This is a genomic window from Pedobacter sp. AK017, assembly GCF_014200825.1.
Lineage (GTDB): Bacteria > Bacteroidota > Bacteroidia > Sphingobacteriales > Sphingobacteriaceae > Pedobacter > Pedobacter heparinus.
The window spans coordinates 592,970-650,640 of the sequence record NZ_JACHCW010000001.1; the positions used below are offsets into that span (position 1 = coordinate 592,970).

47 protein-coding genes and 1 pseudogene (2 of these 48 running past the window's edge) are annotated in these 57,671 nt (G+C 41.0%); 10 read left to right on the top strand and 38 right to left on the bottom strand.

The features are described 5' to 3' along the window. Positions 1-185 carry the 3' portion of a hypothetical protein gene (locus HDC92_RS02685; RefSeq protein ID WP_183872115.1) on the top strand. Its footprint begins 628 nt before the window's first position, so only the last 185 of its 813 coding nucleotides appear in the window; the start codon falls outside the window, past its left edge; the stop codon is at positions 183-185. Here HDC92_RS02685 and HDC92_RS02690 read toward each other — a convergent pair whose 3' ends face one another. After that, complete coding sequence (locus HDC92_RS02690; RefSeq protein ID WP_183872116.1) at positions 186-2,750, bottom strand: M1 family metallopeptidase; 2,565 nt, start codon at positions 2,748-2,750, stop codon at positions 186-188. It abuts the gene before it with no gap. A 134-nt stretch (positions 2,751-2,884) separates the two neighbouring features. On the opposite strand from HDC92_RS02690, the gene HDC92_RS02695 reads away from it, so the two are divergent. After that, the gene (locus HDC92_RS02695; RefSeq protein ID WP_012781547.1) at positions 2,885-3,733 is read left to right on the top strand and encodes a DUF2911 domain-containing protein; all 849 of its coding nucleotides are present in this window, start codon (positions 2,885-2,887) and stop codon (positions 3,731-3,733) included. Between the two features lie 111 nt (positions 3,734-3,844). Here the strand turns inward: HDC92_RS02695 and HDC92_RS02700 are convergent, their stop codons facing one another. From HDC92_RS02700 to HDC92_RS02775, 16 genes are all read right to left on the bottom strand, one after another. Next, positions 3,845-6,562: a family 20 glycosylhydrolase gene (locus tag HDC92_RS02700; RefSeq protein WP_183872118.1), complete on the bottom strand. Its 2,718-nt coding sequence runs from the start codon at positions 6,560-6,562 to the stop codon at positions 3,845-3,847. A gap of 62 nt (positions 6,563-6,624) precedes the next feature. After that, positions 6,625-7,713, bottom strand: a complete 1,089-nt coding sequence (locus HDC92_RS02705) for an SGNH/GDSL hydrolase family protein (protein WP_255484378.1) — start codon at positions 7,711-7,713, stop codon at positions 6,625-6,627. 57 nt (positions 7,714-7,770) lie between these two features. Continuing rightward, a complete protein-coding gene (locus HDC92_RS02710; protein ID WP_183872120.1) occupies positions 7,771-9,849 on the bottom strand; it encodes a BACON domain-containing protein in 2,079 nt (692 codons plus the stop codon). A gap of 8 nt (positions 9,850-9,857) precedes the next feature. Then, complete coding sequence (locus HDC92_RS02715; RefSeq protein ID WP_183872122.1) at positions 9,858-10,694, bottom strand: endonuclease/exonuclease/phosphatase family protein; 837 nt, start codon at positions 10,692-10,694, stop codon at positions 9,858-9,860. Positions 10,695-10,711: 17 nt separating this feature from the next. Next, positions 10,712-12,229 (bottom strand): RagB/SusD family nutrient uptake outer membrane protein, encoded by a 1,518-nt coding sequence (locus HDC92_RS02720; RefSeq protein WP_012781542.1) that lies wholly within the window; start codon positions 12,227-12,229, stop codon positions 10,712-10,714. 22 nt (positions 12,230-12,251) lie between these two features. Continuing rightward, positions 12,252-15,602 (bottom strand): TonB-dependent receptor, encoded by a 3,351-nt coding sequence (locus HDC92_RS02725; protein WP_255484380.1) that lies wholly within the window; start codon positions 15,600-15,602, stop codon positions 12,252-12,254. 263 nt (positions 15,603-15,865) lie between these two features. Further along, positions 15,866-17,062 (bottom strand): FecR family protein, encoded by a 1,197-nt coding sequence (locus HDC92_RS02730; RefSeq protein WP_183872127.1) that lies wholly within the window; start codon positions 17,060-17,062, stop codon positions 15,866-15,868. Between the two features lie 67 nt (positions 17,063-17,129). Further along, complete coding sequence (locus HDC92_RS02735) at positions 17,130-17,705, bottom strand: RNA polymerase sigma factor (protein WP_221270905.1); 576 nt, start codon at positions 17,703-17,705, stop codon at positions 17,130-17,132. A 210-nt stretch (positions 17,706-17,915) separates the two neighbouring features. Beyond that, the gene (locus HDC92_RS02740) at positions 17,916-19,604 is read right to left on the bottom strand and encodes a sodium:solute symporter (RefSeq protein ID WP_183872129.1); all 1,689 of its coding nucleotides are present in this window, start codon (positions 19,602-19,604) and stop codon (positions 17,916-17,918) included. Further along, positions 19,601-19,741 carry a hypothetical protein gene (locus HDC92_RS02745; protein ID WP_012781537.1) on the bottom strand — a complete coding sequence of 47 codons (141 nt, stop codon included), beginning with the start codon at positions 19,739-19,741 and terminating at the stop codon, positions 19,601-19,603. The genes HDC92_RS02740 and HDC92_RS02745 overlap by 4 nt, the downstream gene beginning before the upstream one ends. Positions 19,742-19,752: 11 nt before the next feature. Next, entirely contained in the window at positions 19,753-22,188 is a 2,436-nt protein-coding gene (locus HDC92_RS02750; RefSeq protein WP_183872131.1) for a PIG-L family deacetylase, read from the bottom strand. Positions 22,189-22,294: 106 nt separating this feature from the next. Continuing rightward, positions 22,295-22,894, bottom strand: coding sequence for an LEA type 2 family protein (locus HDC92_RS02755; RefSeq protein WP_012781535.1), 600 nt, complete (start codon positions 22,892-22,894; stop codon positions 22,295-22,297). Positions 22,895-22,937: 43 nt separating this feature from the next. Continuing rightward, the gene (locus tag HDC92_RS02760) at positions 22,938-23,369 is read right to left on the bottom strand and encodes a DoxX family protein (protein WP_012781534.1); all 432 of its coding nucleotides are present in this window, start codon (positions 23,367-23,369) and stop codon (positions 22,938-22,940) included. A gap of 14 nt (positions 23,370-23,383) precedes the next feature. Further along, on the bottom strand, positions 23,384-23,983 hold the full coding sequence (locus HDC92_RS02765) for a TetR/AcrR family transcriptional regulator (RefSeq protein ID WP_012781533.1): 600 nt from the start codon (positions 23,981-23,983) through the stop codon (positions 23,384-23,386). Positions 23,984-24,077: 94 nt separating this feature from the next. Next, positions 24,078-24,683 (bottom strand): alpha-ketoglutarate-dependent dioxygenase AlkB family protein, encoded by a 606-nt coding sequence (locus HDC92_RS02770; RefSeq protein ID WP_183872133.1) that lies wholly within the window; start codon positions 24,681-24,683, stop codon positions 24,078-24,080. A 12-nt stretch (positions 24,684-24,695) separates the two neighbouring features. Next, positions 24,696-25,556, bottom strand: a complete 861-nt coding sequence (locus HDC92_RS02775; protein WP_183872135.1) for an RNA polymerase sigma factor RpoD/SigA — start codon at positions 25,554-25,556, stop codon at positions 24,696-24,698. A gap of 178 nt (positions 25,557-25,734) precedes the next feature. Between HDC92_RS02775 and HDC92_RS02780 the strand changes: the two genes are divergently transcribed. Beyond that, complete coding sequence (locus HDC92_RS02780) at positions 25,735-26,202, top strand: Lrp/AsnC family transcriptional regulator (RefSeq protein WP_012781530.1); 468 nt, start codon at positions 25,735-25,737, stop codon at positions 26,200-26,202. Here the strand turns inward: HDC92_RS02780 and HDC92_RS02785 are convergent. The 4 genes from HDC92_RS02785 to HDC92_RS02800 form a co-directional block, all read right to left on the bottom strand. After that, entirely contained in the window at positions 26,199-29,138 is a 2,940-nt protein-coding gene (locus HDC92_RS02785; protein WP_183872137.1) for a DNA polymerase III subunit alpha, read from the bottom strand. The genes HDC92_RS02780 and HDC92_RS02785 overlap by 4 nt on opposite strands. 3 nt (positions 29,139-29,141) lie before the next feature. Then, positions 29,142-30,299 carry a DNA polymerase IV gene (dinB, locus tag HDC92_RS02790; protein ID WP_183872146.1) on the bottom strand — a complete coding sequence of 386 codons (1,158 nt, stop codon included), beginning with the start codon at positions 30,297-30,299 and terminating at the stop codon, positions 29,142-29,144. 91 nt (positions 30,300-30,390) lie between these two features. Continuing rightward, positions 30,391-30,819 carry a hypothetical protein gene (locus HDC92_RS02795; protein ID WP_183872148.1) on the bottom strand — a complete coding sequence of 143 codons (429 nt, stop codon included), beginning with the start codon at positions 30,817-30,819 and terminating at the stop codon, positions 30,391-30,393. Positions 30,820-31,033: 214 nt separating this feature from the next. Next, positions 31,034-31,225, bottom strand: coding sequence for a hypothetical protein (locus tag HDC92_RS02800; protein WP_183872149.1), 192 nt, complete (start codon positions 31,223-31,225; stop codon positions 31,034-31,036). A 216-nt stretch (positions 31,226-31,441) separates the two neighbouring features. On the opposite strand from HDC92_RS02800, the gene HDC92_RS02805 reads away from it, so the two are divergent. Both HDC92_RS02805 and HDC92_RS02810 read left to right on the top strand, forming a co-directional pair. Then, positions 31,442-31,996, top strand: a complete 555-nt coding sequence (locus tag HDC92_RS02805; protein ID WP_183872151.1) for a hypothetical protein — start codon at positions 31,442-31,444, stop codon at positions 31,994-31,996. A gap of 42 nt (positions 31,997-32,038) precedes the next feature. Continuing rightward, positions 32,039-32,431 carry an acyl-CoA thioesterase gene (locus HDC92_RS02810; RefSeq protein ID WP_183872153.1) on the top strand — a complete coding sequence of 131 codons (393 nt, stop codon included), beginning with the start codon at positions 32,039-32,041 and terminating at the stop codon, positions 32,429-32,431. Between the two features lie 8 nt (positions 32,432-32,439). Here HDC92_RS02810 and HDC92_RS02815 read toward each other — a convergent pair whose 3' ends face one another. From HDC92_RS02815 to HDC92_RS02885, 14 genes and pseudogenes are all read right to left on the bottom strand, one after another. Continuing rightward, positions 32,440-33,078, bottom strand: coding sequence for a DUF6266 family protein (locus HDC92_RS02815; RefSeq protein ID WP_183872155.1), 639 nt, complete (start codon positions 33,076-33,078; stop codon positions 32,440-32,442). Positions 33,079-33,088: 10 nt separating this feature from the next. Beyond that, complete coding sequence (locus HDC92_RS02820) at positions 33,089-33,715, bottom strand: DUF6266 family protein (protein WP_183872156.1); 627 nt, start codon at positions 33,713-33,715, stop codon at positions 33,089-33,091. A gap of 11 nt (positions 33,716-33,726) precedes the next feature. After that, a complete protein-coding gene (locus HDC92_RS02825; RefSeq protein ID WP_221270906.1) occupies positions 33,727-34,290 on the bottom strand; it encodes a peptidoglycan-binding protein in 564 nt (187 codons plus the stop codon). Next, a complete protein-coding gene (locus HDC92_RS02830) occupies positions 34,209-34,586 on the bottom strand; it encodes a hypothetical protein (protein WP_183872158.1) in 378 nt (125 codons plus the stop codon). Before HDC92_RS02830 ends, HDC92_RS02825 begins: the two co-directional genes overlap by 82 nt. A gap of 157 nt (positions 34,587-34,743) precedes the next feature. Then, a pseudogene (locus tag HDC92_RS25090) lies at positions 34,744-35,388 on the bottom strand (DUF6266 family protein). Between the two features lie 343 nt (positions 35,389-35,731). Then, the gene (locus HDC92_RS02845) at positions 35,732-36,655 is read right to left on the bottom strand and encodes a class I SAM-dependent methyltransferase (RefSeq protein WP_183872164.1); all 924 of its coding nucleotides are present in this window, start codon (positions 36,653-36,655) and stop codon (positions 35,732-35,734) included. A 44-nt stretch (positions 36,656-36,699) separates the two neighbouring features. Then, the gene (locus HDC92_RS02850; RefSeq protein ID WP_183872166.1) at positions 36,700-37,788 is read right to left on the bottom strand and encodes a hypothetical protein; all 1,089 of its coding nucleotides are present in this window, start codon (positions 37,786-37,788) and stop codon (positions 36,700-36,702) included. 455 nt (positions 37,789-38,243) lie between these two features. Continuing rightward, complete coding sequence (locus tag HDC92_RS02855; RefSeq protein ID WP_183872168.1) at positions 38,244-38,576, bottom strand: type II toxin-antitoxin system RelE/ParE family toxin; 333 nt, start codon at positions 38,574-38,576, stop codon at positions 38,244-38,246. Beyond that, positions 38,576-38,833 (bottom strand): hypothetical protein, encoded by a 258-nt coding sequence (locus HDC92_RS02860; RefSeq protein ID WP_183872170.1) that lies wholly within the window; start codon positions 38,831-38,833, stop codon positions 38,576-38,578. Before HDC92_RS02860 ends, HDC92_RS02855 begins: the two co-directional genes overlap by 1 nt. A 288-nt stretch (positions 38,834-39,121) precedes the next feature. Then, positions 39,122-40,264 (bottom strand): TlpA disulfide reductase family protein, encoded by a 1,143-nt coding sequence (locus HDC92_RS02865; protein ID WP_183872172.1) that lies wholly within the window; start codon positions 40,262-40,264, stop codon positions 39,122-39,124. 66 nt (positions 40,265-40,330) lie between these two features. Continuing rightward, entirely contained in the window at positions 40,331-41,788 is a 1,458-nt protein-coding gene (locus HDC92_RS02870) for a RagB/SusD family nutrient uptake outer membrane protein (RefSeq protein ID WP_183872174.1), read from the bottom strand. 11 nt (positions 41,789-41,799) lie between these two features. Next, positions 41,800-45,075 (bottom strand): SusC/RagA family TonB-linked outer membrane protein, encoded by a 3,276-nt coding sequence (locus HDC92_RS02875; protein ID WP_183872176.1) that lies wholly within the window; start codon positions 45,073-45,075, stop codon positions 41,800-41,802. A 324-nt stretch (positions 45,076-45,399) separates the two neighbouring features. Beyond that, the gene (locus HDC92_RS02880) at positions 45,400-46,515 is read right to left on the bottom strand and encodes a FecR family protein (RefSeq protein ID WP_183872178.1); all 1,116 of its coding nucleotides are present in this window, start codon (positions 46,513-46,515) and stop codon (positions 45,400-45,402) included. 81 nt (positions 46,516-46,596) lie between these two features. Continuing rightward, on the bottom strand, positions 46,597-47,178 hold the full coding sequence (locus tag HDC92_RS02885) for an RNA polymerase sigma-70 factor (RefSeq protein WP_183872180.1): 582 nt from the start codon (positions 47,176-47,178) through the stop codon (positions 46,597-46,599). A 304-nt stretch (positions 47,179-47,482) separates the two neighbouring features. Between HDC92_RS02885 and HDC92_RS02890 the strand changes: the two genes are divergently transcribed. Continuing rightward, the gene (locus HDC92_RS02890; RefSeq protein ID WP_183872182.1) at positions 47,483-48,922 is read left to right on the top strand and encodes a hypothetical protein; all 1,440 of its coding nucleotides are present in this window, start codon (positions 47,483-47,485) and stop codon (positions 48,920-48,922) included. Between the two features lie 453 nt (positions 48,923-49,375). Here the strand turns inward: HDC92_RS02890 and HDC92_RS02895 are convergent, their stop codons facing one another. After that, positions 49,376-49,915, bottom strand: a complete 540-nt coding sequence (locus tag HDC92_RS02895; RefSeq protein WP_183872184.1) for a hypothetical protein — start codon at positions 49,913-49,915, stop codon at positions 49,376-49,378. Positions 49,916-50,299: 384 nt separating this feature from the next. Between HDC92_RS02895 and HDC92_RS02900 the strand changes: the two genes are divergently transcribed. Further along, positions 50,300-50,731 carry a hypothetical protein gene (locus tag HDC92_RS02900; RefSeq protein ID WP_183872186.1) on the top strand — a complete coding sequence of 144 codons (432 nt, stop codon included), beginning with the start codon at positions 50,300-50,302 and terminating at the stop codon, positions 50,729-50,731. A 340-nt stretch (positions 50,732-51,071) separates the two neighbouring features. After that, positions 51,072-52,016 (top strand): manganese catalase family protein, encoded by a 945-nt coding sequence (locus tag HDC92_RS02905; RefSeq protein WP_183872188.1) that lies wholly within the window; start codon positions 51,072-51,074, stop codon positions 52,014-52,016. 121 nt (positions 52,017-52,137) lie between these two features. Here the strand turns inward: HDC92_RS02905 and HDC92_RS02910 are convergent, their stop codons facing one another. Together HDC92_RS02910 and HDC92_RS02915 are read right to left on the bottom strand one after the other, a co-directional pair. Then, positions 52,138-52,593: a hypothetical protein gene (locus HDC92_RS02910; protein ID WP_183872190.1), complete on the bottom strand. Its 456-nt coding sequence runs from the start codon at positions 52,591-52,593 to the stop codon at positions 52,138-52,140. Next, positions 52,593-53,648 (bottom strand): AAA family ATPase, encoded by a 1,056-nt coding sequence (locus HDC92_RS02915; RefSeq protein ID WP_183872192.1) that lies wholly within the window; start codon positions 53,646-53,648, stop codon positions 52,593-52,595. Before HDC92_RS02915 ends, HDC92_RS02910 begins: the two co-directional genes overlap by 1 nt. Positions 53,649-54,596: 948 nt before the next feature. On the opposite strand from HDC92_RS02915, the gene HDC92_RS02920 reads away from it, so the two are divergent. Together HDC92_RS02920 and HDC92_RS02925 are read left to right on the top strand one after the other, a co-directional pair. Beyond that, positions 54,597-55,901 (top strand): TlpA family protein disulfide reductase, encoded by a 1,305-nt coding sequence (locus HDC92_RS02920; RefSeq protein ID WP_183872194.1) that lies wholly within the window; start codon positions 54,597-54,599, stop codon positions 55,899-55,901. 12 nt (positions 55,902-55,913) lie between these two features. Then, on the top strand, positions 55,914-57,671 hold the 5' portion of the coding sequence (locus HDC92_RS02925; RefSeq protein ID WP_183872196.1) for a SusC/RagA family TonB-linked outer membrane protein. It continues 1,257 nt past the right edge of the window; 1,758 of the gene's 3,015 nt are visible here — the first part of the coding sequence; the start codon lies at positions 55,914-55,916; its stop codon lies off the right edge, out of view.

Below are 57,671 nucleotides of genomic sequence, written 5' to 3' on the forward strand. Positions count from 1 at the left end.
CGGAATATTGGTTTCTCCTTTCTTCCGTCAACAACATTTTAAGCTATGCAAACCAGAAAACACCGGCCGAAAATACCGGCTTCAGCTATGAATACAATACTGACGGCTATCCTTCAAAAATGACCATTACAGGAAACAAAAGCACACAGGTATTTAAAATAACGTATAAAACATTACAACAGTAATTATTTTAATAGTTTTTGAGCCCTGAACAGGTTATCCGTAGCTTGGAGAAGTTTGGCTTTCAGTTGAGGGTGGTAATCCGGGTGTGTATTAAAAAAATGGCTGACTATCCTGGCGGCTTCTGGACTTTGATAATAGCTAAAAGTAGCTGTCAGCCAATTTTGAGGAAAAAAGATGTCACCGGTTGTCTGGATCTCCTCCAGCATTTGCAGACTTTTATCCAGGTATTTTACAGACCCGGATTGCCTTAAAGGATGATGCAGGTAATATAATGCAGCAGTGACGTTAGCTTCTTTTTCTCTGTTTGCTTTTAATTCCAGGCTCTTAAAAAACCGGTCACGTTCAGTTACATCAGCAGAAAGTGCAGGCATGATAAACTCAAATCTTTTCTTTCTGTCGGCATTACTTATACGCAGCAATTGCGTTTTTAATACAGCAGCGTCTGCACCAGCTCTTAAAGCCAGCGAAAAAGCCAATGAAGTATAATCATCTTCCGATAGCTTTACTCCGGCAGGGGCCTTTTGAACTTTCCATACTTCATACAGCCGGCTGGCAGCAGCTTTGCTTAAAAATATGTTCTGGTAAGTTTTGAACAAAAGCTTTTTAAGGTTAGGGCCTTGCTGTTCAAGCATGGCCTCCCATATTTTCTTTTCCAATAACTCTGTAAGCTTATCCCTTTCCTGTTCTGAAAGAAATTCCCAGTAAACCGTACCAATATAACCAGTAATCAGATTCAGGTTTAATTCTTCTTTTTCTTTAGTCAGGCCTTCCACAAAAAGGGTCAACAACGCTGCCGGCTTAATATACCTGTCATTCAGCATATTCTCATAAAGGGTAATGTAAGCAGTGGCGCGGTTTACAGGTTTTTCCATGTCATACAGATGATTGAACATATCCATATCCAGGGGCCATAATCCATAACCCTGACCTGATGAGTTGAACAATACAAATAACGGCACATCCAATCCTTCTGCTTCTTTTAATTCAATTTGCGCTGCATTTAAATTAACCGGTATTTTCCTGGTATAACCCTGATAATAAAATGTGAGTTCAAAAAGCTGGGGCCAGATTCTTTGCCTGCCATATTCAGCTACCTGTTTAATCGTAAACCTGCCGATTTTATCTCCTTTTTTCTCAATGGTATAATCTACAACAGGTCTGCCCGGCTCATTTACCCATACCTTATTCCATCCTTCTAAATCCTGATCCGAATATTTATTCAGCATACCAATCAGGTCGGGCCATGAAGCATTGCTGTTGGCAAACTTTTTAAGATACGCCCTTACTCCCTGCCGAAATTTATCTTTTCCCATTAACAGTTCCAGCTGTTGCATCATAATCGGCGCCTTATGGTAAATGATATTACCATACATTGTACCGGCATCCTTCAGGTTATCTAACTGCTGGCGAATTGGATTTGAGCCGGCAGTACGGTCTACACCATAAGCCGCCGGAAAATGGTCTATTAAAAATTTCAGGTCAAAAACGGCCTTACCTACATTTCCTTCTGCACTTTTATCTGCCATAAAATTGGCAAACACTTCTTTCATCCAGACATCTGTAAACCAGGTCATGGTTACCAGATCACCAAACCACATATGTGCCGTTTCATGGGCAATCAGGTTGTTTCTTGAATTCAGCTGATCTTTTGTGGCCGTACTGTCTAAGAATAAAGCTGCGGCTTTATATTGTATGGCCCCTACATGCTCCATCCCCCCAAACTGAAAGTCGGGTATGGCTGCAAAATCAAGCTTTTGAAAGGGATAAGGAATCGCTGTCCAGTCTTCCAAATAACTCATGGCATCCTTATGGAGCTTAAAAAGCTCCTTCATACTGTGCGTTATCTTTGCAGTATCTGTTTCACGGTATAAAAACTCTGTTTTTCCCTTACCAATGTTTCCGGATTGCTGTTCAAACTTACCGGCTACAAAAGAAAAGAGATAGGTACTTAAAGTATCAGATGTTACAAATTGACAGGTCTTACGCCCATTTAAAATTATAGCTTCTTTTAAAGGTGCGCTGGAAATGGCTTTCCAGTCGGCCGGCACTTTCAAAGTCAGGTTATAAGTTGCTTTAAGATCAGGCTGATCAAAGCAGGGAAAAACTGTTCTGGCCCGATCAGGTACGAACAAAGTATATAAGTAATCGGCATTACGGTTTAATGCGGCCTCTCCTGACTGGAATTCTATTTTAACCTGATTGCTTCCTTTTTTCAGATACTTTGCAGCAATCAGTAAATGTTCTTTTTCATGCTGTATTGGAATGTTCTGACCGTTTACAATCAGCTTCCTGACTTTTGATGATGCTTCTTTGAAATCCAGCTGTAAAGTCTGGTCGTTGGCACTCAGATGAAAGCTTAGCAGCTCAGTTGCAGCAATATTCCCGGTTCTTTCCTTTGGAATGTCGAATTCGAGGGTATAACTGATCTTGTCAAGCACTGTTTTCCTATATAGGGCCAACTCCTTAGAAACCCCCGTTTCTATTTCCTGCCCTGTGGCAATTTTTGAGGCAGAACACAGGAAGAAAACAAAAATAATCCCTAATAATATATGACGATGACTGATCATAGCACCAATATATAAGTAATTTCTAATTTATGTGTCAAGTTTACTTTTAAACCAGATCTTTATGTAGAATGCACAATCATAAATGTAATTTAGTGCCAAACAAAACTTATAATTTAAAACAAACTTATAAACTGATGAAAACAATGTTTAAAACCATGCTGGTGCTGGCAATTGCAGCAGCACTGACTAATGATCTTCAGGCGCAGGGCTTAAAAATGCCCCAACCCAGTACGGCTCAGACCATTACCCAAAACTTTGGTTTAGGTAAGATCACCCTGAACTATTCACGCCCCAATGTTAAAGGCCGCAAGATATTTGGCGCTATGGAACCTTACGGAACGGTATGGCGTACTGGCGCAAATTCTGCTACTGTGATCAGTTTTACAGAACCTGTTAAAATTGAAGGTAAAGAATTGCCTGCCGGAGATTATGGCTTGTTTACCATCCCTGGTAAAGATGAGTGGACAGTGATCTTTAATAAAGGCGCCAAACAATGGGGTGCTTATGAATATAAGGAAGCAGAAGATGTACTGAGGGTAAAAGTTAAAGCCATTAAATTAAAAGATAAAGTAGAAACCTTTACCATGCAGTTTGCAAACGTATTGCCTGCCACTGCGCAATTGCAGCTAATGTGGGAAAATACGGCTGTAAATGTGGAATTAAGTACTGAAATTGATGCCACGGTAATGGCAAGTATAGACGAAGCGATGAAAGGCGAGAAAAAACCTTATTTCCAGGCTGCCCAATATTACTATTCGAATGGCAAGGATTTAAACAAAGCTTTAGAATGGATCAATGCTGCCGAAGCCGCCGATGGCAAAGCACCATGGATTAAATTATGGAAAGGACGCATCCAGCTGAAAATGGGTGATAAAGTTGGTGCAACAAAATCTGCAACTGCTGGATTGCAGCTGGCTACAGAAATGAAAAACCAGGAATATGTGCGCCTGCATACTGAATTGTTGAACGAAGCAAAGAAATAGTGCTTCATATAAAAAAGCCTGATATTGTTCGTTTTTAAAATATCAGGCTTTTTCATATCCCATACAGGGCTAATAAAGTTTAAACTTTAAAGAAATGTCAAGTCCGTCCCATTACTCTTTCTTAACCTGAAGTGACCGCTCAAAGGATTGATACAGCGTTTCATAGCAGGACTTAAAATCTTTCGCATCTTTATAAGCAGACTCATACATAAAGGGGCCATTATAGTTTACTTTAGCAAGTGCTGTAAATATGGCTACCCAATCGTTTTGCCCTTGCCCACTACATGGGAAAAAATGGTTTTCCGCCCTGCCTGTTCCATCTGCAACATGTAGCGTCTTTACACGTTCGCCCATGGCATCTATCAACCGCTCAGGATTTTTAATATGGTTAAGGTCTATAGCCGAATAGATATCCGCAGGCAATCTGTTCATGATCTCTACAGTTTCCTCTACAGTGCGGCATAACGGTCGTTCCCGCCTTGCATCTACCAGTAATTCAGGACCCAGCATATTCTCTATTACCAAAGTGGCATTTATGGCTTTCACTACCTTATTCATTTCGACTGCCGATTTAATCATCTGACTTTTACGCAACTCGCGTTCGTTAAGGCCAAGATACCAGCTTGGATGAAACAGGATGAGTTTGGGTTTAAGGATACTGCAAAAACCAAGTATTTTTTTGTGTAATTCCATCACTTTTTGACGTTCAGCCTCATCGGGCAGCGAAATGTCTATTCGTTTACCAAATAACATATGCACCGACCATATTTCTATCCCCGCATCATCTGCTGCCTTTTTTGCTGCCTTAATTTTTGCGGTTATCTGCTCATCTGTAAACTTAAAATTTCTGGCTGTATCGACATATGGCCCCAAAAAGGTTTCAATGCAAGCTATTCCGTTAGCCTTGGCATAAGCCATACTTTCCGGGGTAATTTTATCAATGGGGATAGAATATCCTATACGTAAACGTTTTGGTGCAGATGAACTTTGCTTAACGTTTTGCTGATTCACAACATGCACTGTAACCGTGCTGCTGCGTTTACCCGAAGGTGTAATTACGACCGACTTGATAATTCTTTCCTGACTTGGTGGTACATTTATAATTACAGGCCCCTTATATAAATAATCTGTTTGGTATGGAAAATAACCATTAATCGTATAGTAAATTTTTGCGCCCTTTACCGGGACTTTATAATCCAGCAGATAAGTAGCAGCCGTTATTGTTGTATCCTTTGCTCCTATGGGGCTGGGTACATGAAACATAGTGCCAGTTTTATCCAGCTTTGCCAGATGGACAGTTAATTTCTTCTCGGAGAAATTAATCCAGCTTTTGTTCTGTGGCATGGTCCATGCGACTTCAGACAAGGCAAAAAGTCTTGGCAGCAGCATGTATAGTGCCTTGTCTGGCGTTGCTATATATTCCGACCACAGGTTAGCCTGCACACCTATAATGCGTTTTTGCTGCAATGGACTTAGATTTTCAGGCGTTGGATTGTAGGAATAAACTTTACTTAAGGGTAAAAAAGAACCATGAGTTAACGGACCCTCATCGGCTTTGTTCTCCGTATAATTGAAATATAAAAAAGCACCGGGGGTCATGATCACATCATGGTCCTGCTGTGCAGCAGCAATACCACCTTTGGTACCGCGCCAGCTCATTACTACAGCATTTTTTGCCAATCCACCTTCCAATATCTCATCCCAGCCTATAATCTTCTTACCTTTGCTGTTCACATATTTTTCCATCCGTTGAATAAAGTATGATTGCAACTCATGCTCGTCTTTTAAACCCAGGTCCCTAATCCTTTTTTGACAATACCTGCAGGTTTTCCATCGGTCTTTAGGGCATTCATCACCGCCAATATGTATGTATTTTGCCGGGAAAAGTGACATCACCTCGTCCAATATATCTTCCAGGAACTTAAATGTTTCTTCCTTGCCTGCACAGTAAACATCAGGAAATATTCCCCATGTCTGAGCAGCCTTGAAAGGTCCCGGGTCATCACCACAAGCAAATTGAGGATAGGCAGACAATGCTGCCAGGGAATGCCCGGGCATTTCAATTTCAGGAATCACGACAACATACTTTGACGCCGCATAAGCAACTATCTCACGTACCTCTTTTTGAGTATAAAAACCACCGTAACGGATGCTGTCATATACTTCGGGTTTCGTCCTTAATTTACCAATAAGGGTTTGCTCACGAAATCCCCCAACACTGGTTAGTTTTGGATATTTTTTAATTTCTATCCGCCAGCCCTGATCCTCTGTTAAATGCCAGTGAAAAGTGTTTAGTTTATACTGGGCCAGTAAATCAATATATTGTTTGATAAAACTGACCGGAAATAAATGCCTGCCTACATCCAGGTGCAGGCCCCGGTAACTGTAACGCGGGTAATCTTCTATTTCGGTGAAAGATAGGGCACTTCCCTCATCGGGGATGAGCTGCAATAAGGTTTGCAAGCCATAAAACAAACCCTTTTCGGTATCAGATACTATTTTGATACCACTGGCATTTACAGACAACCGGTAGCCTTCATCCGGCAGCTGAATAGTTTTATCCAGGACAACCATAAGTCCTTTATTTGAACTATGTTTAACGTTTGTAGCTGCAGCCTTGAACCACAGGGTTTTAGTGGCAAATTCCTTTAATCCCGCCGGCACTTGTTTAAAGCCACTAAATGTTACCGGCGTACTTTGGGTTAAGTGATAAATACCCTTACTGACTGTAATTTTAACCGGGGCTGGAATAATAGTTGATGTCTTGTCCTGCGCTTTACTGTAAAGACAGGCTAAAAGCAATAAAACTAAGTATACTCTTGTTTTCATCTGTTTATATTTTTTATTTCACTACGTGAGGGAAAGGTCATAATGATTTATTAGGAGAATTATCAGAAGTACTTTTTAAAGATAGCTGCAATTATGGGCTGCAGTTTTTGTACAAACCTGTAATTGCCGAGATCATTAGGGTGCGCATAATCTGTTGAGGCCTCATGATCATCACCAAAAAAATCTTTGACATCAATAAAATAAAAATCTCTGGTATGTCTGGTAAGCAGGATGTTGGCAATGCTGTCGACAGCCTTGTTTTGGGCTAAAACTTTGGCTCCCATTTTCACATCAACAAATCCTTGTTCGCGGCTAATACTATTCAGTAATATGATCGGTTTGCCTGGATGTGCTTTCTGAATCGCCACCACCATATTTAAAGTACGGTCTTTTATTTGCTGTACAGATGCGTTCGGAATACAATCCAATAAATATGCATCAGCTTCCACATCATTTACCATAGCAACTACAGCAGGTTCCATTTTAGCACTTCCGCTCATGCCGATATTGATAAAGTCGTAACCAAAATGACGGGAAAGCATGGCCGGGTAGGCCAAACCTGAACGACTGGCAGATGCTCCCTGGGTAACACTCGATCCATAAACTGCAATACGTTTTTTAAACACATTGGCTGTAGACTTGATGATGCTTCCAGGCGCCACGCCTATCTCAAGACTACTTAGTTCATTATAGGTAGGTAAGTATAGCATAAATTTTTTCTCTCCTTTGGCCATATTTTCCACAATAACTGCTTGTGCACATTTCTTGTTATCGGGTTTGGCTACCCCTGCAAACTGCCATTTGCCTTTGTTTTGCACATAAAGGTTTAAGCCCTGGCTATTTATTGTAGTCATGTTGCTATAGGTAAGCGGCTTATTTATACACCATTTTGCCGATATGGATGTGCTGTTGCTGCTGAAGCAAATGGCCAGTCCGGCCGAATGGCTAAGCAATCTTTTAACAGGTGCCGGTAAAGTTGGATATTTTGCTGTATCAATTCGCTGATAAGGATTGGTAGTATTAAACAACTTGCCCGATATATACAGGCTGCTGGCATTTGTGTAAACAATGCTGTCCGTCTGTGCCAGTAAACGGGTAGAGTGGCAGAAGGCGATTGCTACGATCAGGCCTTTTAACATTTTTTTTTTCAAGGTGGTACAAGTTTATAACCGTTGCATCCATTAGGAATGCAACGGTTGAAATGGATATTATTTATTGTATTTAATAGAAACGTGACCTAACCTGGTTATACCAGTAGCGGCAAGCGTTCCGCCCGAGGGTGATGTAGAATTACCGACCGTTTTGTTTTTAACCCTAAGCCTGATGTACAGATTGGTTAAACCTGAAGCGGCCAGCGGGAACTGAAAATTCAAACCTTTGCAGCCTGGCACTTGTGTTAACAAGGTATTGGTGTAATCTACCTGGTCCTGCAGCGTGTACTCTGACAATAAGTTCCATGTGCCTGAATCTGTACCGGTGGCGGACCACTCGGCAATGAAGTTGGTTGGTCCGCCAATGTTGCTGGTGCCCTCTATTTGCATAGATATAGGTTTGGTAATTCCGGTAGTTGAGGTTGTAATTAGCCACCATGCACCAGTATTTTTTGCATCGTCCCACCATTTATTACAATACCATGCCCCATTTCCAATAATTCCTTTAACCGTGGTTGACTCGATCAGCAGCCCGTTAAAATCAGAAGTAGTAATGATACCGTTGGGAGCAGTAAAATCGAGTGGAGATTTTAGACTTTGGGTTAATGTACCCGTACCGATATCTGGTGTTAAGGGGTTCTTTGCAGCTGTGGGACCCACTGCATTTTCTGTTTTAAACCTGCTCCACTCTACCAGTACATTGGAAAAACCATCATTACGGTCTTGCCTCAAATCGATATCCTCACGCGTAACATGCCTGATGGAATATTTTCCAATATTGCCGCCATAACGTGGAAGTTCCTCATGCACTACAATGCCACCAATATTGCCGGATCCTTCCGGCACGTGGTTGCCATCCCTGCGATACGGGACATCTATATTGGTCAGCATATACATGCTATTTCCATCAATATCCCTAATATTCAAAGGATATTCGTCTGTTCTTAAAATATATCCTTCATTGATATTGAAGAAGCTTCCATTGGGTATACTGACCTCTACCTGCTTTAATTTTACGTAGGTATACACATCTTCATCGGTTAAATCCTTCATATACATTTCCCTTGGTAAAACAGGTCCTGAGGAAGCAACTTTAGACATGACATTGATAGATTGTACCTGGTCCAGCGTTACACGGGCAGGGTTTGTTTCCTTTTTGAGCGTAACACCTTTCAGCCAGAGCCGGACTATCTCGTTACGGCCAAAAATATTATCACCACCTGTTTTGGCCCTGATCCGGAAACCCGATTTTCCATCCAGGCTTTGAATATAGGAAGTAATGCTGTTTTCATTCTTATCTACCACATGTTTGTTCGTGGCACTATTGGCGTTCTGACCCATATTCGGATTGCCCTTATCACTAACAATTACCCCTTCAATATAAATATCCTCGGTAATCGGGCCTGCAGCCAAGGCAGTTTTCACGTAGGCAAAGTCTTTTAACAGCGCATTATCATAACCACCTTTAGGATTTTGTTTAACAACGATAGAATCTTTGGTAAGTGTACCCAACGCATCCAGATAGGACAATCGCAATACCGCCTGGCGAGGCTGATCCGAAGTATTTTGACCCAGTGTAAAGACAAGATTGGTGCCCTTGATATCCATGTTGGAGATCCAACCTGTTCCGCCGGCAACATCATAAATCTCAGCATGCTGCATCAGGTTAAAGGGCACATTGGTTACTATTGCAGTTTTCATGACACCCCCGTTGGCAATTCCATTAGCGTTTGCATCTGTGATATTGATTGCAGGCACCAAGCCCCTTTGTTGTAAGCTGATGGTATCGGTTTTATGATCGGCAGTAACAACAATAGTAACTGAACGTGGCAGGTTCCCTGTATTGCTTTGTACAGTGGCCTGGAACTCCCCTTTTCCGCTTCCCGATTCACGGTCTAATTTTACCCAGGATGCATCACCTTTAATTTGTAAATTCCAGTTACCATCGGCATACACCAGTATCCGCGTACTCGCAGCTGTATCTGCAACTCGGACGATCCTCCTGTCAATGGAAAGACTGGTTTTAAATTGGGTATCATCTTTCTTACAGCCATAAAAAACTGCACTAAACAATATGGCCAATAGCACAAAGGGTATAGTGGCCTTTATTGCTTTATATAACGAAATTACTTTCATGATCTCTTTTAATTTGTATGTTTAAATTCCATAATAACTGGCTTATGGTCGGAATAACCTGCGGTAAAATCATCCCTGATGAAATGGGCAGTTGTTACTTTCTTGATCAAATCTTTGCTTACATATATATAATCAATTCTTCTTTTTGGAATACTGCCCGGTTCTACGATTTTGCCCGCATCTTTCAGCCCAAAATCCAGAATTTGCTGCTGCACCTGAAAATCCAGGGATTTCCCATCTACCAGATTATCATGATAACTGTATTTTTTGGCAGCTTCCTGTAAACTTTTCAATGCATCGCCATCTTGATAATTGTCTTTATCCAAAGGACTAAAAGAATTGAAATCCCCCATAATCATCCATCTTTCCCGTACCGGGGCTACGGCCATAGTACCAAGTATTTCCCCGATCTCTTCCCGTCTTTTTCTGTATTTATGTGGATTAAGATGCAATACGATCACGTTCAGATCTTTAATTTTACAGACAATAAAACCATGGGTCATATTGTCTGTAATCTTCTGCACATCCACAATAGGATATTTTGAAGTAATACCAACAGGATATCCTGTTGTCTTGACCAATATCGCATACGGATGTCCATATCTGGCAGCCATTTCCTCGAGGGACAGCTGGGTAAATTTATTACATTCCTGCAGTGCCAGAATATCAGGTGCATAAGATTTTACCCAGTTTACAAATACCTGCTTACCTTTGGTGGTATCATTTTTCATACCTTCCAGGATATTATAACTGATAACCCTTAATTTATGCTGGGCAAATACTTGAAGACCGCTGCAGTTCATGATGAGTGCCAACAGCAAAAAGGTGGTTTTTAATTTCTTCATAATTATAGTTTTTTAGCCTAATTGCCTGTATACTTCGGGTTGCTCAATCTGCCTTCAGATCTTGACACCTCACTATCTGAGATTGGATAATATTCATGATAAGGCCTTAAATTATCGTTAATGACAGAAAATTCTGTTGCCGAGGTGGCCTTTACGGCCTCGTAAAAAGTACCCCAACGCACCAGATCCCACTTGCGGGTATATTCGCCCATGAGTTCTCTGGCCCTTTCTTTTTTTAACTCCTCAAAAAACGCTTCTTTGCCCGGATAGGCAGTTAACTTATAAAGGGCCGATGCCCGTTCTTTCACCTCGTTTATACTTGACATAGCCAAGTTGGCGTCTCCTGTTTCGTTGGCACATTCTGCCATCAGTAATAAAGCATCCGCATACCTGAACACCTTCTGGTTATTTCCATCAGAAGCATTGTCCATACCCGGGCACCAGAATTTAGGCCCCATCCATGGCTTTCCGGTCCCATTAGCACTCATCGGTCTTTTAAAAAAAACGCCGTTATAAGTATAAGCCAGGATAATTTCACGACGCGGATCATACACGTCATAAAGGGACATGAAATATTCTGTAGGAGTTACCGGAGTATAGGGATTTGCTGTTGCGCCCAACTCCGGGATGGTTACACCATCATAAACTGCCTGGGAAGCTGTTTTACTTGGTGTAAAAAAGCAAGCAATATTGGTAGTCTTTTTAAGCCCCGATACCGACCATGTAAACTGTACCTCAAAAATAGATTCCGGCGTATTCTTGTTCCGGAAATAAGTATCTGTTAGCGGGTATTGTAAGAGCTGTCCGTAAATTTTCTGGATTTCTTTCGCTGCTGCCAGGCCCGTTTCGTAATCTTTATTCCAAACGGCCATTTTAGCGATCAGCATATTGGCCATGGGGCCGGAAATCCGGTTTCCGGGTACATCAGAAGTTCTTTTGGCAGGGAGACTGGGTGCATATTTCTGAAGATCTGAAATTATCGTTTTACGGGTTTCAAAAGCACTCATCCTTCCAAGTTTAGCTACCTTATCCAATACTTCAAGCGATGATACTGCATCTGTATAATAAGGTACATCGCCAAAGGTTGAGGTAAGGATATAATAGTACATGGCCCTGAGTGTTACTCCTTCTGCAATCAAAGCCTGTTTACGCGTATCGCTGACAGGTGATTTTTCGATACCCTGTATCGCAGAGTTGCAATACATCACCCCCTGATAACAATTGGTCCATAGATTTCTGCCCATACCAGGATTGGCTGGTGAAATTTCAAATCTCTGATCTATAGCAGAGGAATTTAAAAATCCAAGGTCGGTGCCCCCCTCGTTGGCCAACATCAATCCAGATGTAAAAATAGCGTTAAAAGGAATATAGCAGCCATTTAAGGCAGCTATACATTGATTCTCGTTCTTGAAAAACTGATCGGGTGTAACAAAATCCTCAGCATTTTCCATCAACGATTTTTTACATGAACTTAGCGCTATTGTAGCAAGTGCGAAAAACATCAGCAACAGGTTAGTAAGTTTTATTTTCATCATTTTATAGCTTAAAATGTAATATTTAGAATTTGATTTCTGCACTGAAAGTCACTGTCCTGCTGTTTGGATAGGCTCCGTTATCCATCCTTCTAATGGTTGATCCGCCGCTTTGGGTGGATACTTCCGGGTCATAACCGTTATAATATTTCAGCAGGTAAAGGTTGTTTCCGCTGGCTGTAAGCGAAAGCGATTTTATATTGTTGTTGGTAAGTTTCAGCAGGTTAAATGTATAACCGAGAGAAACATTCTTCAACCTCAGGAAAGAAGCATCATGTAAAAACCTGTCATTCGGAATATCATCCTTTGAATCGGCACGCGGATAATCGGAAGTTGGATTACGTATTGGATGCCATGCATTCACCATATACTTAAACTGATTGGTCAGATAAGTCCCGGTGCCCATAAATAATTCTGTCGGATTGTAAATTTTTCCGCCAATAGAATAATTAAGATAAATACCCAAATTAAATCCATGAATGTTAAAAGTGTTCTGGATCCCACCATACAGTTTCGGGTCTGAATCACCTAAATAAATCAGGTCGCTGTTGTCTAACAAACCATCATTATTCTGGTCAATATAGCGTTGGCGACCGGGAGAATAGAAATTAACAGCTGATGAAGCATATTTTTTATCAATTTTATTCTGATCGATCTCTGCCTGAGACTTCCAGACTCCACCATATTGCATGCCCCACAGCGCATTCAGTGGTCTTCCCTTTTCATAACCATACATCATATACTGTGCTCCAAAAGGATTGGCATAAGCAATGATCCTGTCCAGCCCCCCTATATCATCAACCATTTGACTATTATGCGCAAAAGTGAGCGTGGTAGACCAGGTAAAGTTTTTTTTGACAATATTTTTTGACTCAATGGTCAGCTCCGCTCCTTTGTTTGATGTTTGTCCAATATTTGTCAACCGACTCACGTAACCCACCTGTGTAGGCAATTGTACGGTAAGCAGCAGGTCGGTAGTTTTACTGGTATAAGCATCAAATGTTAAGGAAAGACGATTCTTTAAAACAGAAAGGTCTAATCCTATATCATAAGAGGCTGTTTTCTCCCAGGTCAGTCCTTCATTAGAAATTCTGATCGGAAAGTAGGAAACCGGAGTAACCCCATCAAATATATATCCGCCAGAACTGGAGTTTAGCTGCGACAAAGATTGATACCTCGAAATGGCATCGTTACCGGAGATGCCCGCGCTTATACGCAGTCCCAGCTCATCAATATGTTTTACACCTTTCATAAAACCTTCCTTTAGGATGTTCCATTTAAAGGCTGCGGAAGGAAAATATCCCCATTTATGATTAGACGCAAAATTTGAAGATGCGTCGGCCCTTCCAGTTACAGTTAGAAAATACCGGCCATCGTAGTTATAATTGATCCGGGCCAGGTTGGAAACCTTCTTTTGTCTGGACAGGCCCGACCCTACCGCTAGTGTTTCTTTTGATGGAACAGCCCCCAGATCATTTGTACCGATATCATCTATAAAATAACCATCACCGCTGGCTGAGAAACTAGATGTCCAGTACGATTGAAAGGTAATGCCATACAAGGCATCAAGATGATGCTTGTTCCATACCTTGTTATAGCTAATGGTATTCTCATTCAAAATGTTATTGTCCTCTGTCGAAAACTTATAGGCATAAGCCCCTGAATTCTTACTCATCCTGGTAGGGAGCGTTGAGGGATAAAAGGTATTGTCAAATCTATTAAAATCATAAAATGACAACGAACTCCTGATTTTCAAAGATTTAACAGGACTCACTTCTACAAACAACGACGAAGAAAGGGTTTTTCTTAGCTGAAATTTTTCCTGAAGCAGCGAATTGGCCAAAGGCGAGTCAAACAGCGTACCTGTATACCATTGTGTATTAAAGTCGTTCAGACTGCCATCGGCTTTATATGCAGCTATGGTAGGTGATAAAAATACAGTGGATTTATACCACAGGGTACTTGTACCGATATCGGCCTTGTTTACATTCTGGTCCAGATAAGCGTAGTTGAGCCTGAGACCGGATTTTACATATTTATTGATCGTTTTATCAAGGTTCAGCCGGGCCTGATAGCGTTTCAATCCGCTATTTATGATAATTCCCTGCGTATTGTTATAATTGGCAGAGAAATAATAGCTGGTTGATTTATCGCCTCCTGATGCAGAAAAAGTATGGTTGAGGTACGGTGCTGAACGTGAAATTACTTTTGTCCAATTGGTACCTTCGCCCAGGCCAATAGGATTCTTATAAGGGTATTCTTCAAGTGGCTTACTTTGGTTGACCCCAAGAGAAAAGAAAAAACGATCGTTTTGCAGATTTGCAAATTCCTCAGCATTCATCAGGTCCAGAAAACGGGGCAATTGTGCTCTACCATAATCTGCATGATAAATAAAGCTGGTTTTACCATTCACCCCCATCTTTGTAGTGATAACAATAACACCGTTACTTCCTCTGGAGCCATAAATCGCTGTAGATGATGCGTCTTTAAGTACCTGTATAGATGCAATATCACTTGGGTTCAAGTCATTCAGGCTATTTATCGCATCGAGCACACCATCTACGACATATAAGGGCTCGTTGGTTGCCGAAATAGAGCGGGTTCCCCGTATACGTATAGAAGTACCAGCACCAGGTTCGCCGGTAGTGCTCACAATTTCTGCACCCGCAATTCTGCCCTGTAACATCTGGTCGACGCGGATTACAGGTACATTTTCAATATCTTTCATTTTTACCACAGATACTGCTCCGGTAAGATCACTTTTTTTAACCGCCCCATAGCCAATTACTACTACCTGCCGTAAGTCTGATGCCTGCTCAGTCATGGTTACAATTATGGGCTTCTGATCTTTAATTTCGACTTCAAATGTGGCATATCCGACTGAGCTAAAGACCAAAATTCCTTTAGCCTCTGGTACGCGGATGCTGTATTTCCCGTCTTTGTCTGTTATTGCTACTATTGCCGTACCCTTAAGCTTAACGCTAACGCCAGGTAATGTCAGGCCCTTTTCGTCAATTACCTTGCCCTGTATGATTACCGATTCAACCTCCAATGTTGCATTTACAGGTTGGGATACCTTTTTTACCACAATTGATTTGTTACTCACAGCAATTGCATAAGTATATGGCTGCCCCTGTAGTATTTTTTTTAAAGCCTCATTTAGCGGCACATTTTTCAGGCCGACGGTTACAGGTCTGGCATCTTTTAGCTCTTTATAGTTATAAAAAAAGAAGTAGCCACTTTGCTGTTCGATGCTGGCAAAGACTTTTTCCAGAGGAATGTTCTGCCCAGTCAGATTAATATTTTGGGAGTAGCTTTTAGCACTTATCTGTAAAAAGGATAATGTTAAAAATAATACGATGATATTAAGCCTCATGATTAGGTTCTTAGTGTCCGGTGGTATTCGAAATAACCCTAAATAGTTATTTGGTTGTTTATTGGGTAATATTTTACTACATAGCAGTTCCTTAATATTAAAGTTTAATTGCATAGTTTTGTATTGGTTGAATAATGAATTCTGTTAGAAATTTTTTTACTTGGCCATTATTTGGAGAGTGCCGCAAACACTCTCCTTTTTTTTGGGGCCATTGGTGAAGGTCTGGTCTTTATCTATCCATAATTATCTTTTGAAAGGTTTAATTAATCGGTTACAATTATTTTTTTATCTACAATTTTAAAATGAACATTGCTCATTTTTAACACCTTCAAAACTTCCGACAGGTTCACGCTCCGCCTTATCTTACCAACAAATTCATCGTCTGGAATTTTACCCTCATAAGCAACATCTATATCATACCATCGTGACAATTGCCGCATAATGGTTTGTATATTGTCCCTGTTAAACTTAAAATAGCCGTTTTTCCAGGCCATAGCCTGCTCCGTATCAGCTTCATTTATCCTGATGTTGTTTTGCCCGTCAATATCAGCCTGTTGTCCCGGTTTCAAAAGACCACTTTTATCACCTTTTGAAATTCTTACCGATCCTTCCAGCAGCGTAGTTCTGGTTTTTGTCTCCTCGCTGTAAGCCATTACATTAAAATGTGTGCCCAGTACTTCAACTGTGGCACCATTTACAGTCAGTTTAAATGGTTTATTTTTATCTTTTGCCACCTCGAAATAGGCCTCTCCCCTAAGCTCCACGTTCCGTACGGCACCTGTAAAAGCTACAGGGAATTTTAATGAAGAGGTTGCATTCAGCCATACTTTACTTCCATCAGGTAATACAATGGTGTATTGTCCCCCTCGCGGGGTAGTAATGGTGTTGAATTCGGCGTTAACGGCGTTAGCCTGATTGCTGTTAGACCGGTAGACCACTTCGCCATCCTTAGTCTTATTGATGATACCGTTCCTTTGCTTTGCAAGCTCACCATTTCTGGCTTCGTTCAACGCAATTACCAACCCATTGGATAGGGTTAACATCGCCCTGTTACTGCCCGGTACAATGTCTGCCTGATGAACTTTGTTTCTTCCCAGGTTATTTAAGGGTTGATGAGCACTATAATACAGATATAAGCTTATAGAAGAAACGATCAAGAAGCTAGCCGCAATACCAATCCAATAGTACAACCGTTTACCAATTACCTGAATATCGGGTGCCTGTAATTCTATATGTGTTGAAATGGAATTAAACACCCGCTCAAAAACCATTTCGTCGTCTGGCTCTTCAACCGATATATGTCCGGTAGGTTTATTCAATTGCTCCAGGATCAGAGATCTGAGTAACTCCGGGTCTTCTCCGGCACGGAAGAAAACAAACAGTTCAGCTACTTCTGCAGGAGAACATTGGTTATTTAAATACTTATGAAATATTGGTGTAAGACGATCCTGGTTTTCCAAATTATATTATTTTTATGCCAATACGCAGCTGCCAGGCTTTTCATCTGCTCTGATATAAAAAATAATTTTATTTAATGAAAAATGCCAGCAAAAACAGCAGTGCAAACTCTTTAGACACGAAAAGATATTCTCTAACAGAACGTGTTGCCTTAACAATATGATCATTAATCGTTGAGGTAGATATCCCCAATTCTACGCTAACTTCCTCGTAAGTTTTGCCTTCCAGTTTACAAAGGGTAAAAACGTGACGGCGTTGAGGTGGCAGGGATGCTACGGCCCGGTTGATAAGAGCTTCTCTTTCTTTGCTATAAATAGCCTCTTCAATATGCGAGTAGTTTTCCGTCGCAACGGTCATCAAAATTGCCCCCATATTTTTATCACGGCTTGCCTTTCTGAAAAAATCATAGACCAGGTTCTCGGCAATTCGGAATAAATAAGCCTTAAATACTTTATCTGGATCTAGTGAAAGGCGATTTTCCCATATTTTTACAAACAGCTGCTGCAGCAATTCTTCTGCCTGGCTTTCAGATTTCAGCAGTTTCCGAAAATTGTAATATAATTTGCGTTTATAGCGATGGTATAATTCCCCAAAGGCACCTTTATCGCCCTTTTGTAAAAGGGCAACGAGTTCTTTTTCATCCACCAAAGTTAAATCAGGTTTATGTAGTTTCAAGTTAAATAGTGCTAAAGCTTCGGGATAATGAAAGCAATTTAAACATTAAGAAGTCAATATAAAAAAAAATTAAATATTTGAATGTCTCCCACTCAGCATACAAAAGTCAGCTAATGATATTAATTTTATAGCAACGTATTGTTAAGAAATAGATTTTGATATGGACATGCCGCAGGAAGCCTATTTTTCTTTACGCATGACTTGTTGAACCAGCAGGGATATCAACACCACCAGCACACAGCCAATCACGTTTAACCACAGGTATGCAACAACATCCCGACTACCCAGCAGCACGATAATAGCTTCGGTTAGCAAAGCTGCAATGAACACAGCCCTCCCGTTTACTTGTCTTACATAAAAAGCGACCAGGAAAACACCCAGTATAGTACCATAAATATAAGAGCCCAGTATATTTACAGCTTCCAGTAAATTGCCAATTTTACTGGCATATAAAGCCATTATGATACAAACTACCCCCCAAAAAACTGTCGCCAGCCGCGATGCCTGCAGATATTGGTGATCTGAACCATCTTTTTTGATTAGCCGCTTATAAATGTCTATTACTGTTGTAGAAGCCAGTGAATTTAAAGCACTTGCTGTGGAGCCCATAGAGGCCAGGAAAATAATGGCGATCAGCAAACCTATTAACCCTTTTGGCAAATATTGCGTTACAAAACTCAAAAAGATATAATTATTGTCTTTTATATTGGCATGCTCATCATTCTTTACCATCAAATCAGTAACCTGTTTTCTGATGGCCTTTTCTTTCTCATCGGCTGCCTGTAGAGCCTTTCTCTGTGTATCAATGCGTGCTTTATCATTTGCATCAAGTGCTGCATTCATTTGATTTACTTCCTGCTGTTTTTCTTCAAAAGCACGGTTATAGTTTACCTTTATTTGATCAAGTTCAGGCGCATAGCTGCTCTTTTCCAGCTTATTCAGTTCAAAACTGTTGAAGAAGATGGGCGGACGGTTATACTGATAAAAGGTGAATACCAATACCCCGATCAGCAGGATCAGGAACTGCATCGGTATTTTTACCAGGCCGTTCATCAACAGGCCCAGCCTGCTCTGGCTAACAGAGGCGCCCGATAAATACCTGCCTACCTGGCTCTGGTCGGTACCAAAATAAGAAAGCTGCAAAAAGAAACCACCTATCAAGCCGGTCCATACCGTATATTGGTTGTTCAGGTCCAATTTAAAATCTATGGCATTTGTACGCCCCATCTTTCCAGCTATGCTAATGGCCCGGCTGAAACCGATGTCGCCGGGAAGCAGGTGTACCACCATAATGCCTGCGGCAAACAGTCCGCAAAAGATGATGCTCATTTGTAGCATCTGTGTATAAGAAACGGCTTTAGTACCACCATAGACGGTATAAAATATGACCAGGCTACCAATAAACAAAGTAGTATAAGTGGTATTGATATTCAGTATAGTTGATAAAATAATCGAAGGGGCATAAATGGTAATCCCAGTTGAAAGACCCCGTTGAATTAAAAAAAGAAAGGCCGTTAATGCCCTGGTTTTCAGGTCAAACCTTTGTTCCAGATATTCATAAGCGGTGTATACCTTTAGGCGGTGAAATATGGGCACAAATGTGATGCACAGGACGATCATCGCCAATGGCAGTCCGAAATAAAACTGTACAAAGCTCATTCCTGAAGAATAGGCCAGGCCGGGAGCTGATAAAAAAGTGATGGCACTGGCCTGGGTAGCCATTACAGAAAGGCATACATGGTACCAGGGCAGCGATTGATTGCCCAGCAGGTAACCCTGAATATTTTGCGCTCCACGGCTCTTGTAAATGCCATAAACTACTATGACAACTAGCGTTAAGATCAATACGGACCAATCTGCAGCACTCATTCGAAATACTTGGTAAAGGCGTAAAAAATCAAGATCAGAAATACCAGCCAGGCAATCAGCAGGCGGTAAAACTGTTTCCAGGTTTTAACAAAAGGGGGGAGTTCCTGTTCCTCTGTTTGTGTTTCCGCTCTTTTCATGGCTTAAATAATTATTTTTTCCCCGATAAGAGATTTACAAATAAACGATAAGCACCGGGTACGCCTGCCGGCAACTGTCTGAAGAAAGAAAGACCGGTATATACAAATCTGCCTTTTCCATAATCAGCTACAATCAGGGCACCTGTTTTGCCACTTTCGCCCTGGTCGTTCATACTCAGTACGGCGGTATATTTAGGGTCTGCATCCGTTACAAAATACAATCCCCGCTCCTGGATCCAGCCTTCAAAATCTTTAGCTGTAATTTTATTCGGATAATTTAATACCGGAATTTCGGGCTTAAGGATACCCACCTTTGCGCCTTCTTCTGTAACACGGTCACGCGATAGCCTGAAGGGATAAGGGCCAATATTTTCCAGTTTAAGCGGATTATTTACATTGTACTGTACAAGTAAGGTACCGCCATTTTCTACATATTTCATCAGCTTAGGCTGCATGCTCCTGATCTGATCATTTACATTGTACAAACGGACACCAGTTACAATGGCATCAAAACCCGAAAGATCGGTATTGATCACCTGGTTCTCGTTAAGATTTACCACTTCATATCCGATTTGTTTCAGCGATTCGGGTATCAGATCGCCCGCCCCGGCAATATAACCAATTCGCCTTCCAGCCAGTTTCAAATCTATTTTATCTACCCTGGCCACAGCCGGTGGAAAAAGTGTTTGCAAAGGAATATGTTCATAATTGATCACGCGTAAACCTTTATCATAAGTTTCACCGTCTACAATCACCTGAAAGGTTAAATTGCCTCCTGAAATATGGCCTGCGGGGCTAACCGTAAATTCCAGAACCTGCTCCTCGCCTTTGGCTAAAGTAAAGCTGGCTTTCTCGGGACTCACCTTCCAGCCTGCCGGAACCAGTGGCTGCAGCTGGCCTGTGGCATTATCTTTAAAGCTCTTGAGCTGAACCGCAATTTGTTTAGCCTCATTGCCATTAAAAACATACGCTTTTTCTGTAAGTGTAGCAGTAACCGGTGGTGCAATAACCAGGGGTTGATAAACTTCACCACGTACCTGATCGGTATACTTGTAAACGATTGGACACTTCTTTTCGATAACGGCATCACCAATTTTTATTTTGAACAAGGCACTTAATCCGACCGGGTTTTCGGGCAGTCCGATTTTAGTCTGGTCATCTACCACAAAGGAGCCCAGCGGATGTTGTTTTTCCAGCCAGTAAGGCTGGGAAAGGCCAATGTCATTGGTAGTAATGGTCTTGTCTTCCGACATCAATTTGTTCGGTGTTAAACTGAAAGCAGCCCCGCTGTTGCTTTCTTCAAGACTGATAGCAAACGGAAAGCCTGGCTTTACCCTGGCAATACCCTGTACTTTTACATTTACAGGTTGATTTAAGGCATACGCTGAATTTGCCGCAGCACTTTCAAACCAGATACCTGCACTGGCCAGGATCAGGTCGTCCAGTAGCTCATGTTTAAATGGTTTGTCCTTTACCAGCGTTCTTAATTTTAACAGTTTGTTGATGGATGCAGCTGGATCAGCAGCATCATAGGTTGCGTTGATATTGGTTAGCAGTTGCTGTATGGCAGCACTGCCCGGCAGCCTTTTTAAAGAAAAATCAATCCCTTCAAATATATCTTTGGTAGCTTTTTCGCCGGCTACCAGCGTAAAAAATTCTGTAGAAGAACCACGTTGCCTGGCCGAACCAAAGCCCTGGCTACGATGGTTAGACCTGCTTTCTGCTGCTATTTCCCCGTAACTTTTACCAAGTAATGGGTTATACAGGCCTACATCGAGTTTTAACTGATCGTCGGCGGTGGTATTGTTACCACCAAAATTAAAAGTATTCCATAAAATGCGTTTGGCCTGCCATGGCTTAACAAAAGCCAGTTGTTCTGGAAATTGTTTCGGATCCGCAGCAGCCGAGAAAGCTTCATGTGCAAGGATGGCAGAACCAGAATGGTGGCCATGACCAGCACGTCCGTCTTCAGGAAAACGGGTGATGATCACATCAGGCTGAAACTTTCTGATCACCCATACCACATCTGCCAATATTTTAGCTTTATCCCAGATTTTAAAGCTTTCTTCAGGATTTTTAGAAAAACCAAAATCATTTGCCCGGGTAAAAAACTGTTCGGCACCATCAGTACGACGTGCAGCAAGCAATTCCTGGGTACGGATCAGGCCAAGCAGTTCAGCCTGTTCATTACCGATCAGGTTTTGTCCCCCATCGCCCCGGGTTAACGACAAATAGCCTGTCCTTACTTTTTTGTCTTTTGCCAGATAGGCCAGCAGACGGGTATTTTCATCATCCGGATGTGCAGCGATGTACAGTACACTTCCTGTAACGTTTAATGCTTCCAGCCCCTGTTTAATTTCAGCAGCATTTAGCTGCTGCATGTTTTGTGCTTTGCTTAAAAAAGGAACAACTGCGGCAATAACAAGCAGGTATAAACGAAATTTCATATACAGGTTTTAATTATATCGGATTCCGAAATTAATTAAAAATCGCCAATCTGCGGTTCTAAATAAAAACTAAAACCGTAACAATCCTGCAAAAATACGACCCTTTTTATAGGAGAATTTTACTGCTTACTTCCTTATCAATTGTAATAAAACCCGGATATTTGACCAATGTATTGCCTACTTTAATACTGGGCCTGATCTTAAGGGTAAGTATGCCTTTCTTTTCCGGGCCTCCTTTACTGCTTTTAAGGAAATCGCTGATCTCTCCCATTACCTTGCTGTTTGAAATAAAAGGATAAACGTTGACCTCCATATCAACCGGCACAGTAGAAGATTGACCTGCTGCAACATTGAGCGCCTGGTTTACAAAACCGGTAGCCAGTTCCTGTCTGTTGATGAGGATCTTATATTCAAATTCATTAATGGCAGCAGCATTGCCTGTCGGATTTTTAACTTCCAGATTTAAGCGTGCCCTTAAAGGAACGTCTTTTCTGAGCAAACCCAGGGCCAGGGCCGGCAAACTACCCAGGTTAACGTCACCATTAGCTACCATTTTTTTCACATCAGCCCCACCAAGTGTAATCTGATCGGCCGAGGTAATCCGGTAAGTACATTTTTCGAGTGCCTTGATTTGCGCTGCCTGTTGGTTGATACCACAACCGGATAGGGCCAGGGCTGCAAGGCATAATAAGAAGATTCTTTTCATCAGTATGTGTGTTTAGATTACAGTCATCAAAATTGATGCCTGTTTACCTTCTGCGACCACTCAGGTTTCTACTGATCAGGTTATCTATACTATATTTTCCGGCCCCGGCAACCAGCAGAAACAGATATACAACCAGATAATGCAATCCAAGTTCTTTTTTATCAAAGCCATCCGCTGCATGCACAATACCCACCGCAACAACCATAGTAACGATAAGTGGTATCAGGGCAAACCTGGTGGCCAATCCCAGGATCAGTAAAATGGAGCAGAAAAATTCGGCAAATACGGCTAAATAAAGGGACAATACCGGGCCTACACCTATAGGATCCCCAAACTGTATTTCTCCGCCGGCAGTAATCCAGCCCAGTTTTTGGTAACCGTGAACAAGCATAAAAGCGCCAGCTGCCACCCGCAGTACAAGCAACATAAAGTGTACACTTTCATTGTTAAAATTGGTGTTAAATAATCGTTTCATAAAATTAGTTTAGATTAAAATAAAGATTTTATAAATCCAGAAATTGCGTCCTGTAATATCCTCCGGTTTTCTTCAGCAGGTTTACCGTCCTTTTCGATCATCTGTATAGATACCAGGCCATGGAGGATTGAAAAGTAGGTATGGTATTTAAGGAAAAAGTCTGCTTCTTTGTTTGTACTGGCAGCAATGGCTTCCTGAATGCTCGAGATCATGATGGTGGTCATATTCTTCAGCTCAGCAACCTGGTTTATCCGGTCGCAGGCTGGAATACCCAAACCAAACATCAGCTGATAATATTCTTTATGGTCGAAAGCAAAATCCCAGTAAGCGTTAGCTATGGCTTCCAGCTGTAATGCCGGATCTTTATGCTGTATTTTAACCTTTTGCAGGGCATCTGCCAGTTTTTGAAAGCCTGCTTTGGTAAATTCCAGTAATATGGCTTCCTTGTTCTCGAAATGATTGTAAATAACGGGAATGCTGTATTCTATGGCATCGGCTATTTTACGGATAGAGAGGGATTGCCAGCCATCTGTTAAAACCTGCAGCCATGCAGCCTCGAGGATGCTTGCCCTGAATTCTTCTTTCTGACGGAGTTTTCTTTCTGCAATTCCCATACGGTATATATTTTAGTTAACAGTGTTAACAAAAGTAACAGATAAATTGTTTTTACAAAACAATATTGGTTTTTCTGACTTAAATTAAACAATATTATTTAAGGATCAGGCGAAAGGTTAAATTGATACGGGGCCCTACAGGGCGCAGGATTTTAGGTAGTCTGTGCTCCCATAAATGTTGTGTATCAGCTTTCATGATCAATAAACTGCCATGCGTCAGTTCAACAGAAATGATGGGAATTTTATCGGTATAATGCCTGAACTGGAATATCCTGGATGCGCCAAAGCTTACAGATGCAATGAAGGGATATTGGCCAAGGTTCTTTTCATTGTCGCGATGCCAGCCTATGCTATCGGCACCACTTCTGTAATGGTTAAGCAGGCAGGTATTGAATTCCACATCAAATTTAGTCTCTATATTTTCTTTAATACGCGTTAAGGTATCTATCCATGGCATGGCATTTAGGGTAATACCGGAATAACTATAGCTTGTTGCTTCATCACCATAAAATGCGGTAAACCTTGGCTGCAATATGTCCTTACCAAAAACCTTTATGGGTTCCTGTTTCCAGGTTACCTGATGCGTCAGCTCCTGAAAATACTGGTCACTCTCTGCTTCAGTAAAAAAGCCGGGGTAAAAAAATGCTTCTCCAGGAATAGGCAGCAGGTTTAAATGATCCAGATACAGTGATTTATCCATGAGGTAAATATATCAGATATATTCCATCATATATGCTTTTGGTTGTTCCGATCTTAATGTTTTCAGGGCTTTGTCTTTAATCTGCCTTACCCGTTCTTTACCGAGGTTCATCTTACCGCCAATTTCATCCAGGCCAATGGCCGGATAGCCACCCAAACCATAAAACATGGACAGGATTTCTTTTTCGCGTTCCGGCAGTCCTCTCATTAGTCGCTTCACATCTACAGTAACAGAGTGCTGCAATACCGTAGTATCTGTTTTTTCTATATTGGTATCCTCTATGGTTTCGGCAAGGGTAAAACCAGATTCTTCCGCTATTACTGTATCCAGGGAAGTTGTCATGGGGGCGTGGTGCAGATAATCGACCACCTTTTCTTCCGGCAGTTCAATAAATTCACAAACTTCTTCCAGACTGGGTACCCGTTCCAGCTGTTGTTCCAGGTCAGCCATAGCCTTGTTAATCTTCATGATTCCACCGATCTGGTTTGCAGGCAGACGGACGATACGTTTCTGTTCGGCAATTGCGATCATAATACTCTGACGGATCCACCAGACAGCAAAAGAGATGAATTTAAAGCCTTTAGTTTCATCAAACCTTTGGGCAGCTTTAATCAGCCCCAGGTTTCCTTCTGCAATCAAGTCGGACAAACGGATGCCCTGGTTCTGATATTTCTTGGCCACAGATACTACAAAGCGCAGGTTGGCTTTTACCAGGCGGTCTAATGCCGACTGGTCTCCCTTCCTGATCTTCTGGGCAAGCACAATCTCTTCTTCAACGCTTAGTAAGTCAATTCTTGCAATGTCATACAAGTATTTTTCTATCGAGTCCGAATCCCGGTTGGTAATGGACTGCTCTATCTTTAATTGTCTCATCGCAGGCAAGGTCAGAAGAATTGAATTTCAGATCAATGGACTTTGTTTATTTCCGACTATTTTACGGAAATAAGTCATAAAATTTGCACTTTTTACGGAAATTTGAGTTTCAGCGTTTATTTTTTTATTAATTTCGAAATCTCAGTGTAACTGGTACACTTTCATCAAATTAAAGGTAATGAATACGGGAGACCTCGACAAAACAGATATTGGCATTTTAAGGCTTTTGCAACAGGACGCATTGCTGAGCAATAAGCAATTGGCACTGGAACTGAACAAATCTACGGCTACCATTCATGAAAGGGTAAGGCGGTTAAAAACGGAAGGTTATATCAAACGCTCGGTAGCCATTCTGGATGGCAAAAAGATTGGCAAAAGCCTGATTGCCTATTCGCAGGTACAGCTAAAAGAACATACCGACAGTGCTTTGAGCGGCTTTGAAAAAGAGGTGGTAAAATTTCCGGAAGTGATGGAATGCTACCACATGACAGGGGCTTTCGACTTTATTCTCAGGATCGTGATCTCTGATATGGATGCCTATCACAATTTTCTGAGGAGCAAACTGGCACAGCTTAGTAATATCGGCACGGTCCAGAGTTTTTTTGTAATGTCCGAGATCAAGACTGAAACAGCCTATCCCTTTTAAGCCATTACCGGGTTATCTACCAGGGGCAATTTGGCAAAGCGGAACACTTCAATACTTGGAAAGCCAAAATCTGTCGCCACTTTGCCCAATATCAGGTAACAGCCCTTTCCCCTGAAAGGGTATACAGGTGTATGGGTAGAGAAATGTGTGGTATCAAAGAAATTCCCCTCAGCGTCTAAAAAGGTACCGAACCACATTTTTTTGTTGTTTTTGGTGTGCACTGTTTTTTCGCAGACGTACAAACCTACCATTTTTATAGTTTGACCAATATATGCTCTTAAACCTGAAGCTTTCACATCACCTCTGTAGTCTGTTTTCAGCATGTCAAACATTCCCATACTTACCGGATAGCCCAGCAGTTCGAGTTCATTATATGCATCCTCCAGTTTGTCTGAATCCAGGGGCGGAAGCACACAGGCTTTGCTTTCCATCCGGAAAAGTTCCTGTGAGGGTACTTCCGGTTGCTTATTGCCCAGGTAACTGTACACCTCCCAGAGCAAGGCTTTTTTACTGGAACCTGTAAAGCGCAATGCACCGATCCTGATGAGCAGGATGGCCTGTTCCAGTGTGATTCCTGTACGCCGTACAAAATCTTCCAATCCTTTATACAGACCATTGGCCCTCCGTTCTTTGGGGATCAGGGTCATGTACCGGCTCTCCAGCCCCTGAATACCAATCAGACCCAGGTAGGCATCTGACCCATTGATGCTTACCACATCTTCACTGTGGTTTACACAGGGCAGGTGTACTACGGCCCCTACTTTACGTAACTCGTGCACATATACCCAACGCTGGTAAAAGCCTCCATAGTTATTGAGTACAGCAACCATAAACTCTTTAGGGTAATAAGTCTTCAAAAATAAGCTCTGATAGCTCTCTACCGCATAACTTGCGGAATGGGCCTTAGAAAAACTATATCCGGCAAACGAAGCCACCTGCCTCCAGATTTCTTTGGTTACCTCCTCATCCCTGCCCTCTTTCTTTGCATGGATAAAAAAACTCTCTATCAGGCGGTCAAATTCCTTTTTTGAACGGTACTTTCCACTCATTCCTCTTCTCAGGATATCAGCATCTGCCAGATCAAGTCCTCCATAATGGTAACAGATTTTGATTACATCTTCCTGGTAAACCATTACCCCATAGGTATCTTTCAGGTGCTCTTCCATAATCGGGTGCAGGTATTTCACTTCTTCAGGATGGTGATAGTTGTAAATATAGGTCGCCATCATACCAGATTGTGCTACACCGGGCCTGATAATGGAACTGGCTGCCACCAGTGTAAGGTAGTCTTCACAAGCCAGTTTGACCAGCAATTGCCGCATGGCGGGCGATTCGATATAAAAACAGCCAATGCTGTTACCCTCTTTCAGCAAACCATTAAGTCTGGGATCTTTCAGCAAGCTCCTGGTATCATGGATATCGACCACATCACCCGTATTTTGCCTGATGAGCTGCACGGCCTCTTTAATATGGCCAATGCCCCGCTGACTCAGAATATCAAATTTATCCAGCCCTATAGCTTCTGCTTCGTACATGTCCCATTGTACCGTGGCAAAATCTTTTGGGGGCAGGTCCAGCGCGGTATAATAGGTGATTGGATCTTCCGAAATCAATATCCCCCCCGCATGTATAGAACGTTGGTTAGGCATTTTCTCCATCATGCTATGCGCAGCAATAATCTTTTTATAAACAGGATTTTTTTTGTGCTCTTCCTGTTTTACAGGATCTAGGAAATCATCGATCTCTGCTTTGGGCAATCCCATTACCTTACCAATCTCCCGGAAGACCGACCGGTCTTTAAATGAACTCATCGTACCCAGCATGGCCGTATGCTTTTCGCCATAAGTATTAAAAATATACTGTTGTATATCTTCCCTTTCATCCCATGAATAATCTATATCAAAATCCGGGGGCGAACTGCGGTTCTTATTCAGAAACCGCTCAAAATAAAGATCCAGCTCTATCGGGTCTACATCGGTGATGAACAGGCAGTAAGCCACAATACTGTTTGCCCCTGATCCCCGGCCTACATGATAATAGCCCTTACTTTTGCCATAGCGGATGATGTCCCAGGTGATCAGAAAATAAGCAAAGAAATCAAGCTCTTCGATAACTTCCAGTTCTTTTTTCAACCGTTCTGCGGCCTCATGATTTTCACCTTTATAACGCTGCTCAAGTCCGGCCCAAGCCAGCTGTTCCAGCAGCAGTTTGTCTTCTGCCTTGCTCCCTTTGTAAGTCTTTTTGTTCCTTCTTTCTTTGTTTACATAATTAAGGGTACAACCCGCCATTAATTTTTCTGTATTTTCAAGAATAAAAGGATAAGCGGCATACAAATGCTTCAGCTCACCGGGGGGCAAAAAATGCTCGTCCGGCCTGCATTTATCACCTTCATCAACCTTAGTAAGCAGTGTATTCAGGTCTATTGCCCGCAGGTATTCATGCAGGCGGTAGTGTAAACGGTTGTAAACCGTTACCGGCTGCCAAACTACCAGCTTATCCTTCAGCTGGCTCAGGTCCCTTCCGTAAAGCAGGTTCAACTGTCCTGGCCGGATGCCTATAAAATCATCTGTCCCGACTGCTATGCCGCTTTGATAAGGATAGATCACACAGGCATTTTTAAACGCATCTGCCCTGGCGGGCAATTCCTTTTTGCTGAAGTTATGAAAGGTCAAAAAGTCGTTCAGTTCCTTCATTCCTTCCTTGTTCCTGGCTATACCGATATATAACAATTTATTCTGCTTCCTGAATTCTATTCCACCGATCGGCCTGACGCCATGCGCCCTGCATTCCCGCATAAATTCCATTACCCCGGTAGAGTTATTGATATCTGTAATGGCCATTTGCTCAATTCCCAAAGAAACTGCCTCTTTTACAAGCTGTTCTACAGACATGGTGCCATAACGCAGGCTATAGGAAGAGTGGACATTTAAAAACATAGCCTACAATTTGATGCTGAGTGTAGAGGCCATGGCTATCGCCTTCTCGCCATACCTGTTCCTGATCTTGTCCATGGCCTGGTACAGGTTATATTTTTCCTCTGAAGCACTGTACAAACCAATCTGTTCATAACCGTTTACCAATGCAGACAATTTGATTCCTACCAGCCTGATCAGCATCCTTCGGGTATAGGCACGTTCAAAAAGTTCTTTGGCTTTGACAATCAGCGTGTCGTCCAGCGCAGTATAAGGAATGCGGCATTGTTGGGTAATGGTTTCAAAATTGGAATACCTGATCACAATGGTAACACAAGCTGTTAGTTTTTGCTGCTTCCGGAGTTCATAGGCCAGCTCTATCACCATTCCGGTGATCAATTGCCTGATCTGTGTAAAATCTATACTGTCGCTTTCAAAAGTCTGCTGCTTGCTGATCGATTTCTGTTCCCTGTAAGGAATTACCGGAGCATGATCTATACCATGTGCCTTCTGCCACAATGACAAGCCATTATTTCCCAAAACCTTATATACCTGCTGCTGGGGAATCTGCGCAAAAGTATGGATCTTTCTAACCCCCATTTCGCTTAACTTCAAAAAAGTGGCTGCACCCAGTCCCGGTATTTTTTTGATAGACAGCGGGTTTAAAAATGAGGGTATCTCCAGTTGTTCCACCTGTAATGCCCCGTTCGGCTTACATTCATTGGTAGCAATTTTTGAAACTGTTTTATTAACTGACAAGCCAAAAGAAACCGGAAGGCCACTTTCCTTAAATACCTGCTCCTTTAGCTCACGGGCAAATTTCATGCAGCCATAAAACCGTTCCATCCCTGTCATGTCTATATAGTGTTCATCAATCGATGCCTTTTCTAAAACAGGTACCTTTTGCTGCAGAATCTCGGTCACCATCCGCGAATGCTCGCTGTAATCGTCCATATTTCCTCTCACAAATTCAGCATGGGGGCACAGTTGCCGGGCCAGCCTTGAGGGCATGGCCGAATGAACCCCGTATTTCCTTGCCTCATAGCTACAGGAAGTAACCACTCCGCGATCTGACAAGCCACCAACAATAACGGGTTTACCTGCCAGTTTACTGTTCTTTTTAATCTCTACCGATACAAAAAAAGAATCCAGATCCATGTGGATGATGTGCTTATCTGAAGACATAAAAATAAAAACTTAGGTACAGCAAATCTATACTAAAATATTTAGCAAAACAACAAATTTACTATTACTTTTAGTTGATATAAATGTATTCCTACCGCGCTACCTTTGCATAAGTATTATTGGCATTCAGCAGGATGAGGTCTGCATAGGATTGCAGATAAAGTTCAGACTGTCCCTGTGCAATAGCTCTGCTCAACAAACCTGCCAGGTCGTTCAGCTCTTTCCTGAGGGATTCGCTTAAGGGGATAACCGAACGGCCCAGCCCCTTTTCCAGCAATAAGCCATTGTTATAACTTTCGGGATAACGCTGCAGAAAATCTTGCAAAAAAAGTTCATTAAAGAGCAGGATCCATCCGTCCTGCGAATAGTGCTCCGGGTTGAAAACAGTACCTGAAGAAACAAAGATCATTTCCTTCCCATTGTCCAGCCACAATAGGCGGCTCCAGATTCCGGTTTGAAACCTTAAGTTCCGATAATAATCGTCCAGGCGTTTAATATTCAACAAAAAACTTGTGTCCATAAAGCAATGAAAATTTGTTTCTACACAAAAAACTGGAGCGAATCACAAATATCTGAAGCTATACTCAAATAACATTGGACTACATGGAATACCGAAGGTTTAATCAAAATACCAGATCAATTCAAAATAATATTTCACAAAAAATAACCAGGGCAGGTCTGTACCGAATTATCTATTTATGTCGTTTTACCCTGCCTGTTTTGTTCCAACAGGTTTAATTCAGCCTGTAATCTTTAAACGACTTCAAAGCCGGACTATAATAGATCTTGTAAGCATGTCTTTTCTGACAATCCTCACAGCCGCAATCATCGGCAGGGCTGCTGCAGTAACATTCTTTTCCACAACCGTTGGGATACCTGTCAAAGAGCACACTCACCTCCCAGTCAAATTGATTATACTTTTTCATGTTTTCCTCCTTTCAAATGCCAGATCAATTTTATTGAACCGATGATTAAATATATGCCGGTAAAATGAAACAGGAAATAAAGGCTAGTTATAAAGGCAGATTCAATCGTTGAAATGTGGGTTTAAGGCTGTGGGTTTCCTAAGCATTGGAAAAAGAATGACCTGGTATTTATTCTGGCATGAAAGTAGTACATACCCTGATATCAAATAAAAAGAAATGAACTTACCATCCTGGAAGCGGATTAACTTTAAAAAAATCAAAAAAGATGTCAGGAATAGCTTTACAAGCCTTGCCGAAGGTGGTTTTAAGCAAATTTTTAACCAGATAGACCAGCTGGGCATCAAAAAGGGAGTAGATACGATGGGCATTGATAGGTTTATCAATCAATGTGCATTACTGGCGGCAGGTTCGGGCGCGCTTACTGGTGTAGGTGGGATCAGTACCATGCTGATTGGCACACCCCTGGATGTGATCAACCTGATTATGCAACAGTTTCGCGTAACACTGGCCATTTCCTACCACAACACGGGCAGGTATAAAATCCGCTTTGAGGATTTTTTCAAAATCGTAGCATCATCTGTTAAAGCCGATACCAAGCTGGCCATCAGTAAAAATGTAATGGAAGAAGTTGCCGAGAAAATCCTGATGAGCATAGGCTCTAAGGCAAGCCGGCGTCTGGTACCTGTTGTTGGCGGGGTAATTGGCGGAACGGTAAATTACCTGTTTATCAAAGGTATTGCAAAAGACCTGAGAGAACAGAAAATTAGGTAATTTGATTTACTATCCAATAATATATTATGATCTTTACAAAATATGCAAGATTACGTGTTTGAAATTCAATTAAAAGTAAGAGATTACGAATGTGATATCCAGGGCATTGTAAACAATGCCGTCTACCAGTCTTATTTAGAACATGCACGCCATGAATACCTGCTCTCAAAAGCAATTTCCTTTAAGACCCTAACAGCACAAGGTATCCTGGTAATGGTATCCAGAATAGAAATGGATTTTAAAAGGTCGCTTACCAGTGGAGATACTTTCACGGTAAAACTCCGGACAGAAAAAAAAGGGTTAAAACTCCTATTTTATCAGGACCTATACCGCATGCCGGACAATGCCCTCTGCCTGAATGCAAAAGTAGAGGTAATTGCCCAAATAAACGGGCGACTTAACAGGGGAGAGATCTTTGATACTTTAGGCTTTTAATATTCGCATTACAAATTGAAATTCCCCAGATAACAGCTATTGGCAATCTGTTTCCTGTCCAGTGCAATAAAAGAGATATACACCTCCATATAAGCATTCAGCAAATCGGGCGACAGGGGCAGGTTTGCCACTCCGCTCATCCGGCTTGGGCCATATAATAAATACTCCGCTTTCTCCAGTTTAGGGAAATAAGCCAGCAAAATTACCTGGTCGTTTGGTCTCGGCCATTCCAGATGGGCAGGACAAAACCAGCTAAAGCGCAAACCCTCAGGCTTCAGTTCAACCATTGGATCATCTGCTTCCCTAATCTTCCCCTCCGTAACCAATACCTTTTCATAAGCTACGGTTACATTAGGATAAGCGCCCTTTACCGCATGTATCTTGTTATAAGACACCGCCATATTATAGGGTGTACAACTAGTTCCTTTCGCTTTGATGTTAAATCCAATACTGATCAGTTCCTTCAGTGGCCTCAAAAAGCTCACTACTGCCTCCATTTCATTTCGGTTTTGCAGTTGTGCCGGTGTAGGCGGCACGGTACTTTTACCCACCGTGCGTACCACCTGCCGGCCTTTTACCTCATAAAAAATCAGGTTTCCAATTTTACCCCTGTAATTTCCTGCTATACCATTTCTTAAAGTTCCCATAATCTTATTATTAAATCATTCCTAAATACATACTATTACTTACCTCCTTGCCATCCGCACTTACAAAACTCATATACAGATGCATTGGAAACGCGGTCAAACCCACCGGCAAAGCCAGCTCAAAGCCCAGGGATGCCCTGTTAACCGGCCCCGCAAAAATTACTGTTATTTGCCTCTCCGGACAATACACTAAAAAACTTGCCCTGTCCGAATACCGATTTAGTTGTGATTGTGCATGAGGCAACCAGCTGATCAATAAGCTATCTGTTTGCACAGTAACCGAAGGCGAATTTGGCCCCGCCAAACAACCCCTGCTGTAAACCAGTTTGCTATAGTCAATGCCATACGCCGGCGAATCCCCAATTACGATCTTCCTGAAATTGTATTTAACCGCAGCATTAAACGCATGGCGACGATCCACATTTGCAAAACCGACAGCAATCAAACCTTTAAACCTTTTCAAAAAAGCCGAAACCAATGCAAATTTCAATTGCTGATCAAGCTGTCTCTGTGTTTTCTCCCTGGAGCTCCTGTGCTGAACAGCGGTAATTACATTACGCTTCCTGATCACCCTGCCCACCAGGGGGCCCGTCCTGTTCTCAAAATTACCGAACATCCCATTTCTTAAAATTCCCATAACATTTTTAATTAGTATAACCAATCACTGTACTTTGCAATACTCCTTTTATGCCTTGCCTTTCGCATCACCGCATCTCCTTCCCTGCTCCCATTAACATTCGTATTTCCCTCTATGGAAAAAACCAGACTCCCTTGTACCCTTTCTATCATCCCACAATGTCCTAGTCTTTTCAATGAAGGAAAATATATCCCGATAAGCATTCCTGGCAAGCCATTTCTGACTAATCTTGATGCCGGAAACAAACCGGGGCTCCAGGCCGTTCTCGGCTGCATTAACCCTGCTTTTCCGAAGCACCACGAGCAAAACGCAGCACACCAGGGCGCAGCTTTTTTAAAACCCACGTAAGCAAGATATTCACCGACTCTCGCACCACTATTGTGACCAGATTCCCTAACACCGATTTCTTTTCTGGCGATACCGATGAGCCTTGCGGCCTCATTGTGAGGGGCGCTTCGCCCGCTGACAATTTCTTTTTTGTTGTTTTCATAATTTATAAAATTGCGGCCATGCATATTGCCCCGGCCAATAATAACAAGGCATACAATGCCCATAAAAAACTTAACTGCTGCCATTGTTGTAATTCTTTAAACTGTAAAACCATTGCCTCAACCGGCGGATAGCCCATCCTGCTCAAAAACCGGTTAAACAACCACCAGCTCATCTCCAGCAAGAGCAGGTAAGTAATCAGGCCCAGTATCACCAGTAAAGGGATACTCTGGTTAATTCCCGCACTCATTTCCGGGCTGCTAAAAAACAGTGTAACTGTCGCCCACATCACCAATAAAATTCCCATTAAATGATGCTCTTTTTTCGCCTGCATCATGGCCCTGAGGAAAAACAATCCTCTATTAATTATTAACTCTTTCATCTTTTCCTGATTTAAATTTTGAAATAATAGCTGACACCTCATACAAATAACCGCCCTGAAAGAAAATTTGGTGTCTCAGAGGAGACCTAGGCGCTCTTTGCTCCGTTTCAGGAGCCTAAGAGATGCCAGACTCCGAAGAGATCACCAAATTTTCTAGTTAAACAACTGTAAACTCGCCAACGTAACGCGAATCACTCGCCATTTTACCATCTGCCGATACAAACGAGATATAGGCATGAACTTCATCCCCGCTAAAATCCCCCGGCACCAGCAAACTGTAAGTCAGGGCCGACCGTGCTGCTGCACCAACCAGTGTAACAAACTGTCCTTTTACCGGATTATAAACCACCACAGTGGCCATATCCGTAGGCGCACCAATTTCGGTCGCCAAAGTACCCAGCCAGCTAAACTTGATGGTATCGTTCACTGTCGTTTCCACCTAGGCGTTATAAGCGCCACTCAACTGCCCTTTGCTATAAACCAATTTCGGATAGTCTATCAGGTAGTTTGGTGCCACTCCGGTCACCGCATTTGCATAATTATCCACAAAGCAGGCATTAAATGCCGTCTGCGTTTCCTTATGCGCATTCTGGTAACCCACCCTGATCAGCGGTGTTAAGCGTCTTAAAAAGCTGACTACTGTTTTAAACTTGGCCCGCGTGTTCATCTGTGCCACCGTTGGTGGGTTTTGTGAAGGGTGAGGAATAGCTGTAATCACGTTTTGTCCGTTTACCCAATGTCCTACCAGTGGGCCCGTCTGATTTTGGAAACCGCCAAAAGCGCCCCAATGCTGAATTCCCATAAGCTAACATTTTATTGTAAAACATTCTGTTAATTATACCACCTGCATCCCGGTTTCACCCCCTCGGCCCTTCCTCGAAAAGCCTGGTTACTCTGGCACCAAATGGTACATCAAACGTAATTCAATAAAACATAAATAACTAATAGTCAGATCACTATGACACTGTTTGACGCAATTTTGTCACAGTTTGGCACAATCAACCCAAGGCTTTTATCTCCCTTTCATCAAAATTCTGCATCAAAGGAACCTTAGGCATCGTTTTTATAACAATATCAATCTTCTGTCCGTTTAAGTAAACGCGATTGATACTATTTGGAACAGCTATATTGTTCAGAAAACTATATTAAATTTTCCGACCAATCAAAACTAAACTGCAGCCTGGCAAATTAAAAGGAAATTTTTCTTCTAATTTTCTAAGCAATCTAAAATAAGCTTTTGTAAAAAAGCCAGGGTTTTCTGAATCTAGAATAGTACTCGGGATCATGTTAGTAATAGAATGTATAGTGTAACATCGTTCAACATAAAGTCCTGCCTCTGCCAATTCCTTTATTAACTTTTTCTTTTTGAATAGCCGAATGTTCATGTAAACGGGGTTTTTTACATCTCCAAATGGATACTCTACTTCTATGTGTTTTCCAATAGATCCAAAAGACTGAGATACAGCTTCCTTAAAACCCGTTTCATATTCCAGCTTACCAAAAAAAATTGTCGAATCAAATAATGGCCAAAATAAGTCCAGGTTATTTTTTGATTCAACTTCAAAAATAAAAGTACCGTCAGGCTTTAAACATCGGTGAATTTCTGTTATTGCGCTTTGATAATCGTCAATAAAGCTAAAGGTACTACCACAACAATTGATGTGATCAAAAGAACCGCTTTCCTCTGCAATGTTCTGTGCATCACCCAAAACAAACTTTGGTTGCTTAAAATCCCGTTGCGGTAGTTTTTCCAAAATATGATTGATTCTATTTTCATACTCCGCTACAAATTTAAATTTAGGTTCGAAAAAAGAAATTGGTTTCAAGGGATTAAAATGACGTAACTTCCTTTTCGCCACTTCAATCAAACGATCAGATATATCAATTCCTGTTACCTCTGCCCCCGATTTTGCATAAAGTAACGATTGAAAGCCAGTACCGCAGCCAATATCTAAAACCCGTTTAGGAGAAGTCCAACTATTTATGATTTTCTTAGCAATAATATAATATATAATGTAGTCTTGAGAATATCCAGGAATACCAAAGGTCAACGATTTCGTCATATTCATCTTCCATTTCGTTGAAGATATGAACTATCTGATCTTTCATAACGTTAAAGTAATTTTTTAATAATATCAAAAAGGCTGTAAATGGTGACAAAACCCGCGCAAAGAGTTCCAAATATAGCAAGAACTTTAATCAGACGATTGTTTAGGTGAATGGAGATGCCACCTGTTTCTACGTGTTTTTCAATAAAAGGTTTTTTTATGTAGATATCCGGACTTGGCAGTCGCTTTTGGAGCGTTTGCTTAATTCCCCTTCCCTTTAGTGATTCAGCAGAATTTGTAATACCTTCTAAAAGCCTGTAAAGGCCTATAATCGCTGAAGATGTATCTTCGATATCAGACCAGCAACCAAGTGTCCCCTGTGTAACCTCAAACCACTTTACAATTCTTTCCGTAATCTGCTCATCTTCTATTATAGAGGGCTCTATGCAGCTCATTGCCCATAATATCTGTCCATTAGCCCAGGCTTCACCACTCCATAGTGTATCATCTGAGGCATCTTTCAAAAGATTCTTCAGGTAGCCAACACCTAACTCTTTAGCTTTCTCAAATTGAACAGCTGCTTCTTCAGATAATCTGGTTTTTTTTAATCTGTCCCAGATGATCAGATAATATGCGGTATAATGTGGTGCGATAATTCTCCCATCGCTCTCCTGAAATTCAAGTAACCATTTCACTGGTTCTTCCACATTAATATTGGACGGAATGGTTCCAGAAGTCAAAATCGCAATTAAAGCCCAACATGTTTCCCATGGTTCGTCATGCCAATTATTTCTTTTATTAATCTGGTATAATGATGCAATCCAGTCGATGGATGTTTTAATGATAGGATCCTTGGATGAAAGTTCGAAGCTTTTTAAAGCCATAACACACATTGCAGTATCCCAAATCTCCTCTCCCCACGCTCCCGCAACATCTCCCTGGTTAAGTTGATTTTTGATGAGCCAATTCCTAATAAGTCTAAGCCAAACAGAGTTAGCCGGCTCCTTAAAATCCAGTGCAATTCCTGCTAACGCAGTGCCGCGGATATCGTCCCAATGGCCTGTTCGCTTACCTGTTTCATAAAGATATTTATAGCCTCCACATAACAAATAATAGATTCGTTCAATAAACTCTTCCTTTTTTTCAATATCCATGCAACAATCAGGTATATATTTTTTTCTAATTTAGTTTTTATTATATAATTTACTTATACATACAAACTTTAATTAAAAAAGAACTTACTTATGTCCTGCTGCCTGTCAACACTTAAACTTATCTGGGCTGCAGAAAGACTGCATCTTAGCACACACAGGTCTAATCATTAACGATGATTTTTATGCGATGAAGCTTGGCCCGGTGCCTTTCTGAAGAAAAAGCCGCCTTCAGAAACGAATATGTAGAGACAGTTGCTGTTTACCAGTTCAAAAGTCTGAAACAAAACTTTCTGAAATTACCCACTTGTTCCCGGAATGGAGTAAACACATGGATTTATTAGCAAATTATTCCAGGGTGGACATGGATTATTTAGCTTTTTTTAATGACCCCAAAGAAAATCCATATAAAAACATTATTGAAATCATTAAACAGGCGCTGATAAATTTCGATACCGTCAAACAAACCCCTCATCATGCAACCGCTCAATCACAGCTTTAACATCAACAGTATCGTGCTCGCTTTTTAAATAAATCTCCGACAGATAAACGGTTTCACCTTCAATATAAACATAAGTAATCACTCTAGCGCCTCCGGACTTACCTTTATTAGTGCCAGAAATAGCCAACCTGATTTTGTATACATTTTGACCAAGATTGGTTCCTAGTGTAGGATTCACAATTAACTCGTCAATTAACGTATTGAGATCCGTTAAGATTTGCTTGTGCTTTTTCGCAATATGTTTCAGTTCCCTTTTAAAATCAGGGGTTAAAACAACATCGAAAGCCATTAATCCTTTAATGATGCTTCAATTTCAGAAATAGCTTCCTTTGCATTTTGAAGTTTAACTTTTCCTTCTTTATGCATTTTAATCTTTGTAAACGAACGTTTTAAGTTATTATAAACACGCTGCTCATCCTCGTTTAAAGAACGTTTAGCAGCATCAACATTCTGCTCAATATTGTAGTCCAAACCCAAAGCATCTAAAACAGCCTTAACGGCTTTTTCAGCTTTCTTATTGTCAATATTTACAGTTAGTGTTGTCATAGTACAAAGATAAATAATATTCCCAACAATAACCACACCACCAAATCAACTGATTATTTAATAAAATAAAATCCACCTGCCTTATCCTCTCAATCCCCACCCTGCAATTGACTATAATTCTGCATTCTCCGAGCAAGCATAGCATTTTTGCGCTCTTCGCGCAATCATGCATATATATTTTTAACCAATTGAAAAAATCTCAAGTAAAAGAGGATACATAAATGAGTACAGGAATACGGTAACAGAGGGCAAAACCAAAATTGGTATACGTTCATTATCTGAGAAATATTATTTCAATAAAGTTGCCAATCGCTCGTTTAATGCATCTCCACGCAAATTTTTGGCGATGATTTTACCATTAGGGTCAATCAGGAGATTTTGGGGAATTGATTTAATACGATAAAGTTTAGCAACAGCATTGTTCCAGTACAAAAGATCTGATACCTGCCCCCAGGGCAATCCATCTGCTTTTATCGCGGCTAGCCAAGCTTCTTTTTTGCCAGGTTGATCTAATGATATACCAAGAACCGTAAAATTCTTATCCTTATATTTAGTATAGGCGGCTAAAACATTTGGGTTTTCGGCCCTGCATGGGCCACACCAGGAAGCCCAAAAATCGAGCAGCACGTATTTTCCTTTATAATCGGCAAGCTGTACAGGTTCGTCATTAATATCGTTCTGTGTAAATGCTGGTGCTATTTTACCCACTGCTGTTGGCCCATTATCATAGAGCTTTTCTGCAAGTTTTTTACCTAATGGCGAATTTCGAGCGGTAAAACTAAATGTTCTAAAAATAGGCTCTATTTTAGTTACATTAACGGTAGTACCCGCAAGTTCAGATAGTGCCACAAGGCTGATATATGATTTTGGATTTTGCTTGATGAAAACGTACTTAAGCGAATCTGTCTTTCTACCAATCATCGTGGTTGTTTCATTAAATGCTTTCAGAAAACTAGGCGCTTTACGTTCTTCAGGTGTCAATTTTAGCATAGCTACTTGCATTTTTTTGTAAAGACTTACAATCGGCGCCATTACTTCAAGGTTATACCTTACAAAATCAACATTTGCAATTCCGCCTTTTATCTTAGCTGTTTTAGCTGAGTCAGTTCCAGTAATTGAAATCGGTCCTTTTTCCAGATAAAATATTACCGCATCATCCCCCTTTTTCCATCCCTTATAACTGGCACCTGCATGCTCAATCACAAAACCAACTTTTGTTGGTTCCTCAATGTTGTTTTTAAAATGGAAGCTTCCATTTATTAGAATGGCAGAATCAAGAACTTTATAATTCGTCCAGCCGTAAGCTGAAACAACATAAGCTTTTGCGGAAGATTTTAAGTCAGAAAATGTGGCAGTAAGTTGATATTCATCGCTTTGTGCAGATGCTAACATCGGAATCAGCACAAAGACTATAAAAAATATTCTTTTCATAAAATAATTGTAAAAAATTAAAGAAACAGGATAGCGGTACCAAGACTATCCTGCTCACATTAATTACTATTGTAGGTAACCTGGATTTGGTTTGATATTTGGATTTTGGATTATATCTGCAGGCGGTATAGGCCAAAGCGCCATGTAACCTGCCCAAGTAATCCCTTTTAGGCCGTTAATGGAAGTCATTACCTCATCAATCTTTCCGGTTCTTTTCAGGTCGAAAAAGCGATGCGCAGATTCTGTAAAGAGCTCAGTTTGACGTTCTTTAGCAATCGCTGCCAATAAAGTAGCCTGTGGGATGGTTGCAGGAAGCAAAGATATTCCACCGGCACGGGTACGAATTGCATTAATATCATCAACAGCGGTGGCTTTATTTTGCATCGCTCTTGCTTCTGCACGGATCAAGTATTGCTCCCCCAATCTCAACATCACTTCATTTTCTGCTCCAGCTACTGCTGACTTGTATTTGTTAGGAAAATAATAGGTTACCGCGGGTACTGAGGTTACTGTGGTAGTACGCAGCCAATTGGTTATACGGCCATCTCCGGCTTCAAATGCATTTAGCAATGGCGTATTTATGGCAGCAAAAATATTATAGGGCGAAGCGTTCGGAGCTGATGGCGGTGCCAACGTCGCAGGCATCCCATTGGTATAAAAACCATACTCAGCACTTACCCTACTGGTATTGTAGGCCAATGCCCAAATTTGTTCTTGACTATTCGCCAGAAACACCTGCGCCAAAGGAAGCAATTTATAATTGACATCACCAATCACAAGGCTTGCAGCAGCTTCTGCATTTGCCCAATCTTTTGCATATAAATAAGCTCGTGCCAATAAAGCAGTAGCTGCAGCTTTGTTGGGCCTTAACCGATTGATAGTGGTTAAGCCAAGGCCATTTCTATAGTCGGTACTTAATAGGGCCTGTGCCTGCTTAAGATCTGCAATAATCTGTCTGAATACTTCTTCTTGCGGTGCTCTAGCTAATACATTGTTTACATTATAATCGTCTGTGAGGGCTAAGGGTACATCACCATAAAAGTTAACCAAATTGTAATAGCACAATGCCCTTAAAAAGTAACACTCCCCAAGCCATTGATCTTTAAATTGAAGAATCCCCTTACTATTGTTTATCCCTGCAATTGCGGTATTGCAAACGAATATTTTTTTATAAAAATCGGCCCAAAAAGGACTCTGTCCGGTTTGAATAGCATTTTTATAAAACACATCGGCAAAATTCCCAGGTGTAAGTGCCTTTAGTTCGTCTGCGTACAAACCTGTAGTAAAACCGATATTATTACCTGATGAGGGATTAAATGCGCCAGAGATGGTAAATGACAAAAATATCCCCGTAACTGCAGTTGACGTCGTACCATCCGTTAAATAAACGTCAGCAGCAGCCACTTTATCGGCAGGCAGTTGCGTATCATTTAAGTATTTTTCGCAGCCTGTGAATGTTGCGCTCGCCACCACCAACGGCATGATAGCATATTTGATGGTTATATTTTTAATCTTGGATTTCATTTTCATTTAGCTTAAAGTGTAAGATTTAACCCGAAAGTAAACGTTCGCAACGGCGGAATTACACCTACATTCAGATTTTCCGGATCAAGACCATCAAAACTAGAGATGGTAAACAGGTTTTGCCCTTGGGCGTAAACCGATAGGTTTCTCAGATGCAATGACTTAAGTATTTTTGGGCCGAAATTGTAACGAAGACTGGCATTCTGTAGTCTGGCATACTTGGCATTGCTATAACCACCGGTACTTGCAGTGAGTAAAATTTGGCGGGCTGTCTGGTTACTGATATTGGTCGATACCCTAGGTACATCAGTTTCATCGCCAGGTTTCTGCCACCGGCGAAGCCATAGATCAGTTCCAGAACTGGCACTGCCATAAAATCCTAGTGCAGTAGGAGTTTGCGACAAAATATTACGTGCCATGCGATTGGTAAAAGTGAACGTAAAATCAAGACTCAGCTGTTTGTAGCTAACCGCATTAGTTAATCCTCCAAAATATTTCGGTGCTAAGTCTATAAACTCTGTTTTATCAGCCTGTGTTAATCCGCTAAGGTAATCTGACGTAACGCCTTTAGCATTGGTAAAACTATAATAACCGGTCTCCGGATTTACCCCATTAAAGTTGTATAACTTTATGCCTGTAACAGGTTTATCAAGCACATAATTTGTATTTTGGTTGCTTTGTGCAGGAACTTTTAACAACTTACTTTTTGGAAAGGAGATATTAAACCTGGTTGTCCAATTTAAGTTTTTGCTTTTGATATTGATAGTACTAAAGTTAGCCTCCAATCCACTGGTGCGGATCAATGCATCAGAATTTAAGGGCAAAGAAGAGAAACCTGTTACGGTAGAAAGTGGCTGTCCAATCAGTTGATTGCTGGCACGGTTATAATAATAGCTAAAATCTGTGGTAATTCGGTCTTTAAAGAAGCCCATTTCCAGGCCAATTTCTGAATTAAAATTGCGCTCCCAATTCAGTATGGGATTTGGAATATTAGTTGGCTCCAATCCCACTTTTCCATCATAATTACCAGTAACAACTCTGTAGGTGCCCAAATAGGCAAAATCCGCAACAGCATCACCTCCAACCACCCCGCTGCTCACACGAAGTTTTCCAAAACTTAAGAATGGCACATTATTTTTTATAAAGTTTTCTTCACTAAAAATCCAGGCTAAGGCACCAGAACCAAAGTTTCCGAAGCGGCGACCAGGACCAAATTTGGTAGAACCATCTCTACGGGTGTTGATATCGATGATGTATTTATTGTCCCAAACCAATTTAATAATTCCGTACATTCCGATGGTACGGTATTCGGAAAGGTTATAACTTGTAAGAATTGTTGAACCTGCTGATGGGTTTTTTAAGAAAGCATCAGAAGGAAACCCGGTGCCCTGAATATCGTCATTATAGTTTAGCCTATTTCCGATTTCAGCACCAAGTTTAAAGCTAATTTCACCTTTTTTACCAATTGTAGTATTATATTCTCCGTAAGGTGAAACGGTAATTGATCGGGTGTTGTAATGGTGAAAAATACTTACGGCTTTCGTAGCAGCTAGGGCATCTGTTGGATTGAGCACCGTTGTAGGAGCACCAATCAACTCCTTACCATCCAAACTACTGTAGCCAAAGATACTCCTCAAGGTAATTTTATTTGTAGGTCTGTACACTAATGTGGCATTGGCCAAAAAATTGTTGGTTACGTTTTTATAGGTCCTGTTAAAGGAGCTGGCCAATCCGTTATTTGAATCGGTAACTGCTTCCCAGTTAATGGCACCATCATCTTTAAAAGCAGGCGGCGCATTTGGTGCCGCAAGTGCCCGTCCGGAAGCATCAAAGGGTACCATATCATTCTTAGAAGAAAGATAGGTACCGGTCAACGATAAGCTAAACTTATTGTCATTGGTATTGGTGTTCAGGGCAAATCGTAGCGAGCCATCACCATTGCTTCCCGTATGACGCTGAATATTGCCAAAATCCCTTAAACTGCCGCTAATAAGGTAACTTGTATTTTGGCCACCGCCGCTATAGCTCACATTCATATTTGAAGTTACTGCTGCACTACCCAGAAATTCTTTTTGCCAGTCGTGATACCGATCGGCAGGCCAGGTACCGTTCACATCTGGGTTAACTGTTGAAATTGGAAGTCCATCATTGGCAAAAGCTTCTTTCCGGAGTGTTAGATATTCTTCTGTATTTAACAATTTGGGCATTTTACCAATAACTGATACTCCTGAATATACATTAGCATTTAATGAAGAGGAAACCATTTTAGCTTTTTTGGTACTGATCAAAATTACACCATAAGCACCTGAAGAACCATAAATAGCCGTTGCATCAACATCTTTTAAAACGTCGATACTTTCGATATCGTTAGGGTTGATGTAATTCAATCCACTTCCTCCGGCTAAAAATGTTGAAGTACCATAAACTACGTTGGTATTTAATTCCAAGGTACCCGCTGGGTAACGTACACCATCAACGATGATCAAGGGCGGTGTAGCACCAACAGCAAAATTAGTGGCGTTCCGCATTCGGATGTTAAAAGCACCACCCGGCTGGCCGGTAACTTGTTGAATAAACAGGCCTGGCACCTTTCCCTGCAAAGCCTCCATTACGTTGTTGACCGGGTTTTTCTCTATGTCTTTTGCCGTAATCGTTGTAATATTACCTGCATTTAAACGCTTGGTAGTTGTTCCATAAGCAGTAACCTGAACCTGATCCAGATCATTAAGGCTCATTTTCATATTTACGATTAAAGGCTCTTTAATTTCCCTTAGCTTAAATTCCAAAGGATCATAACCAATGTAAGAGAATTGCAATACAGCATCATCGCCATCTACAGTAATGCTAAATTCTCCCGCACGATTGGTGACTGTTTGGTTGTGCGGATTCGCTTTTTCGCGAACTACGACCCCAGCAAAGGGCAAATTTCCCTCGGCAAAGACTTTACCTGTCAGCATCTTTTTAGCCCTTGCCTGTACCATTTGTGGTTCCATCGGTTTAGATTGGACTACGATAATGTTATTATCAATACTAAAAGAAAGCGCCTGGCCTTTTAGGCATTGTTCCAGCGCCTCTTCCAATGGTAGGTTCTTGATGTTTAAGGTAACAGCCTTAGCACCGCTGAGCAGGTTGTCGGTATAGAAAAAATCAAAGCCTGTTTGTTTTCTGATTTCCTTGAACACCCTTTCTAGTGGAGTCTTCTTTAAGTTTAACGTTACTCGTTGGGCAAAGCTGCTGGCACTTACCTGTAGAATAGCAATGGTTAATAAAAGAATGGTTAATCTCATAACGCGTAAGATTTTTGGCCATAAGCCTATGCGTCCGCATAATTTTTTAGTGTAAAAATGCATACATTTGTTAAGGTTTAATTCTCGGTACATCGTTTCTGAACGAGTGTATGCACCGCGAAGATTTCATTGATAAGATTGTTTGATCAATCACCGGCCACACACCGGGATCAATGACCAGCTCAAACTTTGCCGGGAGTGTTCCACCACTTTCGGCATTTTTTTATAAGCGGGTACAGGGTCCTGAAGATTATCGATCGTAGTCTTGTTTCATGTTGTTTGTTTGTTAGGTCAAAAATTGGTTGATTATAAAATAAAAAATTATTAGTTGCTTATGGCTACTTTCTTCCCATGGATATCAAATTTCAACGTAGGCATTGATTTTTTTATCGTGTTGATTACAGCCGAAAGTTTCCTCGAGCGGGAAACAACACCAGTAAAAGTTTGCTTATTAAACTTGTAGTGTGTATAATCAACATCTACATCATACCAACGGGATACCGTTCTCATGATCTCTTCCAAAGTTTGGCTATTGAATACAAAGTCGCCTTCATGCCAAGCCATTGTTTCATCTATATCTGCCGAAGACATTTTTAATCCGGTTGATGATAAGATTGCTTGTTCGCCAGGTTTAAGGATTTTTGTATGACCTTCAGCGGTAATTCTTACCGATCCTTCCAATAAAGTAGTTTTGGTAACCGGTTCATCTGCATAAGCATTTACATTAAAATGGGTTCCCAAAACTTCTACATCCTGACCTCGGGATACGACATGAAAAGGCTGATCCGCTAGATGCGCAACCTCTAAATAAGCCTCACCTGTAATTTCGATTTTTCGTTCCTTGCCAGCAAAGCGGATTGGGTAGGTAATGGAAGACGCTGCATTCAACCAAACTTTTGTCCCATCAGCTAGTATCAAATGATATTGTCCGCCACGAGGCGTAGTCATGGTATTTAAAAGAATAGCGGTAGTAGCTTGATTATCAGCAACAAGGTACTCCACTTGTCCGGCTCCGGTTTTACGAATTGTAGCATTATCCTCACTGGTCAAAACCCCATTTTTAGCATCTTCCAGTAATATCTTCTTTCCCGTTGCCAAGGTCAGAATAGCCTTATTAACCCCAGGATCAACATCCGTTTGTTCTTTTGAAACGACTTGCTCAGATACCTTTGCATTATTTATTTTCAAGTAAATACCAGTAGATAGCACAACAAGAATAGCCGCAGCAGCACCAACCCACTTCCACAATTGTTTCTTTTGAGGTTTAATTTGAACTGGAACCTGCATGGCCAATATTCCATTGATCTGCTCTTGGCTAAGCTCAACAGGATCATCAACTTCAAATTTTAAGTACCAGGTTTCGATCAAGGTCTTTTCCTCCTCGGTACAATTACCTGCATTATATTTTCGCAATAAAGCTTTAAATTCGGGATTACTCATGCACTTTTTAGCTGATTTATAACTAAGACAGTTAGCTATACACCAAAGGGCTAGTACAAATCAAAAAAACTTTACATTTTTTTAATAATGGCGCAATAGGATAATAATAAATGCTAAATCTAATCTTGTGCGCAAGATTTTTAAAGCAGATTTAATATGGTTTTTAACAGTAAATTCTGAAATTTCCAATTTTTCGGCGATTTCTTTATGAGACAAGTTGCTTTTTCGGCTCGACAAAAATACTTCTTTCATCTTTGGGGGCAAAGCCTCAATCTCTTTATCAATGATCTCCATCATCTGCTTTTCTCTGATTAGCCCATCTGTTGAATATTGATGCTCCGGTACAAATTTGGCAAAAGAATCTGCATATTTTGTAACCACTTGTTGATGTTGAATTTGGTTTAAAACACTATTGCGTACCAATGTATATAGGTAGGCTTTTAGATTTTTGATCAGGGGAAGCGCATGTCTATTAGACCAGAGTTTGGAAAATACCTCTTGGATAATCTCCTTCGAATCTTCAATATCACCGCCCAGTTTCTTACTCGCATGGATAACCAGTATTCCTTTGTAACGATGATAGATTTCCGTAAAAGCCCCATGACTATCCGCTTGCAACAGAACACTCAGTTCTTCATCTGCCAATTGATCAAACTCTTGCATTTTAAAGATTAAGGGTATATACAAAGCTAGACAAAATTTCGCATACCGCAAACGCCGGCTTCACCACCTAAAGAAGTCCATTTAGGAGTCTCGTTCGTGGGTGCACTATGGCGTTATGGGTTTTAGTTATGGTAATCAGTAAGGCACGAAAAAAGAATTAATGTATTCGAAAATTGCACCTTACAGTAGTTCTGTTAGTTCATACCTGATATATTATTCATAAATAACAACTTCTTGCTATTTTATTAACCAGTATGTTAATTTAATTTTAAAAGAATTAACCACAAACCGACAGTTCAATTATATGAAGAAGATAATTTTACTCGTATTCATTTGTCAACTTATAGCATGCAAAAAGGGAAACAAGAAAGCTCCCGCAGAAGACCCTAAAAATAGAAGAGCAATTGTATTTGTAAATGCTTCAGATCCCAGATTTGCCGAGATTGAAACAGAAGAGAATGAACGTTTCGTATTTTATGGAGAAAGAGCGGCAAACGGAAGCCCAAAGAAATTAACCGGCTATTCCAGAACCCTCATCTCCGATTCAACCAAGCTGGATTATGTAAGTATAGATAACCAGGGACGTTATTCAAATATCCAACTAGCAACCGGTGAGAAAATACATTTCGATTATAGCCTGCCAGACTTGGTTCAATTTACCATTTCCGGACCCGATGGTGTAAGCAATGTGGTAAAGGCTTCCGTAAATGATAAGGCATCAGCCAATCAAATTTCTTCATTAAAAACGTATTCAAATACCGCAAAAACTTATGTAGGCACACCTCATGCACCTGCAATCAGAGCTGCCAACGCTAAGATCAGTTCGGCTTCCGTTCCCGGCGGTCAGAAAAAAATTGTGGTCAAAGTGGTTGCAAAAAATGATTTTAATCAGGTAGAGAAAAATGTAATTGGCGAAGAATCGGCAGTCACAGTTTGCTTCAACGGCCAACCCTATGGTCTTCCTGCCGCTTATGATGAAAGTACAGGATATTATTCATTGCCCTTACTTCAGGCGGGGTTCAATTATGAAGATCCGGATGCCATTTCTAAGACAATTGATATAATTAAAACAGGGCTTGACATTGCCTGTTCAAAAACGAACTCCGGCAACAGTGGTCAGGATAAATCGATTCTAAAACTTATCGCGGCCTCAGTTTGCCCGATACCCCATCCTTACGCAAAAGCAATATGTCTGGCCAGTACTGGGCTAATTTTTGCCTGCAAAGCAATAAATTTCCTAACCTTGCTCAACAAATCTGTGTACCAGGTTGGTACAAATACTTTTGTTCCTTCAAATAACGCAACAGTTAAAGTTTTCTCCAATCATTACAAGTATGGTCTGGCTGCTTCAATGGAAACAACAGTTAGTGCCATAGCAACATATCAGGGAGCTTACGACCTTCAAATTGTTCATGATTACAATGAGATAATAACCCCTCCTCCTGTAAATGATGAATATTGCCGTTTTGTTATCAATTATAAGCAACCTTACAATGGATTAACGGAGTTTAAGAGTGAATTCTCTTCAGATCTTTTTATTGTGGAGGGAGATGTTTTAGCTAACGAACCGGACATTTTAGGTAATGTTTCTATTTGCAATGGAGCTGAAACCCAAACAGGCAATGGTGTAGTTTCATTTATCAGGAGTATAAAAAAAGGAAAAAACATCAAAATTACCTACTATCAACGCAATCTTTCCTGTGGATACGACTGGACTTCATTAGGCACAATTACCTGTAAATGAACATAATACAAGTAATTCCATCAAATAATCACAGCCACCACACCTAAGCACGAGTTTGATAAATTGATATATTAACAAAGTACAATGCATATCATATAAGATTACAAATTATCAATATGAAGAAACTACTAACGCTATTACTTGGATTACTATTTTTTTATATCTCAGCAGAGATTCCTTTATTGTTGTAAATGGTCAAATCCCATCCATCCCTGGCACCAAGCTTAGGAATATAATAAACTTCAGCACAAAAGGTAGAGACTAGGAATTTAAGAAATTTATTGGTAGCCGAAAACAAAAAAGCCCCAATGAAGGGGCTTAAATGAGACTGTCCAGTTAAAACGCCTGTCAATAAAATGACTGTCCAGCTTTTTCTCCTGTCTCTAATGCTAATACAAATATAATCAATATTTGATTAAGATCATTATTCCGATTGATATAATTATAAATCTATTATGGATTAGAGTCCATTTCTACCAACTTTCTATTATCCATTTTAAACAATGCAGAATTAGCCCCATCAATCAAAATAGTATACTGACCATCACTAATTCTAAAAGCATCACTCACCATAGCAGTAAATACAGTAACCTCATACTTATTATCGACAATGTGGTAAAACCCAACCGCTACATTGAGTAGTCCCTCTGCAGCTTCCTTCTGGAGCACTACTCTAGTAGAATGTGTACTTAGCTTTTTAGAATTTACAAAAGAGAAATTCTTAATTTGAAAAGCATAATATATTAAATGACATATGGAATTTGAGACTAAATCCTTAATATCGCTTTCATCTATACCACTTCTTTTACCATCTTCATCTCCAAATTGTACTCTGTTAACATAGTGCTTGTCATACCAAATTTCTATATGTACTTGTTCAGACTTTTCCGTAACCTTTCTGGCTTTTTTTGACCCCTTATTTTCGGAATACGCCAATTCATCAACTATAACTTCCCCAATTAGTTCATTTATTCTTCTCGGTCTTTTACCCATTTAACTAATATCAACTCTAATTTAAATGCAAATATATTTATAATATAGTAAATTAACCAAATCAATAACTTAAATTATTTTCACTAATACATATTCATTTTTAAACCTTGTTCAACCAGCCCGTTCCTCTTAGAACCAGGTAGTTCGATCGACTATTGATAATGAGACTTTTAAAAATCATGTGGACTGGACTGATTTTTTAGATCAAAAATTAATGATCAATTAATTAATATCTTTGACTAAAGATATAATAAATATGATAAGGCATATTTTTGTTGTAACAAGTTCCCTGATTATATCAGCAAACTTGTTTGTTCAACAGCATTCTGTTCCCAAAGTTGACTTTTTTAAAGACCAAAAAAATTATTATGCTGGAGTGGCCCTATGTCATCTTCATTTAAAAGTAACAAGGAGATTCCCGCCGTGCCATTGATGCATTACTTTGATCCAAAGAAAGGGACTGCGAGGATTATCTGTAAACCTAATTATGGTTTTGACAAATGGAAGACCTATATTAGGAAGTATAAAAATATCGATATAGAGCATCAGAAAGTTAGAGAGATTGCGATCAATGAGAGTGTCCAAAAGAACTTTACTATTTATGCATTTCTGATGGAAAGCAAATACTTGGTAGACCCTACTGAGGAGCCATATTTCCCCGGAGAAAAGGAGATGGAGTTTCCTGCACCGATATTGATTTACAAAAAGGAAGGTAAGAACTGGAAACAGTTAGCTAAAGTTGAAGTTAAGGATTGGAGTGCTTTTGCGGACTTGCAAATGAATACAATACTTGGTAAAAGTGGATACTCCAAATGAAAACGGCTTCAAATTCCTGCCGCCCGGCCTAGTTTGTATATTCTATACCTACATGCCTTGTTGTGAATAAAAAAGGGACAATTATTATAATTCAGACCAATCAGACCCGGGTTTAAATCATATTGAAAATTTCATTAAAAAAGCTATTAATAACTAATTTTTAGCGCTGCTCTTCTCAACATTCTGTAGATTATGATGAAAATGGTTCTTCCCTACTTTTGGTGTTAACTACGTATCCATTTAGCGTATCCAACTCAGCAAAACCAGTAGTTGGATGCAAAACTATACCTCATCCAAATGGTTAATAGTGTGTTCTCATTCACACTAAAAAGATCCGATTATGTTTCATCATTCAAAAGACTTACAATTTAACGCAAGGGTATCCAAACCGGACCCGGCGTTTGCAAACATCCTGCTCGAACAGTTCGGCGGGGAAAACGGCGAGCTTGCTGCTGCTATGCAGTATTTTACCCAGGCCTTTGGCGCCAAACAACCTCATCCCGACAAATACGATATGCTGATGGATATCGCCACAGAAGAATTCTCTCATCTGGAAATTGTCGGAGCGACCATTCAAATGCTGCTCAAAGGAGTAAATGGCGAATTAAAAAATGCAGCTGACTCCTCTGAGATCATGCAAGTACTGGAAGGTAAAGCTGCAAAAGAAAACATCATTCATGCGGCACTTTCGGCCAACCCGCAGTTCCCGATTATCACTGGTGGCGGACCAACGTTAAGAAACAGTCAGGGAATTCCCTGGTGCGCGTCCTACATTCATTCCAATGGCGACCTGACTGTAGACCTCAGGAGTAATCTGGCATCGGAATCCAGGGCTAAGTTGGTGTACGAACATCTGATGAAGTTTACTGATGATCCGTATGTGAAAGAAACACTTTCTTTCCTGATGACCCGGGAAGTAGCTCATTACAAAATGTTTGAAGCTGCGTTGGAAACAATCCAACCCAACTTCCCTCCCGGTGTATTGCAGGCAGACCCACGTTTTACCCAGCAGTATTTCAACTTGTCTCCGGAAAAAAGCGTGCGCGGTCCATGGAATGAAGGCGAAATGCCTGGTCTGGGTTTGGACTGGGAATACATCGCTGATCCCCAACCGTATGTTAGAGAAACTCAAGGCTTAACTGAACTGGAAGACGACAAAGCGGACGAGCTGGAAGCAGCCGACATGCTGAACCAGAAAATGAGCGAAGAAAAAAGCGAAGAAATAAAATCAGCTGAACCTAAAGGAACAGCGGCCTGGAGTGAGTACTCCGCGACAGACAATTAGCTAATTACGATTGTCCTTTTGCAAGCCATCAGTGAGTCTAACGAAAACGCTCAAGTAAAAAGGATACCTCAATGAGTACAGGAATACGGTAACAGAGGACAGTTACCTAAACTATATTAACCTAAACCCTTTCCTCGTACACCACTGATTTCCGCTTAACCAGCAATTTTTTATCACGGTACAATTTCTCCTGCAGATTTGCATACTTCAAGTTCGCTGCTTTTGGAACAGCGCTTGAGACTATAATGCCGGTATATTTATCCGGGGTGGTTTTAATATTCTTGTTTACAATATCATACGTTCTTTCAATTTGTTTTAACGCAACATCAATCGATTGGCCTTTCAGTTCAACCAGGTAATATTTGCCATCTTCCTGGATGTTGAATAGAAAATCACACTTTTTTACTGTCTGATCAGTGATCAAACAATTATCTACTTTGGCTTTGCAAATCGTTTTGTTAGAGGTATTATTAAAGGCAAAGCGCTTACCGTTTTCTTCCGCTACTGTAGAGATAGAAAAGCAGCCTACCCTATCAGTAGCACCTAATTTTGAGATTAAATCAATACAGTTACTCATCAATCCTTGTACTTTAAGGTAAGCAACTGTTCAAATGTAGCACTCAACTTCTCCGATACATCATCAATATTTGATGGCCCAATTGACTTCATTTCATGATCTAGTGTTGAAACAACAGTGCCGTTATTAAAATAATAGCATGATATATCATCAAAGTTCAACCATAAGTTTTCAGGCACGATATCGACTATTTCGTGTTTAATTTCAGGCTTTATAGCCGCCACATTCCCTGCTTGGATTAGATTATCCATAGTCGTTAGCAGATAAGGACTATGAGTAGTAATCACTAGTTTATCCTTCGAACTGTTATTATTATTGATAATAAATTCCAGTAAATCCTTCTGTGCTAAAGGGTAAAGGTTAAGTTCGGGCTCTTCAATTACGTATAAATTAGCGTTCGTTCTAAGCAGCTTCGAGAAGCGTTCAATAACAAGCATTAGAGGTAAAACGGATTGCAATCCACTAGAGGCTTGTGAAAGTTTTATTGAACCGCCATTATCAAGATCTACATAATCATCATTATGGGTATATAGATAATTTGCTCCCAAAAAATCAACCCTAAACCGTACTAATTCTGTTCTGGCTTTCTCAAATTTTGCCCCAAAATCAATTAGCCACTTAGGTAAAGTAATACTGTTGTTTAAAAAACTAAATATCGACTGTGAAAAGGTTGGAAAGAAAACACGTTCAGCTGGAATATAAATTGCGGTTACTTTATCTTCCCAGGTAAGCCTGTCCTCGGATTTATTAAAAGTGTGGCCATTCAATTCATAAAAAATATTTCCGATTGTGTATTTAATATATGTTTCAGAATGAATATCATATTCGATATTATAACTAGCCAAATGTTCTATGAAGTTAGTTTGATCAGAATCTTCTCCAAAAAAACTATTTTGAATAGGGCGGTCAAGGTCTCCACTCTTAAAAATAGCAATGAGCTTAGCTAATGTACTCTTGCCACTAGAAGTAGTTCCAATAAAAATATTTATATCCTTTATTTCAATATAGGCGTCCACGATCGGACCAAAATTCTTAACATGGAGTGTTTCTTTCATTATAGCTGCTAAGATAACTACAAAACTACATTGATAGTATTATACATTTATACAAATGTACATTTATATATGTACATGATTAGAAACACGATTCCAGAAATTCCATTTTGGCACTAAAACAATAACTTTATTAAATCAGGTTCTGTTACTTAACCGTTACTTATGCCAAACAAAAACAGGGAAAATTTTACAAGGAAGTAAATTCGATAAAGTTTCCCGCGAAAATTTGGGACAAAATTTTCCAAGTATTGTTGACCATGTATTATGCCTGAGCTATCCGCTGATCGCCTTTTGTTTCCGAAAGTTTTTTTTTTATAGCCTACTAAATAATCCTCAATCATTTTGAAACAATAAACTACTTAATCCTGAATTGACATCTAGTAATATTATCACAACTACCTTAATTCTCCAGCTACAAAAATTCAACCCAGTCAAAAAAACAAACTAAAAATAATAGCAATAAACACTTAATTTATTTTGCTATTACATAATTATTTCCTACATTTACATACACCAATTAACCAAACCGATATTGATTAAATAAAAACAAAAACACAGGCTTCACCATTTAAAGAAGTCCATTTAAGAGTCTCGTCTGGAAATTCTGACAATCTTAGAACCGAGACAATAGATGAATGCCCATAGCAATATTTTGCATACCTTCGTGGGTGCACTATAGCGTTATGGGCTCTATTGTAAATCCGTGTTCCAGGCCGTCAGAAGCCTCCAGAACGGTATTTAGGGCCCGCGCTATAGTGCATCCATTATGGCATCCCCAAATCCCACCGGGGCTCATATTTAAATTGAAAAAACAATTAGAAATATGAGAACTAACCAAAACAACCACGCCAAAAACTTCCCGCTGATCATTTGCCCGCCGCGTTAAAGCGTTTCGCATCATTTGAATTAGCGCTATTCATAAAATTTCTCGATTAAAACTTATTATTCATGTTTAAAACGACATTCATCCTCGTAATGGCCGTGCTTTGCCTAAATTTCAGCAGCAAAGCACAAGCCCTGCAACCAGGCAAACTCCGGCCCCTCAACATTGGCGATACCATTCCCGAAAGCGTCTGGAACCTGCCCTTACAAATCCGCAACCACCCTGAAGGCAACCAGACCACCACATTAAACGCATACAAGGGCAAGCTCATCATCATCGATTTCTGGGCTACCTGGTGTAGCCCCTGCCTGGCCATGCTGCCCAAAACAAACCAACTCCAAAATCAATACAGCTCAAAAGTCCAGTTCCTGCCCGTCACTTACCAAAATGAAACCAACATACAGGCGCTCATTAAAAAAACAGGATGGAATCCCATGCAGCAATTGTCGCACATCATTAGCGATACGGTCCTGAACAAACTCTTCCCACATCAGGGCATACCCCATTACGTATGGGTCAATTGTTTTGGCATGGTCCAAGCCATCACAGGTACCGCCGAAATCAACTCCGATACCATAAACAGCCTGCTCAGTAACCCTCAAAAAAAACTAAGCCTAAAGGCCGATGAATTGCCCAAACCGTTTAGCAGCGCCAATTCAATTATCAGCAACCAGCCGGTTATCGATAGTCCGATTGTCTTTTCTGCAACACTTAGCCCATACCGTAAGGGCTGGCCAGCATTAACCCATTTCGGCACAGGTACTTTTAAAAACAGGAGGTTACTGATCATTAACGACAATATGGTAAACCTTTTCCGCATGGCATTTTCGGGTATCAGGTATTATCGCCAGGGAACAGATCTGGGCTACCCTTTTAACCGCACCATTGTTGAAGTTAAAGATCCCGGATACTGGCTCAAGCCTGCCAACATGTTCTGCTACGAACAGATCATGCCCCGGGTTGATATCGAAAAGATGTGCGCACTGATGCAGGGGCAATTACAACAACTCTTACCCATAAAGGCACAACTCGAACAGCGGGTAATGCCTTGCCTGGTCCTCAGCAAACAGGGCCCTGTTACAAACAAACTCTCAGCTACCGATACCCTGTTTCAGCACAGCCCGCTACACCTGCTTATGCACCAGCAACCCATCGAAAAGTTAATTGAAACACTTAACCTCTACCTTGGTTTTAAACACCTCATTGTAGTAAACGAAAGTGGTGTCACAGCGCTAACCAACATCAAACTTAAAACCCAGCTTACCAATCTGCAGGCCGTACAGGACGCACTAAAACCCTGGGGTTTTACATTGCAACCAGCATCCCGAACGCTGGAAGTTCTTGTCCTAACCGATAAAAATCTAAACTAACCCATAATTCATATGCATAAACTCTATCATTACGCAGTATACCTGCTGTTCCTTTACCTCATTACCTTTAATGCCCTGGCGCAAAAGCCTACCCAGAAACTGGCCGATACCGCCGGAAAAATCATCAGCCTCCAGGAGGTCAGCGTTTCCACCGGTTACCAGAAAATCCCTAAAGAACGGGCAACCGGTTCTTTTGCAATAGTCACCAACAAAGATTTTAACCGCAGGCTAAGCACCGATGTGCTCAGTCGCCTGGATGGCATGGTCAGCGGCCTTACCTTCAACACCAACACATCAAAAACAAACGATATCAGCATCCGTGGCATGAGCACCATTTTCAGCAATACCCAGCCGCTCATCGTAGTCGATAACTTTCCTTATGATGGGGATATCCGCAACCTCAATCCCAACGACATTGAAAGTGTCACCGTACTTAAAGATGCAGCAGCGGCTTCCATCTGGGGTGCCAGGGCAGGTAATGGTGTAATCGTCATCAGCACCAAAAAAGGCCAGGCTAACCAGCCCCTTAAAGTAGCCTTTACCAGCAATTTTACTTTGGGCCAAAAACCCGATCTTTTTTACAACCCCAGCTACCTCAACAGCACCGATTATATAGGTGTCGAACGTTTCCTGTACAGCAAAGGCTTTTACAATGTCAACATTGCCAATACCACATCCAATCCTGTGCTGTCACCAGTTGTAGAGTTACTTGCCCAACAGGCACTCAACCCAACCGATGCCAGCATCGAACAACAGATCCAGGCCCTCACACAAAACGATTACCGTTACGATATGGAAAAGTATTTCTATCGGAACAGCACCCAGCAACAATATAGCACAGCCTTAAGCGGCAGCAGTCCAAACAGCAATTACTACTTTTCCCTGGGTTACGATAAAAATGCCGACAACCTTATCCGTAACCAAAGTAACCGGTTTAGCGTCAACAGCCGTTACAGTTTCAAACCCACAAAAAACCTCGAAATCCAAACCGCTTTCCAGTACATCAGCAATACGCTCAACAACAACAATCCTGGTTTTGGCAGCAACCCTTTATTAAGCGCCATCAATTCTGGCACCACCAAAAACCTGTATCCTTATGCCCGTCTGGCCGATGATCAGGGCAATCCCCTGGCCATTGTAAAAGACCTGCGCTACAGCTGGGTCACTGCACCAGCACAACAGATCCTGCTCAACTGGCAATACCGCCCTTTACAGGAACTCAGCCTTGCCAATCAGGCCACTAAACTTCAGGAAACCCTCATCAACCTGGGTGCCAGCTATCAATTATCCGCCCACCTCAGTGCCGACATCAAATACCAGTATGAGCAATCCGGCAGTGCCGACAGGAATTACCAAAGCCCAGATACCTATGCAGCCCGGAGCCTCATCAACCGCTATTCACAGGTAACTGCTGGTGTCGTTAAACGCAATTTGCCTTATGGGGGCATCCTCAACGAAGCAGGTATCAGCGGCAAGGGCCATACCTTCCGTACCCAGCTCAACTACAACAAAGTATTTGGCACCAACCATCAGTTAACCGCACTGGCCGGTGCAGAAGTTAAAGAACTGCTCTGTTCCGCCCAAAAAAGTACCCTGTATGGTTATGATGATGAACATGCCACAACCAGCAAGGTTGATTACATCAGCACATTTCCCTTGTACATGCCCGCTGGGTCTTTAGCCATCCCATTTAACGATACCAGAACAGAAACTGCCTACCGCTATGTCAGTTATTACGCCAATGCAGCCTATACTTACCTTAACAGGTAT

What these genes read in the sequence shown, in the direction of transcription:
- HDC92_RS02690 (WP_183872116.1), bottom strand. Translation starts at nt 2,750, where the DNA reads ATGATCAGTCATCGTCATATATTATTAGGGATTATTTTTGTTTTCTTC.
- HDC92_RS02695 (WP_012781547.1), top strand. Translation starts at nt 2,885, where the DNA reads ATGAAAACAATGTTTAAAACCATGCTGGTGCTGGCAATTGCAGCAGCA.
- HDC92_RS02700 (WP_183872118.1), bottom strand. Translation starts at nt 6,562, where the DNA reads ATGAAAACAAGAGTATACTTAGTTTTATTGCTTTTAGCCTGTCTTTAC.
- HDC92_RS02710 (WP_183872120.1), bottom strand. Translation starts at nt 9,849, where the DNA reads ATGAAAGTAATTTCGTTATATAAAGCAATAAAGGCCACTATACCCTTT.
- HDC92_RS02715 (WP_183872122.1), bottom strand. Translation starts at nt 10,694, where the DNA reads ATGAAGAAATTAAAAACCACCTTTTTGCTGTTGGCACTCATCATGAAC.
- HDC92_RS02720 (WP_012781542.1), bottom strand. Translation starts at nt 12,229, where the DNA reads ATGATGAAAATAAAACTTACTAACCTGTTGCTGATGTTTTTCGCACTT.
- HDC92_RS02725 (WP_255484380.1), bottom strand. Translation starts at nt 15,602, where the DNA reads ATGAGGCTTAATATCATCGTATTATTTTTAACATTATCCTTTTTACAG.
- HDC92_RS02740 (WP_183872129.1), bottom strand. Translation starts at nt 19,604, where the DNA reads ATGAGTGCTGCAGATTGGTCCGTATTGATCTTAACGCTAGTTGTCATA.
- HDC92_RS02745 (WP_012781537.1), bottom strand. Translation starts at nt 19,741, where the DNA reads ATGAAAAGAGCGGAAACACAAACAGAGGAACAGGAACTCCCCCCTTTT.
- HDC92_RS02750 (WP_183872131.1), bottom strand. Translation starts at nt 22,188, where the DNA reads ATGAAATTTCGTTTATACCTGCTTGTTATTGCCGCAGTTGTTCCTTTT.
- HDC92_RS02755 (WP_012781535.1), bottom strand. Translation starts at nt 22,894, where the DNA reads ATGAAAAGAATCTTCTTATTATGCCTTGCAGCCCTGGCCCTATCCGGT.
- HDC92_RS02760 (WP_012781534.1), bottom strand. Translation starts at nt 23,369, where the DNA reads ATGAAACGATTATTTAACACCAATTTTAACAATGAAAGTGTACACTTT.
- HDC92_RS02765 (WP_012781533.1), bottom strand. Translation starts at nt 23,983, where the DNA reads ATGGGAATTGCAGAAAGAAAACTCCGTCAGAAAGAAGAATTCAGGGCA.
- HDC92_RS02770 (WP_183872133.1), bottom strand. Translation starts at nt 24,683, where the DNA reads ATGGATAAATCACTGTATCTGGATCATTTAAACCTGCTGCCTATTCCT.
- HDC92_RS02775 (WP_183872135.1), bottom strand. Translation starts at nt 25,556, where the DNA reads ATGAGACAATTAAAGATAGAGCAGTCCATTACCAACCGGGATTCGGAC.
- HDC92_RS02780 (WP_012781530.1), top strand. Translation starts at nt 25,735, where the DNA reads ATGAATACGGGAGACCTCGACAAAACAGATATTGGCATTTTAAGGCTT.
- HDC92_RS02785 (WP_183872137.1), bottom strand. Translation starts at nt 29,138, where the DNA reads ATGTTTTTAAATGTCCACTCTTCCTATAGCCTGCGTTATGGCACCATG.
- dinB (WP_183872146.1), bottom strand. Translation starts at nt 30,299, where the DNA reads ATGTCTTCAGATAAGCACATCATCCACATGGATCTGGATTCTTTTTTT.
- HDC92_RS02795 (WP_183872148.1), bottom strand. Translation starts at nt 30,819, where the DNA reads ATGGACACAAGTTTTTTGTTGAATATTAAACGCCTGGACGATTATTAT.
- HDC92_RS02800 (WP_183872149.1), bottom strand. Translation starts at nt 31,225, where the DNA reads ATGAAAAAGTATAATCAATTTGACTGGGAGGTGAGTGTGCTCTTTGAC.
- HDC92_RS02805 (WP_183872151.1), top strand. Translation starts at nt 31,442, where the DNA reads ATGAACTTACCATCCTGGAAGCGGATTAACTTTAAAAAAATCAAAAAA.
- HDC92_RS02810 (WP_183872153.1), top strand. Translation starts at nt 32,039, where the DNA reads ATGCAAGATTACGTGTTTGAAATTCAATTAAAAGTAAGAGATTACGAA.
- HDC92_RS02815 (WP_183872155.1), bottom strand. Translation starts at nt 33,078, where the DNA reads ATGGGAACTTTAAGAAATGGTATAGCAGGAAATTACAGGGGTAAAATT.
- HDC92_RS02820 (WP_183872156.1), bottom strand. Translation starts at nt 33,715, where the DNA reads ATGGGAATTTTAAGAAATGGGATGTTCGGTAATTTTGAGAACAGGACG.
- HDC92_RS02825 (WP_221270906.1), bottom strand. Translation starts at nt 34,290, where the DNA reads ATGGCAGCAGTTAAGTTTTTTATGGGCATTGTATGCCTTGTTATTATT.
- HDC92_RS02830 (WP_183872158.1), bottom strand. Translation starts at nt 34,586, where the DNA reads ATGAAAGAGTTAATAATTAATAGAGGATTGTTTTTCCTCAGGGCCATG.
- HDC92_RS02845 (WP_183872164.1), bottom strand. Translation starts at nt 36,655, where the DNA reads ATGAATATGACGAAATCGTTGACCTTTGGTATTCCTGGATATTCTCAA.
- HDC92_RS02850 (WP_183872166.1), bottom strand. Translation starts at nt 37,788, where the DNA reads ATGGATATTGAAAAAAAGGAAGAGTTTATTGAACGAATCTATTATTTG.
- HDC92_RS02855 (WP_183872168.1), bottom strand. Translation starts at nt 38,576, where the DNA reads ATGGCTTTCGATGTTGTTTTAACCCCTGATTTTAAAAGGGAACTGAAA.
- HDC92_RS02860 (WP_183872170.1), bottom strand. Translation starts at nt 38,833, where the DNA reads ATGACAACACTAACTGTAAATATTGACAATAAGAAAGCTGAAAAAGCC.
- HDC92_RS02865 (WP_183872172.1), bottom strand. Translation starts at nt 40,264, where the DNA reads ATGAAAAGAATATTTTTTATAGTCTTTGTGCTGATTCCGATGTTAGCA.
- HDC92_RS02870 (WP_183872174.1), bottom strand. Translation starts at nt 41,788, where the DNA reads ATGAAATCCAAGATTAAAAATATAACCATCAAATATGCTATCATGCCG.
- HDC92_RS02875 (WP_183872176.1), bottom strand. Translation starts at nt 45,075, where the DNA reads ATGAGATTAACCATTCTTTTATTAACCATTGCTATTCTACAGGTAAGT.
- HDC92_RS02880 (WP_183872178.1), bottom strand. Translation starts at nt 46,515, where the DNA reads ATGAGTAATCCCGAATTTAAAGCTTTATTGCGAAAATATAATGCAGGT.
- HDC92_RS02885 (WP_183872180.1), bottom strand. Translation starts at nt 47,178, where the DNA reads ATGCAAGAGTTTGATCAATTGGCAGATGAAGAACTGAGTGTTCTGTTG.
- HDC92_RS02890 (WP_183872182.1), top strand. Translation starts at nt 47,483, where the DNA reads ATGAAGAAGATAATTTTACTCGTATTCATTTGTCAACTTATAGCATGC.
- HDC92_RS02895 (WP_183872184.1), bottom strand. Translation starts at nt 49,915, where the DNA reads ATGGGTAAAAGACCGAGAAGAATAAATGAACTAATTGGGGAAGTTATA.
- HDC92_RS02900 (WP_183872186.1), top strand. Translation starts at nt 50,300, where the DNA reads ATGTCATCTTCATTTAAAAGTAACAAGGAGATTCCCGCCGTGCCATTG.
- HDC92_RS02905 (WP_183872188.1), top strand. Translation starts at nt 51,072, where the DNA reads ATGTTTCATCATTCAAAAGACTTACAATTTAACGCAAGGGTATCCAAA.
- HDC92_RS02910 (WP_183872190.1), bottom strand. Translation starts at nt 52,593, where the DNA reads ATGAGTAACTGTATTGATTTAATCTCAAAATTAGGTGCTACTGATAGG.
- HDC92_RS02915 (WP_183872192.1), bottom strand. Translation starts at nt 53,648, where the DNA reads ATGAAAGAAACACTCCATGTTAAGAATTTTGGTCCGATCGTGGACGCC.
- HDC92_RS02920 (WP_183872194.1), top strand. Translation starts at nt 54,597, where the DNA reads ATGTTTAAAACGACATTCATCCTCGTAATGGCCGTGCTTTGCCTAAAT.